Below are 57,302 nucleotides of genomic sequence, written 5' to 3' on the forward strand. Positions count from 1 at the left end.
CTTCTTCCCGCTGACCGTCGACGTCGAGGAGCGGGGATACGCCGCCGGCAAGATCCCCGGGTCGGTGTTCCGCCGCGAGGGCCGGCCCAGCGAGGACGCGATCCTCACCTGCCGGCTGATCGACCGTCCGCTGCGCCCGTCGTTCGTCAAGGGCCTGCGCAACGAGGTCCAGGTCGTCGTCACCGTCCTGTCGCTCAACCCCGATGTGCTGTACGACGTGCTCGCGATCAACGCCGCGGCCTCGTCGACGCAGATCGCCGGCCTTCCCTTCACCGGGCCGATCGGCGGCGTTCGGGTCGCGCTGATCGACGGCCAGTGGGTCGCGTTCCCGCGCCGCGCCGAGCTGGAGAACGCCGTGTTCGACATGGTGGTCGCCGGCCGTGCGCTCGACGACGGTGACGTGGCGATCATGATGGTCGAGGCGGAGTCCACCGACCACACCTGGGAGCTCGTCCGCGGTGGCGTGCAGGCGCCGACCGAGGAGATCGTCGCCGAGGGGCTGGAGGCCGCCAAGGGCTTCATCCGCACCCTCTGCCAGGCGCAGAACGACCTCGCCGCCAAGTCCGCCAAGCCGACCACCGAGTTCCCGGTCTTCCGCGACTACCAGGAGGACGTCCTCGAGGCGCTGACCGGTGCGGTGCGCGGTGAGCTGGCCGAGGCCCTCACCATCGGTGACAAGGCCACCCGCGAGTCCCGCCTGGACGAGGTGAAGGAGCTCGGTCTGGAGCGGATCGGCGCCGACTTCGAGGGCCGGGAGAAGGAGATCAGCGCGGCGTTCCGTTCGCTGACCAAGACCCTGGTGCGCGAGCGGGTACTCCGCGACAAGGTCCGCATCGACGGCCGCGGCCTCGCCGACATCCGTCCGCTGTCCGCGGAGATCGGGGTCGTCCCGCGCGTGCACGGCTCGGCGTTGTTCGAGCGCGGCGAGACGCAGATCCTCGGCGTCACCACGCTGAACATGCTGTCGCTGGAGCGGCGCATCGGTCTGACCCTCGCAGAGGACACGACCAAGCGCTACATGCACAACTACAACATGCCGCCGTACTCCACCGGCGAGACCGGCCGCGTCGGTTCGCCGAAGCGGCGCGAGATCGGGCACGGTGCGCTCGCGGAGCGGGCGATCCACCCGATCCTCCCCAGCCGCGAGGACTTCCCGTACGCCATCCGCCAGGTGTCGGAGGCGGTCGGCTCCAACGGCTCCACCTCGATGGGCTCGGTGTGTGCGTCGTCGCTGGCACTGCTCAGCGCCGGTGTCCCGCTGCGCGCGCAGGTGGCCGGCATCGCGATGGGCCTGATCAGCGACGAGGTGGACGGCAGGACGGAGTTCGTCACGCTGACCGACATCCTCGGCGCCGAGGACGCGTTCGGCGACATGGACTTCAAGGTCGCCGGCACCCGTGAGTTCGTCACCGCCCTGCAGTTGGACACCAAGCTGACCGGTATCCCCGCGTCGGTGCTCGCGTCCGCCCTGCAGCAGGCGCGGGACGCGCGGTTCACGATCCTCACCCTGATGGAGAAGACCATCGGTGCGCCCGGCGACATGTCGCCGTACGCCCCGCGGATCATCACCATGAAGATCCCGGTCGACAAGATCGGCGAGGTGATCGGGCCGAAGGGCAAGGTCATCAACCAGATCCAGGACGACACCGGCGCCGACATCGCCATCGAGGACGACGGCACGATCTTCATCGGTGCCGCCGACGGTCCCTCCGCGGAGGCCGCCCGCGCGGTCATCGCCGGGATCGCCACGCCGACGATGCCCGAGGTCGGCGAGCGCTACCTCGGCACGGTGGTGAAGACCACCAACTTCGGTGCGTTCATCTCGCTGGTTCCCGGCAAGGACGGCCTGCTGCACATCTCCAAGCTGCGGGCGCTGTCCGGCGGCAAGCGGGTCGAGAACGTCGAGGACGTCGTGAAGGTCGGCGACAAGCTGCAGGTGGAGATCGGGGAGATCGACGACCGGGGCAAGCTGTCCCTGGTGCCGGTGGTCGAGGACTCCGAGAAGTCGCCCGAGAAGTGAGCCCACGACTGGCACGGCTGGCTGCGGGGAGCCAGCCGTCGGGCTCGACTCGTACCCTCCTCAGGGAGGGTGACGGCGGAGTGGTCCGGCGTACGGTCCTGCCGGGCGGACTGCGCATCATCACCGAGGCCATGCCACAGGTGCGTTCGGTGAGCTTCGGGGTCTGGGCGAGCGTCGGCTCGCGTGACGAGACCCCGGCGCTCGCCGGCGCCAGCCACTACCTCGAACACCTGCTGTTCAAGGGCACCCGGCGCCGGGACGCGATGGAGATCTCCTCCGCGCTGGACGCCGTCGGTGGTGAGATGAACGCCTTCACCACCAAGGAGTACACCTGCTACTACGCGCGGGTGCTGGACGCCGACCTCCCGCTGGCGGTGGACGTTATCTGCGACATGGTGACCTCGTCCCTGGTCACCGCCGCCGACGTGGACAGCGAGCGTGGCGTGATCCTGGAGGAGATCGCCATGCACGACGACGACCCCTCCGACGCGGTGCACGACCTGTTCGCCGAGGAGCTGTGGGGCGACTCACCGCTGGGCCGGCCGATCCTCGGCACCACGGAGTCGATCGAGGCGCTGACCCGGCGCCAGGTGTACGGCTACTACCGCCGCCGCTACCGCCCGGAGTCCCTGGTGGTGGCGGTGGCCGGCAACGTCGAGCACCGTGCCGTGGTGCGGCTGGTGACGCAGGCGTTCGAGCAGGCCGGCCGGCTCAACGGCCAGGTCAGTGACCCGACGCCGCCGCGGTCGGGCAACCCGAGCAGGGCGCTGGCCTCGGCGGCCTCTGCGGCCGCGGCCGCCACGGCCGGCCGGGGCTCGGTCCGGCTGGCTCACCGGCCCACCGAGCAGGCCAATCTCGTGCTGGGCGTTCCGGGCCTGCCGCGCTCGGACGACCGGCGGTTCGTGCTGGGCGTACTCAACGCGGCGTTCGGCGGCGGCATGTCCAGCCGGTTGTTCCAGGAGGTACGCGAGAAGCGCGGGCTGGCCTACGCCGTCTACTCGTTCGCATCCCACTACGCCGACTCGGGCATGGTCGGCATCTACGCCGGCTGTCTGCCGAGCAAGATCGACGAGGTGCTCGACATCTGCCGCGACGAGCTGGAGAAGGTCGTGTCCTCCGGGCTCACCGACGAGGAGCTCGAGCGGGGCAAGGGCCAGTTGCGCGGCTCGCTGGTGCTGGGCCTTGAGGACACCGGTTCCCGGATGGGCCGGCTGGCCAAAGCCGACCTGGTCTACGGCGAGCTGCTCAGCGTGGACGAGATCCTGCGCCGGATCGACGCGGTGACGCTGGACGACGTTCGCCGGATCGGCAAGGAACTGCTGGAGGCGGCGCCGACGCTGGCGGTGGTCGGACCGTTCGAGGACGCCGACCGGTTCGCGGGCGCGGTTCGCTGAGCTTGGTTCGTTTCGCCGGCGGTTCGCTGCCGGCGCGGCAGGGGAGGAGTCGTACGTGGTGAAGGTGGCTGTTCTCGGAGCTCGTGGCCGGATGGGCGCGGAGGCCTGCCGTGCGGTCGAGGCTGCCGACGGGCTCGACCTGGTGGCCGGGCTGGACGTCGACGACCAGCTGACCGACCTGCGCGCGGCCGGTGCGGAGGTCGTGATCGACTTCACCCACCCCGACGCGGTGCTCGACAACCTGCGCTTCTGCGTACAGAACGGCATCCACGCCGTGGTCGGCACCACCGGCTTCACGCCGGAGCGGCTGGACCAGGTGCGCGGCTGGCTGGCCGACGCGCCCAAGGTCGGGGTGCTGGTCGCCCCCAACTTCTCCGTCGGCGCCGTGCTGATGATGCGGTTCGCCGAGCAGGCGGCGCGGTTCTTCCCGTCCGTCGAGGTGATCGAGCTGCACCACCCGCGCAAGGCGGACGCGCCCTCGGGCACCGCTTCGCGGACGGCCGAGCTGATCAGCGCCGCCCGGCGGGAGGCAGGACTCGGCGAGGTGCCGGACGCCACCACCCAGGAGGTGGCCGGTGCGCGCGGTGCCAGGGTGGCCGACATACCCGTGCACAGCGTCCGGCTGTCCGGTCTGGTCGCGCACCAGGAGGTGCTGTTCGGCGGCGAGGACGAGACGCTGACCCTGCGGCACGACTCGATGGCCCGGACGTCGTTCATGCCGGGCGTCGTGCTCGGTGCCCGGATGGTGGGGGAGCGGCCCGGCCTCACGGTCGGGCTGGAGCACTACCTCGACCTGGACTGACCGTCCCCCGTGCCCGGCCTGGCGTCAGCGGCGCCCGCTGAGCCGGCGTTCCTCCTCGGCCTTCATCCGCTCCTGCCGGCGCACCCGCTCGGGGACGACGGCCTCCCGCGGCGCGGTGGGAGTGAAGTCGTACCGCTCCACACCCAGCCCGCGCAGCACCGCCCGCTCAACCAGCGAGAAGTCGGCCGGGTCCTCGCGGTCGAAGCGCATCGGCTCGGCCAGGTGCACCGGCGGGTTGGTGATGAGCCGGGGCAGGCGCAGCAGGTTCTGTGCCTTCGCGTGCAGGACGTACGGATGGAGCAGGAAGACGTCGCCGACCCGGCCGGTGGCCTCCACGAAGTTCTGGCACTGCCCGACCAGGCTCGGGGTGTCGAACTCGGTGGGCAGCACGCCGCCGGGCCGCTCGGCGAGGTAGCGCGCCACCGGGCCTACCGAGTCCGCGGCCACGAACGTCGCGCCGCCCTGGTGGCGTACGTCCGACCACAGGACCAGCGTCAGCAGGCCCTGCTCGGGTGAGTCGAGGAAGTGCCGGAAGAAGTCGCCGTCCTTGTGCCAGCCGGGGGCCTGCGCCGAGGCGGGCTGCCAGGGACGGTCCTCGCCCTCCCACAGGTTGACGATGAAGCCGTCGCCCCACGAGTACGGCTTGGCCACCCGGTCCTCGCCACCCAGCAGGTCGCAGGCGGCCTGCCAGGCCTTGGGCGCGAACTCGCGTACGTCGATCCGGCGGTGCGTCGGCATGTGGATCGACGACTGTTCCCAGGTGGACTGGTCGTCCGGGTCGTACCCGAGCCGGGTCCACACCTGGTCGGTGTACTCCGCCGCGGCCTCGCGGGTGAAGCAGTCGTGGATGACCACGAAGCCCTGTTCGAGGAACGCCTGCGCCTGTTCGTCGGTGAGTACCTGATAGCCCGAAGCCATGAGAGTCCGTCCGTCGCGGTGATTCGTGTGGGTCCGGTTCGACGCTAGGCCGGTGCGTGCCGGTCGGCTCGTACGTTCGTCCGCTGGTCTCGGTTCGCGAGACGGTTGTCCGTGCCCGGTCAGAGGTGGGTCAGAACACCAGGCGTACGAGCGCCGCGGTGAGCGCCGCGAGCGCCACCACCACGATGAACGGCGCGCGCAGCAGCAACGCGACCACGGCGACCGCGACTCCGGCCAGCCGGGCGTCCACGACCAGCCGGGTGCCCGAGCTCAGGGTCTGCACGCCGACGAGCGCGGCGAGCAGGGCGACCGGCAGCAGGGCCGCGGACCGTCGTACGGCCGGCCGGTCGAGCACCTGCCGGGGCACCGACACCCCGGCCAGCTTGAGCAGGTAACAGCCGAGGGCGGTGGCCAGCACGGCGACCCAGAGCGTCATCGGGCCTCCCCTCGGGTGGGGTGGGAGGAGGAGTCGCCGTACGTGTTGCCGTACGAGGTGCCGGATGGCGTGGTGCCGGATGGCGTGGTGCCGGATGGCGTGGTGTCGGCCATCGGCTCGGGTGTCGGCTCGGGGTCACCCGGCGGGGCCGACGTGGACCGCAGCCCGAAGACGATCGCCACGACACCCGCGGCAAGGACCGGAACGCCCGCGGGCACCAGCGGCACCAGCGCCACCGCGACCAGCGCCCCGCCCGCCGCGACCGCGCGCGTCCGTGCCGTGGTCAGCTGCGGCCACAGCAGGGCGACGAACGCTGCCGGTGCGGCGGCGTCCAGCCCGTAGGTGCGGGGGTCACCGAGCGAGGCGCCGGCCACCGCGCCGAGCAGCGTCCCGGCGTTCCACAGGGTGAACAGGATCAGCGCGGTGTACCAGAAACCGGCCCGGCCCAGCTCCGGCGAGCGCCGCCCGACCGCCATCGCGGTCGTCTCGTCGATGACGAAGTGCGCACCGGCCAGTCGGCGGAGGCCGCGCAGCCGGAGCAGGTCGGTCAGCCGCAGGCCGTAGAAGGTGTTCCGGGTGCCGAGCAGCAACGCCGCCAGCACGGCCGACAGGCCCGCTCCGCCGGCTCCGACGATCCCGACGAACGCGAACTGCGACGCTCCGGTGAACGCCAGCAGGGACAGGGCGCAGGTCTGCGCGACCGACAGGCCGCCGGCCACGCCGAGGGCGCCGAAGGAGATGCCGTACGCGCCGGTGGCGACGCCGATCGCGACCGCGTCGCGGACCACGGCGCGGCGCGTCTCCGGGACCGCCGAAGCGGATCGGGACGCGGGCATGCTCAGTCGTCGACGAGGGCGGTGTGCAGGCGTACCTGCTTGGCGCGGACACTCCCGTCGCCGTACAGGTCGAGCTCGCGGTGGGCGCCGTCGGGACCCCAGCCGGCCTCGGTGAGGAACGCGCGGAGCGCGTCGTCGGTGGCCTGCAGCCAGATGACCGCCCGGCGGAAGTTGTCGGCGGCCAGGGTGTCGGCGCACGCCTGCAGCAGCCGGGAGCCGTGCCCGTGCCGGGTCTGGGCGGGATCGATGTGGAACGCCGTGATCGTCCCGTCCGCGACCGGATCGGCGTCGGGGTCGTCGGCGGGCCCGGTAGAGGCGAACCCGACCACGGTCTGGTGGTCGAGCGCTACCAGCAGGCGGTGCCGGGCGTCCGGGGGCTGCGCCAGGGACCGGCGCCACTGCTCGGCGAAGGCCTCCTCGTCGAGTTGGTCGAGGACCTCGGCCGGGAGGAGGCCGGCGTACGCCTGCCGCCAGGCCGCCACCTGGACCCGGGCGACCTCGGGGGCATCGGCGGCCCAGGCGATACGGACGCTGGTGTCGGCGCTGGGCTGGCTCATCCGTCCATCCTGTCAGCCGCCTTCTGGCGGGCGCGGTAGGCCCGGGTCTTCTGCCGGTTGCCGCAGGAACCCATCGAGCACCAGTGGCGGGAGCGGTTCTTGGAGGAGTCCAGGAACGCCCACGCGCAGTCCTGCGCGGCGCACAGCTTCAGCCGCTGCCAGCTGCCGTCGGCCTGGGCGGAGGCGACCGCGGCCACCAGCGCGGCCAGTGCGCCTACGACGCCCGTACCGGCGGGGGCGAGCGAAGGTGCGGTGCCGGCGAAGGTGACCCGCAGCGGAAGACGGGCGGCGGCCCGGTCCAGCTCGGGTACGAGGGTGGCGAGGTCGCCGTCGTGGTGCTGGCGCATGGCCTGCCGCAGCCCCGCGCGGAGCTCATGGGCCAGTACGAGGTCGTCGTCGGTCGCGGCCGAGGAGCCCGGGGAGCCCGGGGAGCCCGGCGAGGAGTACGCGAACGGCGCGTCCGCGGCGGGCGAGGCGCCTCCGGCGAGCAGGTTCTGGGAACGCAGCCAGGCGGTGAGTGCCGCCGGGTCGGGCAACTGCTCGGGTTCGGCGAGGTCTACGTCGTAGGTGTTGACGAACGCGGGCAGCAGCTCGGCGGGCGGCGGGACGCGGTGCGCGGGCGGCTCGGTCACGGCTCACCCCCTCAGCGCCGGGTCCGGCCCGGCCGCCGGACACCTCGACACCACCATAATCCGCACGCCGGTGCAGGCATTCCGTCCGCCCCGTGATCGACGCGCTGATCAACCCTGCTCGGATATGACACCTTCCCGCCGAATCTGTGGGAACCCGTCACATCCGGCGGTACGCTGGGGCGCATGGTCGCCAGGGGCCGGACAGCCGACACCGTTGCCGACGTTGTGGAGCGGCCCGACGGTGTGCCCGCGTTCGAGGCGTTGCTCGCCGCCGACGAGCGGGTCGAGCCGCGCGACGAGATGCCCGACGGCTACCGCCGTACCCTCGTCCGGCAGATCGCCCAGCACGCGCACTCGGAGATCATCGGCATGCAGCCGGAGGCCAACTGGATCTCCTGCGCGCCGAGCCTGCGCCGCAAGGCGATCCTGATGGCCAAGGTGCAGGACGAGGCCGGCCACGGGTTGTACCTCTACGCCGCCGCCGAGACGCTCGGCGTCGACCGGGCCGACCTGCTCGACCAGCTGCACTCCGGCCGGCAGAAGTACTCCTCGATCTTCAACTACCCCACCCTCACCTGGGCCGACGTCGGCGCCATCGGCTGGCTCGTGGACGGCGCGGCGATCACCAACCAGGTGCCGCTGTGCCGCTGCTCCTACGGCCCCTACGCGCGGGCGATGGTGCGGATCTGCAAGGAGGAGTCGTTCCACCAGCGGCAGGGGTTCGACCTGCTGCTGGCGCTGACCAGGGGGACCGAGCGGCAGCGGGCGATGGCGCAGGACGCGGTGGACCGGTGGTGGTACCCGAGCCTGGCGATGTTCGGTCCGCCGGACGCCGAGTCCACCCACGGCGCGCAGTCGTCCGCCTGGGGGATCAAGCGGTTCTCCAACGACGAGCTGCGGCAGCGGTTCGTCGACATGACGGTTCCGCAAGCGGAGGTGCTCGGCGTGCGGATCCCCGATCCGGATCTGCGCTGGAACGCCGAGCGGGGCCACCACGACTTCACCCAGCCGGACTACGCCGAACTCCTCCGGGTCATCAAGGGAGCCGGGCCGTGCAACGCCCAGCGGATGGCACATCGCCGCCGGGCGCACGAGGACGGTGCGTGGGTACGCGAGGCGGCGACGGCGTACGCCGCCAAACACGCGACCGAAGCGTCCGGGCACCTCGCCGGGCGTACGAACGAGCCGAACGGCGGGCCGGCGGCATGAGTGAACCCGACCGCGACGACCAGGACCGCGACGCCGGCCGGCGCGGCAGTCACGCCGACTGGCCGCTGTGGGAGGTGTTCGTCCGGGCGCGGCGCGGACTGTCCCACGTACACGCCGGCAGCCTGCACGCACCTGACGCGGTGATGGCCCTGCGCAACGCCCGCGACCTCTACACCCGCCGGCAGGAAGGGGTGTCGATCTGGGTCGTCCCCGCGGCCGCGATCAGCGCCAGCAGCCCGGACGAGAAGGACGCGTTCTTCGACCCGGCGGCGGACAAGACCTACCGCCATCCGACGTTCTACGACGTACCGGAAGGGGCGCCGCACCTGTGACGGCCCCGGGGAGAACACCGAAGGAATCCGGCACGCCGAGCCTGGTGAGCGCCGGCGCGGTGGTGGACCCGCCGGTCGCGGTGTACGCCACCAGGCTGGGCGACGACACGCTGATCCTCGCTCAGCGCCTCGGCGGCTGGATCACCAACGCGCCGCAGTTGGAGGAGGACGTCGCGCTGGCCAACCTCGGGCTGGACCTGCTGGGCCAGGCGCGGATGCTGCTGACCTACGCGGGGGAGCGGGAGGGTCTCGGCCGCGACGAGGACGACCTGGCCTACTCGCGGGACGAGCGCGGCTTCTGCAACGTCACGCTGGTGGAGCGCGCGGACGCCGACTTCGGCGAGGCGATGGCCAGGCTGCTGGTGTTCTCGGTGTACCAACTTCTGTTGTACGACAGGCTCTCCGCGTCCACCGACCCCACGCTGGCGGCGATCGCGGCCAAGGCGGTCAAGGAGGTGGCCTACCACCGCGACCACGCCACCCAGTGGGTGCTGCGGCTCGGCGACGGCACGCCGGAGAGCCACCGCCGGATGCAAGCCGGGGTTGACTGCGTGTGGCCGCACGTCGACGAACTGTTCGAGACCGACGACCTCGAACGCGCACTGGTCGCGGAGGGTGTCGCGGTCGACCGGCCCGGCCTGCGCGCGGAGTGGGAGTCGTACGTACGCGACGTGCTGACCCGCGCCACCCTCACGGTGCCGGAGCCCGCGGCCGCACCGGTCACCGGCGGACGTGCCGGCGTGCACACCGAGGCGATGGGGTACCTGCTGGCGGAGCTGCAGCACCTGGTGCGTTCGCATCCGGGGGCGACGTGGTGATGCCGGCGCGAGCGCTCGCCCCGGAGGCCGCCCGCGCGGCGGCGGCCGCCGTCACCGACCCCGAGCTGCCTGTGCTGACCATCGCCGAGCTCGGCATCCTGCGTGCCGTGCGGGTCTCGCCGGACGGCGTGGTCGAGGTCGACGTCACCCCGACCTACGCCGGATGCCCCGCACTGGAAGCGATCGAGGCCGATGTCAAGGCCGCCTTGCGGGTGGCCGGGGCCACCGACGTTCGCGTACGCCGGGTGCTGGCGCCGGCCTGGACCACCGACTGGATCACCGAGCCCGGCCGCGACAAGCTCGCCGCGGCCGGCATCGCGCCGCCGAGCCCGACGGGGCACGGCCCCACCGCGGGTCACAGCGGCACGGCTGGTTCCGGTCCGGTCGACCTGACGCTCGCCGTTCGGTGCCCGCGCTGCGGGTCGACGGCCACCCGCGAGCTCAGCAGGTTCGGGCCCACCGCGTGCACGGCGCTGCGTTCGTGCGCGTCGTGCCGGGAGCCGTTCGAACACGTGAAGGCGCTGTGAGCGCCCCGCCCACCGACCCGGCCCGGAACCCGGCGACCGACCCGGCCATCGACCCGGCCGCGGACCCGGCCGACCCGCGGACCCCTCGCAGCGGCGTCCGGCGGCACGCGGTCGTCCACCAGCTGCGGGTCGCCCGGGTGGATCCGCTGACCGACGACGCGGTGGCGGTGACGTTCGAGGTGCCACCCGAACTCGCCGAGGACTACCGGTTCGTGCCGGGCCAGCACCTGAACGTCTCGACGCCGCGCGCGGGAGACGACCTGCGCCGCAGCTACTCGATCTGCTCGCCGTGGAGTCCGTTGCCGCCGGCGCGGTTGCGGATCGGGGTGAAGCGGGTCGCCGGTGGTGGCTTCTCGTCGTACGCGCTGACCGACCTCGCGGCAGGCGACGAGGTGGGCGTGATGACGCCGACCGGCCGGTTCACGGTCGTCCTGGACCCGGTGGCGGCCCGGCACCTGGCGTTCGTGGCCGCCGGCAGCGGCATCACGCCGATCCTGTCCATGGTGGCCGGCGTGCTGGCGGTCGAGCCGGCGAGCCGGGTGACACTGCTGTACGGCAACCGGACCAGCGCCTCGGTGATGTTCGTGGAGGAGCTCGCCGATCTCAAGGACCGCTATCCCGACCGGTTCCACCTGGTGCACGTGCTGTCGCGCGAGCTGCCCGAGATCGCCCTGCTGGGCGGCCGGCTGGACGCGGCGAAGCTGGGCGGTTTCCTGGACACGCTGCTGCCGGTGGAGTCGGTGGAGCAGTGGTACCTCTGCGGCCCGCTGGCCATGGTCGAGGAGATCCGCGCGCTGTTACGTGAGCGCGGGGTGCCGCGCACCCGGGTGCACACCGAGCTGTTCCACGTCGGCGCCCCGGTCGAGACCGCGCCGGTCGCCGTTCCACCGAGCGAGACCGCGGCGGGGTGCGAGGTCGAGGTGGTGATGGACGGTCGGCGGTCCTCGTTCCGGCTGCCGACGCCCGGACCGACTGTGCTGGAAGGTGTTCTCGGCGTACGCGGGGACGCGCCGTTCGCGTGCCGCGGCGGAGTGTGCGGCACCTGCCGGGCCCGCGTGGTCGAGGGCGACGTACGGATGGACCGCTGCTACGCGCTCGAGCCGGAGGAGGTCGCCCGCGGCTACGTCCTCACCTGCCAGGCCCATCCGACCAGCGACCGTCTGGTGGTCGACTACGACGCCTGACCCGGCGGCCGGGTACGGAGCGGGTGCGGAAAACCGGGAGCGCCAGGGTCCGATCCGTCAGTGCGCCGCTACGGTGGGTAGGTGGCTTACGACGCGTACGGCGCTTATGACATCGACGGCATCCGCGCGGCCTACCCCGCGCTCGCGGACGGGCACGCCTACCTCGACGGCGCGGGCGGCACCCAGGTGCCGCAGCCGGTGATCGACGCGATCGCGGACGCCTACCGCCAGGGGCTCAGCAACGTCGGAGGGGCGTCGGCCGCCAGCCGGCGTTCGGACGGCATCGTCGGCGAGTGCCGTCGGGCGGTGGCCGATCTCGTCGGCGGCGAACCCGAGGGCGTCGTACTCGGCCCCAGCATGACCGCGCTCACCTACCGGCTGGCCGACGCGCTGGCCCGGCAGTGGGGGCCGGGCGACGAGGTGGTCGTGTCCCGGCTGGACCACGACGCCAACGTCCGGCCGTGGGTCCAGGCCGCCGAACGCGCCGGGGCCACCGTGCGCTGGGCCGACGTCGACGCCGCCACTGGTGAGTTGCCGGTCGAGCAGTACGACGACCTGCTCGGCGCCCGCACCCGGCTGGTGGCGGTCACCGGCGCGAGCAACCTCGTCGGCACCCGCCCGGACGTCGCCGCGATCGCGGCCCGCGCCCACGCGGTCGGCGCACTGGTCTACGTCGACGGCGTGCACTCCACCCCGCACATCCGGGTCGACGTCCGCGCGCTCGGCGCCGACTTCTACGCCACCAGCGCCTACAAGTGGTCCGGGCCCCACCTGGCGGCGGTGGTCGCCGACCCGGTCGCGCTGGACGGCGTACGCCCGGACCGGCTGCTGCCCGCGCCGGCAGAGGCGCCCGGGCGGTTCGAGCGCGGCACGCTGCCGTTCGCCGACCTGGCCGGCGCCGTCGCCGCCGTCGACCACCTGGCCGGTCTGGACGCGGGAGCCGCCGGGTCGCGGCGGGCGCGGTTGCTGGCGTCGATGGCCACGGTCGAGGCGTACGAAACGGACCTGTTCGCCTACCTCCTCGGCGGCCTCGACGCGATGGCGCACGTGACCACCTACGGCAAGGCGACCCTCCGTACTCCCACCGCCTACTTCACCGTCGCCGGCCACCCTCCGCGCGAGGTCGCCGAACACCTCGCAAGCCTTCGGGTCAACGTCTCCAACGGCTCCAACTACGCCTGGGAGCTCGCCGCGGTGCTCGGCGTACGCGACACCGGCGGCGCCGTCCGGGCCAGCCTGGCGCACTACACCGACCGCTCCGACGTCGACCGGCTGCTCGAGGGCGTGGCAGACATCCGGGCCTGAACCGGGCCTGAACCGGGCCTGATGGGAGACCGTCCGGATCTGAGCCGGATCTGAGCCGGATCTGATCAGGATCTGACCGAACGAGCCTGGTGATAACCGCCGCGCACGCCTGGCCAAGCACTATGGTGAGCGGCCAAAGGAACCAGTGACGTGTCCAGTTCGACGGCACCCGGCCGATCTGTGGCGTGGGCCAGCACCTGCCGAGCTGACTCATCCGACCTCGCAGTCAGGGGGGTGGACGCCATCGCCGAGATCGTGGTCACGAAGACCGGAACGTCGACCATCGCGGCCGTGGGCGACGAGATCCTCGTGCAGTTGCCGGAGAACGCCACCACCGGATACCAGTGGAGGGTCGAACGCGTGTCCGGGCCGCTGGAGGTGGTGTCGTCGGAGCTGGCGCTGCCCGGCGCGGGCACCGGCGCGGCACCGATTCCGGGCGCGGGTGGGCAGCGGCTGGTCCGGCTCGCCGTCGTCGCGCCCGGCCTGGGCGCGGCCGAACTCGTCCTCAGCCGCTCGTGGGAGACGAGTTCGCTGGAGCGCTTCGAGGTCGAGGTGCGCGCCCGGCCCACGGATTCCTAGCGCGGTCGACGACAGCTCCGGGCACCCGCCCGCCGTACGGCCCGACCACCGGGACCGGCCGGCACGCGGGTGCTCAGCACGGGACAGTTGTCCTGCCGGGTGCTCGGCAGGGCAGTCGTTCACCACAGGTAGATCTGCCGGATCACTCCCTCCGCGTCCTCCAGAACGCTGACCGGCCGGCCGGTGCGGTGTGCCTGCGCGCCCAGGAACGCCAGCACGGTGCCGGCGCGCTCGTCCGCGCGGGGGAGCCGGCGCCAGCCGGGCCCGCGCAGGAGCAGCCACGGCGTGCCCGGCCCCTCCGCCGGCCGGTACGCCTCGACGTGGACGTTCGCGTGCCAGTGACCGCTCCGTTCGCCGGTCTGGACGTCCCAGGTCGCGGCGGTCAGGTCGGCCTCGGTGGGGTCGCCCGCCCTGCGCCGCGGCGGCGGCACCAGCGGGGGAGTGAACGACGACGGTTCGGGGCGGGTGCCGGGGGCACTGCCCGTCGAGGTCGCCGCCGTGCGTGGAACGGGAGCCCGCGCGGAGCTTCCTTCGGTGAATGTGGTCGCCATGGTGTAGATCCTCACGAAGGATGGAGCGAGGTGATGCGGCCGTCGTCCTCGAACAACCGGACCGGGCGTTCGAGGGTCTGCGACGTCGCGAGCTCCGGCAGCAGCGGGTGCTCCGACGTCAGGTCGTCACCGTCGAGGCTGAGCCAGCCGCGAACGGCGCCGTACACCCACACGTGGGTGTCGTCCTCGCCCGCCCACAGGGCGAGGACCGTCATCTCCGGTAGCAGGGCGCGCAGGGTGACGCCGGTGATGCCGTAGACCTCGACACCACCCGGACCGGGATAGGACTCGATGTCGCACTCGCCGTAGCCGATCCGGAAGAACCCCTGCTCGCCCCAGCCGGTTCCCCAGCTGTTCTTGGCGATCCAGCACTGTTGGGCGTCGTCGTATCCGACCAGTACGACGCAGTGACCGCCGGTCGCCGCCCCGGACAGGTGCCGGTAGACCCCCGACCGGTAGCTGAAGAAGTCCTGGTACACGACGAGGCACGCGATGACCGCGCCGTAGATGCGCAGGTGCTCCTTGATCGCACCCGGGCCGGCGCCGAGCCGGGTGAAGCCGGTGACCCGGGCCCGCCGGTCGAGCCAGCCGAGATCCAGGCTCGAGTCGTCGGCGTCGTCCGGGGAGTACGGAAAGCAGTCCTCGAACGCCACTCCGGTGTCGGTGACCGACGGCAGCAGCCGCCCGGCCACCACCCGGTGTCCGCGCCCGCTCCGTCGGACCGGCCGTAACCGTGGAACGCGTGTGCCTCGGACAGGTCCAGCGGCAGGTCGGGCATGTGCCGGGTGAACCGGGCGACGTGCTCGACGGCCGCCAGCGTCGCGAACGCCACACAACTGCCGCAGGGGCCCTGGTCCTTGACCGGCGTGGTGTAGTCGACGCCGCCCACGTCGCGCAGGTCGAAGTGGCCCGCCTCTCCGGCGTCGCCGCCCGTCCCGGTGGACCGGTCCCCGGAACGAGGAGCCGGTAGGGCGGGCGTCGCCGGGACAGTGACCCGGCGCCCGCCCGGGTCGGCCCCGGCGGCCCGGGGCCTTGGCAGCGGGACTCGGACGCGGCCGGCGCGTTCACTCTCCGACAGCGCCGTCATCGGGTTGCGCGCCATCTCCCAGGGCGTGCCGGCGCCGGTCAGCGTCCGGCCGAGGTCGACCAGGTCGAGGGGCTGGTGAACAGGCATGGCTTCCCCCGTGGGCGTTTCCGGTGGATCGAGGACTCCGGTCGCCTGCGGGTACGCCGGTGCGGGCCCGGCGGCCGGTCTGGTGAGACGGTCCGATGGGGCCGTCCGGTGGAGCGAGCGGTGGGACGGGCTGTGGGACGAGCACGGACGGCCGTGGCGCGGATCGACGGCGTTCCCCGGTGGGCCGCCGAAGGGTGCGGGCCGGTGCTCTGCGACGTCTCCATGGACGCCCTCCAAGGGGTCCCGGGGTGTTGACTTCCGGGGCCTTGTGTTCTGGGTACTCCTATGTGAGAAGAGTGACAAGTGGTGACCGGAAAGTAGTCGTTGCGGTTCGGTGAAAGTTCAGACGCCCCGAAAGGCCTGGTCAGTGCGGATTTGTACCGGCTTCGGGCAGGATCGGGGGATCACCTGGGCGCCGGTCGCCACCCCGGCGCGGGTCCCCGAGCTGTCGGAGCGGCGGTCTAGGCTGACGCGGGTCGGGCGTGAACGGGACACTTCACGACATCCGGCACACGACTTCCGGGAGGAGCAGGCATGGGTGGTGCGACGGCGGCGACCGGCGTGGACGCACGTACGGATGGCCAGCCCGTGAGGAGTGAGGGGAGCGAGCCGGTGGAGCCCACGGACGCCGACGGCGCGGCGGCGGAGTTCCGCGACGACGTTTCGGTCGAGCTGGTCCGGTCGGCCGCCCGTGACGCCGACGTGCTCTTCGCCGCCCGGGTGTCGACCAAGGGCGAGCAGTCCCTGGACGACGTGGAGGCCGACGCCGAGCGGTCCGCCGGCCTGATCAACTACCTCATGCGGTCCCGGCACGGCAGCCCGTTCGAGCACAACTCGATGACCTTCTACGTGCACGCGCCGATCTTCGTCTTCCGCGAGCTGATGCGGCACCGGATCGCCTCCTACAACGAGGAGTCCGGGCGCTACCGCGAGCTGCGGCCGGTGTTCTACGTCCCCGGACCCGAGCGCAGGCTGGTGCAGGAGGGCAAGCCCGGCCACTACCAGTTCGTGTCGGGTACGCCGGAGCAGCACGCGCTGGTCCAACGCGAGACCCGCGAGCAGTGCAGCCGGGCCTACGCGTCCTACCAGCGCATGCTCGCCGCGGGGGTCGCCCGCGAGGTGGCCCGGATCGTGTTGCCGCTCACGATCTACTCCTCGGCCTACGTCACGGTCAACGCCCGCTCGCTGATGAACATCCTGTCGCTGCGTACCAGCCGGGAGGAGTCCGCGGTCCCGTCCTACCCACAGCGTGAGATCGAGATGATGGCCGAGCGGATGGAGGAGGAGTGGGCGCGGCTGATGCCGCTCAGCCACGCCGCCTTCCAGCGCAACGGCCGCGTCGCCCCCTGAGCAGGCCCCCGCATCCCGCCCGGCGGCGTTGTCGTCGTCGCGCGTAGGACACCGCCACGCGACTCCCCCGCCTTGCCGGACGGGCGCGGACGACCTGCTCAGTTGTCAACCCTGATTGGCTTTCCGGTGAAACCGAGGTCGCGGCGGCGGTCGGCGACGACCGCGGCCACGGCGTCGACGAACGCGTCGACCGGCATCGCCGGTAGCCGGCGATCGTCGCGCAGCCGGACCGCCACGCTGCCGGCGTCGGCCTCCCGCGCGCCGACCACCGCGAGGTAGGGCACCCGGCGCGGGCGGGCGGCCCGCACCCGTGCGCCCAGGCTCTCGTCGCGGTCGTCCACGTCGACCCGTAGTCCGGCGTCCTCGGCCCGCTGCGCAACCGCCCGGGCCGCCTCGGCCTGCGCCGGGCTCACCGGGAGGACGAGCACCTGCACCGGCGCGAGCCAGGGCGGCAGGGCACCCGCGTAGGCCTCCAGCAGGTAGGCCACCATGCGCTCCATCGACGCCAGCACGCTCCGGTGCACCATCGCCGGCCGCTGCCGGCTGCCGTCGGGAGCGACGTACTCCAGGTCGAACCGCTCCGGTTGGTACAGATCCACCTGCACGGTCGACAGGGTGAACTCCCGCCCGTGCGCGTCGTACACCTGGACGTCGATCTTCGGCCCGTAGAACGCCGCCTCGCCCCGCACCGCGCGAACCTGCACGCCGTGCTGGTCGAGCGCGTCCCGCAGGATCGCCTCGGCCCGCTCCCACATCGACGCCTCACCCGCGTAGGACTTGCCCTCCTCCGGCGGGCCGGGCAGTGACAGCCGGTGGTACGCCGCGCGGATCCCGAGGACGTCGTACGCCTCGTCGATCATCGAAAGCGCCCGCACCGCCTCCCGTGCGGCCTGCTCGGGCGGGCAGAAGATGTGCGCGTCGTTCAGGGTGATGCCGCGCACGCGGGTGAGTCCGCCCACCACCCCGGACCGCTCCATGCGGTACATCGACCCGACCTCGCCGATCCGCAGCGGCAGCTCCCGGTGGCTGCGCAGCCGGGAGCGGTAGACCAGCGCGTGGTGCGGGCACAGCACGGGCCGCAGGACGAGGTCCTCACCGCCGACCCGGAACGGCGGGAACATGTCCGGACCGAAGTGCTGCCAGTGGCCGGAGCGTTCGTACAGCGCGCGCTTGCCCACCGCGGGGGTCCGCACGTGGCGGTAGCCCTGCCGGCGTTCCAGGTCGAGGACGTAGCGTTCGAGTTCGGCGACGACGGCGGCACCGTCGGGCAGCCAGAGCGGGAAGCCGGCGCCGACGAGTTCGTCGCCGGTGAAGATGTCGAGCTCGCGGCCGAGCCTGCGGTGGTCGACCGGTCCGTCGCCGGCGTCCGCGAGCGGACTTCGGTCCGGACCCTCGGCCGGCCGCTCCGGTGCGTTGTGCACGGATTCGACGGGCTCGAGGGGTTCGCCGGGTTCGCGAGATTCGGCTGGTTCGTGGCGAACTGAGCCGGAGGGTGAGTGTGGTGCGTGCATCGGGGTTCGTCTCCTTCGGGTGAGGGAGGGAGCACCCCGAGTGCCAGCCGACCCGGGAGGTGCTCCCGGGCCGTCCGCGCGGCCGTTATCGACTGATCGTTGAGAAAAGATCGTCGGGACGAGGCCGCCGCGTCGCGGGAAGCGACTGCGGCGTCGTCGTGCTGAACAGGACCGACGCGAAGTTCACGGGACGAGCGTAGCGGAGATCGCGGCCGTTCGTGCCGCCACCGGCTCCGCCGATCCACCCCGGACCGGTAGCGTGAGGTCCCATGGCTCCCAGCTCAACGCCTGCCGAGGCGCCCCGCGCGCCCCTCGGCCGCGTCCTCACCGCGATGGTCACCCCGTTCACCGCCGGTGGCGACCTCGACCTGCCCGCCGCGCAGCGCCTGGCGACCCATCTGGTCGACACCGGCAACGACGGCCTGGTGGTCAGCGGCACCACCGGTGAGTCGCCCACCACCAGCGACGCCGAGAAGGACGCGCTGCTGCGCGCGGTCGTGGAGGCGGTCGGCGACCGGGCGACCGTGGTCGCCGGGACCGGCACCAACGACACCCGGCACGCCGTCGAGCTGTCCGTGCAGGCGGAGAAGGCCGGCGCACACGGCCTGCTCGTGGTGACGCCCTACTACAACAAGCCTCCGCAGGAAGGCCTGCTGGCGCACTTCCGCACCATCGCCGACTCCACCGGCCTGCCGGTGATGCTGTACGACATCCCGGGCCGCACCGGCACCGCGATCGCCACCGAGACGCTGATCCGGCTCGCCGAGCACGAGCGGATCGTCGCGGTGAAGGACGCGAAGGGCGACATCGCCGGCACCACCGCGGTGCTGGCGCGCTCCGACCTCGCCTACTACAGCGGCTCCGACGAGTGGAACCTCGCCCTGCTGGCGACCGGCGCCGTCGGCGTGGTGAGTGTCGTCGCGCACGTCGCGGCCAGGGAGTACGCCGACATGCTTGCCGCCGTCGACGCGGGTGACCTCGCGTCCGCGCGGGCGATCGACCGCCGCCTGGTCCCGGCGTTCCAGGCGATCATGACCCGAACCCAAGGAGCGATCATGGCCAAGGCCGCGCTCGAAGTGCTGGGCGTCCTGCCCGGCCGTACCGTCCGACCTCCGCTGGTCCCGGCCACGGAGGACCAGCTCCGGGGGCTGGAAGCAGACCTTCGGGAGGCTGGACTCACCTCATGAGCCACCCCCACCCCGAACTCGGCGCCCCTGCCCAGCTTCCTCCCGGCGCGCTCCGCGTCACCCCACTCGGCGGTCTCGGCGAGATCGGCCGCAACATGACGGTCTTCGAGCACGACGGCCGGCTGCTGATCGTCGACTGCGGCGTGCTCTTCCCTGAGGACAAGCACCCCGGCGTCGACCTGATCCTGCCCGACTTCGAGCCGATCCGGGACCGCCTGGACGACATCGAGGCGCTCGTCCTCACCCACGGGCACGAGGACCACATCGGCGCGGTGCCGTACCTCCTCCGCGAACGCCGCGACATCCCGGTGGTCGGTTCCCAGCTCACCCTGGCCCTGCTGGACGGGAAGCTGCGCGAGCACCGGCTGAAGGACGTTCCGCACCATGTCGTCCGCGAACGCCAGCGGACGCGGTTCGGCCCGTTCGACCTGGAGTTCGTGTCGGTCAACCACTCGATCCCGGACGCCCTGGCGGTGGCCATCCGCACCGGCGCGGGGACCGTCCTGCACACGGGCGACTTCAAGATGGACCAGCTTCCGCTGGACCGCAGGCTCACCGACCTGCGGGCGTTCGCCCGGCTCGGTGAGGAGGGCGTCGACCTGTTCCTGGTCGACTCCACCAACGCCGAGATGCCCGGCTTCACCGTCTCCGAACGCGACATCACCCCGACGATCGACCGGGTCTTCGCCCGGGCCGACCGCCGGATCATCGTCGCCTGCTTCGCCTCGCACGTGCACCGCGTCCAGCAGGTGATGGACGCAGCGGTCGAGCACGGGCGCAAGGTGGCCTACGTCGGGCGGTCGATGGTCCGCAACATGGGGATCGCCAGCGACCTGGGGTTCCTCCGGGTGCCGCCGAACACCGTGATCGACGTACGCGAGGTGGACAAGTACGAGCCGAACGAGGTGGTGCTGATCTCCACCGGTTCGCAGGGCGAGCCGCTGTCGGCGCTGTCCCGCATCGCCGCCCGCGACCACCCGCAGATCCGGATTGAGGTCGGCGACACGGTCGTACTGGCGTCATCCCTCATTCCCGGCAACGAGAACGCCGTCTACCGCGTGATCAACGGGCTGTCCCGCTGGGGCGCCAACGTCGTGCACAAGGGGAACGCGCTCGTGCACGTGTCCGGCCACGCGTCCGCCGGTGAGCTGCTGTACTGCTACAACATCATCCGCCCCCGCAACGTCCTGCCGGTGCACGGCGAGATCCGGCACATGCGCGCCAACGCCGACCTGGCGGTGGCCACCGGTGTGCCCAGGGAACGCGTCGTGCTCGCCGAGGACGGCGTGGTGGTCGACCTGATCGACGGTGTCGCCAGGATCGCCGGGAAGGTCGACTGCGGTTACGTCTACGTCGACGGCTCGACCGTCGGCGACATCACCGAGACGTCGCTGAAGGACCGCCGCATCCTCGGCGAGGAGGGCTTCATCTCCGTCATCGTGGTGGTCGACTCGGTGACCGGGAAGGTGACCGGGGGACCGGAGATCAAGGCCCGCGGCTTCGCCGAGGACGACTCGGTGTTCGATCCGGTGCTGGAGAAGATCGCCGAGGCGCTGGACCGGGCCGGCCGTGACGGCGTGGACGACACCTACCAGTTGCAGCAGCTGATCCGGCGCACCATCGGCAAGTGGGTGAGCGACACCCACCGCCGCCGGCCGATGATCATCCCGGTGGTCGTGGAGGTCTAGGACAGACTCCAGGCTCCGAGCCCGCGAGCGCGCAGACGGCGCCGCTCAGTCGGCGAGGGCGTCCAGCTGCTCGAGCAGGGTGGCGCGTTCGCCGGCGGGCAGGGCCGGGGCGTACGGGTCGAACGCGACCTCGGCGGGCAGCAGGCCCTGCCAGGCCGCCACCCAGGCCATCCGCTGGACGTAACCCTCCATCGGTTCGCGGAACGTCAACCGGGCAAGGGCGTCCAGCCGGGCGGAGGCGCCCACGAAGTCCGCGAGGTCGCCGCGCGTCCAGGTGTCCAGGACGGCGGCCGACCACGCGGGCAGCGCGGCGGCGATCCCGAGCAGCGCCGCCTGGGCGCCCCACATCAGCGACGGTCCGTACATCCGGTCCTCGCCTGTGAACACCAGCGTGTCCGGCGCCGTGGCGGTGGCCGCCTCGAGCAGGTCCTGGCAGGCCATCGCGTCGTCCAGCAAGGCCAGCTTGACACCGCACACCCAGGGGAGCGCGAGGAGCTCGGCGAGGGTGCCGACGTCGTACTGCAGCCGGCTCGCCCGCTCGTACAACACGAACGCCACCAGCGGAAGGCCGACCTCCTCACCGAGCCGGACGTGCAGGTCGACCGTCGCGGCCCGGTCCGCGTACGGCACGGGGGACACCAGCAGGGCCTGGGCGCCGGCGTCGCGCAGCCGGGCGCCGAGCGCGACGAGGTCGTCCGGCCTCCCGGTGGCGGCGGGCAGCGAGAGGCCGGCCACGACCGGCGCCCCGGCCACCTGCCCGCACTCGCGGACAAGGAAGGTCAGGTCGTCGGCGGAGAGGTGGACACCGCGGCCGGTGTGCGCGCCGACCGCCAGGCCGCGCGCACCGGCGTCGACGAGCGCGGTGGCGTACGGTGCCACCGCCGAGCGCGCCACGGTCCCGTCGGGGCGGAACGGCGTGAGCGTCGCCGCCACGAGCCCGCCCCGCAGCAGGTCGCGCACCTGCGCGACGGGGTCGGTCGGTGGGTTTCCGGGCGATCCTGGGCTGCTGGTCATGGTCCCCGAGTCTGCCCTGTCCGGGGCCGGATGCCGATGGGTACGCCGTTCCCGAAAGCCCGGCGTCGTCCGGCCGACCGGGAGTGCGGGCGGAGTTCCGGCGCAGGCCGTAACGTACGCGCCATGAAGACAACCCAGCGGCCGTCCATGGCGCGCCCGGACCAGGGTGGCAGGAGGGCAGCACCGGACCGCACCCTCGTGTTCGGGGTCGTGGGCCCTGCCGACCTGGTACCCCGGGTCGCCGCGGCGGCGGAGGCGGCTCCGGCCCTGCGGGCGGTCCGGCTGCCGTACCGCCAGGAGCAGGAGACCGCCCGGATCCTGCGCGAGCACGCCGACGAGGTGGACGCCTGGCTGTTCACCGGCGTGGTGCCGCACGCGATCGCCGACGCCGAGCACGCGGTCGGCGCGCCGGCCGGGCACGTGTCGTACAGCGGCCTCACCCTGCTGGCCGCGTTGTTCCGGCTCGGCCAGCAGGGACGCGACCTGAGCCTGATCAGCATCGACACGCTGGACCCGCTGGAGGTACGCGAGACGCTCGCCGAGGCGGGCCTGGCGCCGGACGCCGCCCGCACCATGGTCTACGCGCCGGAGGTGCGTTCCCGGGACGTGGTCGCGTTCCACCGGCAGGCCCGAGACGAGGGCGCGACGGTCGCGGTGACCTGCCTCCGCTCGGCGTACGACGTGCTCCGCAAGGAGATGCCGGTGGTACGCCTCGCACCCTCACCGCGCGACATCCGCGACGCGGTGGACGACCTCGCCCTGCAGACCCGGAACGCCCACCATTCCGACGCGCAGGTGGCACTGGGGTTCGTGGAGCTGGCCGAGACGGACCCGGCGCTCGAACGCGACCTCGGCGAACTCGGCGGCGCGGTGGTCCGGATCGACGCCGAACGCTACCTGCTGGTGACCACGCGCGGGCCGCTGGAACGGGTCACCGACGGGTTCCGGAGCGCGCCGTTCCTCGGCCGGCTGGCCGAGCGGCACGACCACGTGCACGTCGGGCTCGGCATCGGGCGTTCGGCGGGAGAGGCGGCCGCGCACGCCTCGCGCGCCCTGGCCCGCGCCCGGGCACAGGGCGACCTCGCCGCTGTCCTCGCCGCGCCGCACGACGCCGACATCATCCTCGCCGTCGGTGAGCCGGCCGAGGGAGCCGGACCGACCGACCTGGGCCGGCTCGCCCAGCGGCTGGGGATGAGCCGGGCGACCCTGCAGTCGCTGCGGCAGTTCCTGGAGGGCGTCGAGGAGGGCCGGGTCACCGCGACCGAGCTCGCCCTCGCGTTCGAGATCCAGGAGCGCAGCGCGCGGCGGCTGCTGAAACGGCTGGAACGCGCGGGCGCGGCGGTCCCGATCGGCACTCTGAACGAGGGCCAGATGGGCCGCCCGCCGGTCGTCTACCACGTCGAGCTGGCCTGACCGGGCGGGCCGCCCGGGCGCGCGACCGGCTGATCGGCGACTGGCGAGCGGCGCCCGAGGAGTCCGTCAGCGCAGCCAGTCGCCCAGGTGCTCGGCGACGAACTCGTCGTCGGTGAGCTCGGGGTAGGCCGCGCACACCCGGGCGATCTCCTCGGCCTGACCGGGGGAGAGGCGTTCGTGCGGGTCGAGGCACCAGGTGCCGGCCAGCAGGCCCTGCCGCCGCAGCACCTCGTGCACGCCCGCGATGCAGCCGGCGAACCCGCCGGCGGCGTCGAACACCGCGGCGTTGGCCTCGGTCAGCCGGGTGCTCTCCGCGAGCAGCGCCCGCAGTTCGGCGTCGTCGCCGGCCCAGGCACTCCGTACCCGCTCGAGCATCCGCACCGCCCGGTGCGTCCACACCGCCCACTGGCCGAGCAGGCCGCCGACGATGCGGCGCTGCACCACCTGGCCGCCCACCTGCGCGCTGATCGGTGCGAGCAGGTCGGTGATGATGGTGTCGTCGTTGCCGGTGTAGAGCGCGACCTCACCGCCCCGGTCGGCCTCGGCGATCCCGCGTACCGCCTCCATCGTGCGGTAGCGGTCGAACGGCGCGAGCTTGGCGGCCACCACGCACGGCAGGTCGGCGAGCTCCCGCCAGAACTGCCGGGAGAGGTACCTCCCGCCGACCGCCTCCTGCAGGTAGAACCCGAACACCGGCAGCACCTCGCCGACGGCCTTGGCCCGCAGCAGCAGGTCCTGTTCGTCCAGGTCGGGCCCGGCCGGGCCGAGGAGGACGGCGTGGTAGCCGTGGCGGGCGGCGAGTTCGGCCTCGCGGACCGCCTGGCGTACGTCGCCGACGGCACCGGCGACGCGCAGGAACGGCCGGCCGGCGACCGCCTCGTCCAGCGTCTCCCGGGTCAGGTCGAGGACGGGCTCGAGCAGTCCGGCGGACCGGATCGTGAACTGCGTGGTGTGGACGCCGACCGCCACCCCGCCCGCGCCCGCCGCGGCGTAGTAGCGGGTCAGGGCGCGCTGGCGGCGTTCGTCCAGCGTCCGGTCGGCGGTGAGGGCCAGCGGGTGAGCCGGAATCACGCAGCCCTCGGCGAGCAGCCGCGCCTGCGCGGCCGGGAGGGTGGTCGCCATCAGAACCGTCCGTCCCGTCGCTGGAACTTCGTCGGCTTGTCCCACAGTGTGCCGCCGGCGGCCACCCACGCCGCCTGCGCCTCGACCAGCGCGCCGGCGGAGAGCTCGGGGTAGCCGAACAACGCGTGGCAGCGGGACGCGTCCGACAGCAGTGCGGTCGGCGCCTCGGTGCCGGAGCAGCGCGGCTCGACGCCGAACAGCTCGCCGAACCTGGCCGCGACCCGGCGTACGGACAGGGTTTCCGGCCCAGTGAGGTTGAGGGTGAGCGCCGGACTGGTCGCGTGCAGCAGCGAGCGGAGGGCGACCTCGTTGGCGTACGCCTGCCAGACGACGTTGACGTGCCCGGTGGTGACGTCGACCGGCTCACCGGCGCGCACCGCACGGGCGATGTCGGCCAGTACGCCGTACCGAAGGTCGACCGCGTAGTTGAGCCGGAGCAGGGCCACCGGGGTGCCGTGCCGGGAACTGGCGTAGGCGAACGCACGCTCGCGGCCCAGGCACGACATGGCGTACTCGCCCACGGGATCCGGCGGGTCGGACTCGGTGCAGCCGCCGGCGGTGACCGGCACCAGCGGGTAGACGTTGCCGGTGGAGAACGCCGCGATCCGCGCACCGGCGTAGCGGCGGGCCACCGCCACCGGCAGGAACGCGTTGACCGCCCACGTCTGCGCGGGATCGGCGGCCGAGCCGAACTTCGCGCCGACCATGTAGACGACGTTGCCGGCGTCGGGCAGGCCGGTGAGGTCGGCGTCGGGGGACAGGTCGAAGGAGACCGTACGAACACCGCGGTCGCGCAGCCGCTTCTCGACCTCGCGGTCACTCCAGCGGGACACCGCGATCACGTCGACGTCGGTGCGCCCGGCGGCGTCCAGGCCGCGCCGGGCGAGGTGGCACAGGCTGGGGCCCATCTTGCCGCCGGCGCCGAGCACCACCAGGTCGCCGGTCAGTTCGGCGAGGTCGGTGACCAACCGCGGTGGGGGTTCGGCCAACCGCCGTTCCAGGTCGTCGTCGGACTCGAACACCGTTGTCTTCCTTTCCTCGGCGCCGGCCTGCACCGGCATTACGGTCGAGACCGTATCTAGAGCGGGTTCCTGCGTCAACGTCCGGACCGGGACGCCACGCCGTCCGGGATTCGGGCCGGCTCGCCGCCGCCTCCTCAACTCGCCCGCGACAGTTGCGTTACGTCCGAAGATCCGCCATTGACAGCGGCGGAGAGGGGGTCCTACGGTCAGGACCGGAATTCTCCGCTCGCTGATCACTTCCCCCTGGGGGCACCCATGTTCGAGCGTTTCCGCTCCCCCGGCACGCCGGTGTCCGGTCCCACCCGTCGCGACCTCCTGCGCGGCGCCAGCTTCCTCACCCTCGCCGCCGGCGCGGGTGCCCTGACCGGTTGCTCGGTCTTCCAGGACAGCTCCGACGCCGGGCCCGCCGATGCCGCCGACGCCGGCAACGCCGCCGCCGGCGGCAAGCCCAAGCAGGTGCTGCGGCTGGGCTTCCCCAACTTCGCCGTCCTCGACCCACAGGTCATCACCGACGGCATGTGGCTGTCCCTGCGCGGCATCTTCGAGGGCCTGGTCTCCCAGAACGACGAGGGCACCGACGTGGTCCCGGGCGTGGCAGAGGGGTGGACGGCGTCCGGTGACGGCCTCACCTACACCTTCACCCTGCGCAAGAACGCCAAGTGGTCCAACGGCGACCCGGTGGTGGCGTCGGACTTCGAGCGCACCCTCAAGCGGTTGTTCACCCCGAGCCAGGCCTCCGCCGGCGGCACCACGATGGGCGCCAACTCCTACCAGGCCGCCACCGGCATCAAGGGCGCCGCGGAGTTCCTCGCCGGCACCCTGACCGACTGGTCGCAGGTCGGCGTCAAGGCGAACGCCGACGACGAACTCGTCATCACCCTGGAGAACCCCAACGCGGGCTTCCTGCTCGGGCTCACCCACCCGTCGATGCTCCCGCTGCACATGGACAGCGTGGAGAAGGACCCGAAGGGCTGGCAGAACGCCGGCAACCTCGTCTCCAACGGCCCGTTCAAGCTGTCCAGGTGGACGCAGAACGCCTCGATGAACCTGGTGCCCAACGAGCACTACTGGGACAAGGGCAAGGTGTTCCTGTCCCGGATCGAGATCAACCTGCAGGAGGCGGTGGCCACCGGCACCGCGACCGTGCCGTACGAGAACGGCGAGGTCGACATGGTGGGCATCGCCGACGCCGACGCGATCCGCTTCCAGAAGGACCCCACGCTCGCCAAGCAGGTGCACTCGGTGGAGAAGTACTCCATCGTCTATCTGGCCAAGCTGCGCAGCAAGAACCCCGCGCTGGACGACGTACGCGTGCGCAAGGCGCTGTCGCTGGCCGCCGGTCGCGCCGACCTGACCAAGATCGGCCCGGGGATGGCGCAGGGCACCTCGCTCGTCGTCGACAACGTGCCCGGCTGGGACCCGAGCCTGGCCATCAAGGACGACGTGGCGCAGGCACGCAAACTGCTCGCCGAAGCGGGTTACCCCGGCGGCAAGGGCCTGCCGACCGTCCGCATCCTCGCCGGCGTCCAGTCGCCGATCATCGACGCGCTGGTCCAGGCGTGGCAGAAGAACCTCGGCATCAAGGCCAAGGCCGACATCGTGGAGGCCGGTGTCTACGTCGAGCGCCGGTGGGCGGTCCAGGCCGACGACTACATCGGCTTCTACTTCGGCACGTTCGCCGGTCTGCACACCTGGCCGGTGATGGTGGGCGTCCTGTGGGGACCCAAGGACGTGCAGAAGATCAGCCTGCCGGCCGCCGACTGGGCTGCGTACCAGCAGGTGGAAAGCGACACCAAGCTCAGCCCGGCCAAGCGCAACGCCGAACTCGACGCGATGCTGGCGGACAAGGCGAGCCCCGAGTCCAAGCGGCTCGGCCGGCTCGTACAGGAGGCCTCGGCCACCCGCGACGAGGCCGCACAGGTGAAGCTGTTCAAGGAGGCCGCGAAGCTGCGCGACCAGCAGTTCCTCTACGTTCCCTTGTTGTGGAACTCCGCGATGTTCGCCGTCGCGCCGAGGGTGCGTGACCTTCATCTGCGAGCGGCACCGGACTTCTTCTACTTCAAGGGAATCAGCATCGAGAAGGGCAGTGCATGAGTGAGCTGCGAGTCGGTCTGGTCGGCGTCAACACCTCCCACGCGGGCGCGTTCGCGCGGCTGCTGAACGAGCGCGAGGTCGCACCGGGCGCCCGGGTGACCTGGGTCTGGGGCGGTGAGCTGCGTTCGGACCAGCCGGACGCGCCGACGCTGGCCGCGAAGTACGACATCCCCGAGGTGGTGGCCGAGCCCACCGACCGGATCGGCGACACCGACCTGGTGCTCGTCGTCGACGACACCGGCGGCGGCGCCAACCACGTGCCGCTGGCCCGGCCGTTCGTCGAGGCCGGCGTCCCCGCCTTCCTGGACAAGCCGATGGCGGTCGACCTCGCCGCGGCGAAGGAGCTGTTCGAGCTGGCCGCGGCGAAGGGAACGCCGGTGACCAGTTCGTCGGCGCTGCGCTACGCCGTCGAGCTCGCCGCCGAGAAGGACGGGATCGCCGAACTGGGCGCGCTGTCGTCGGTGGTCAGCGTGGGGCCGGGCGAGTGGTACTACTACGGCGTCCACGCGGTCGAGCAGCTCTACGCCGCGGTCGGTGGCGGGGTGGAGTGGGTGCAGCGGTTCACCTGGCCCGACCGGGACGTCGCGGTGATGTCCTACGCCGACGGCGGCCCCACCGCGGTGGTGCAGACCCTGCGCGACGCCGCGTACCGCTTCCACCTCACGATGTACGGCGCCGAGGACATGCACGCCGTCCGGATCGCCGACTTCGACGGGTTCTACGCCGGTCAGGCGCGGGCCGCGGTGGAGATGGCCCGCACCGGCACGCCGCCGATCAGGCCGGAGGAGACCCTCGAGCTCCTCGCGGTGCTGCGGGCCGGGGTGCTGTCGGCCGAACGCGACGGCGCCCGGGTGAGCGTGGCGTCCGTCCTCGCCGGGGACTGAGCCGTGTTCGGGTTCGCGGCGTACCTCGGCCGCCGGCTCCTGCGACTGGTGGTGTCGCTGGTCGCGGTGTCGCTGATCACGTTCGTCCTGTTGCAGTTGGCACCCGGCAACTTCGCCGACATCCAGCGGATCAGCAGCGGCGCCAGCACGATCGGGTCGGCCGGCACCGAGGACGTCGCGAACGCGTTCAAGGCCCGCTACGGCGCCGACGTCCCGGTCTGGAAGCAGTACCTCATCTTCATGAAGGGTGCGGTCACCTGGGACTTCGGCCCGTCGTACAAGTACCCCACGCTGGACGTCCAGGAGATCATCGCCAAGGCGTTCCCGGTGTCGGCCACGCTGGCGCTGCTGTCGGTGCTGCTGGCGCTGCTCATCGCGCTGCCCGTCGGTGTTTTCGCGGCGCTGCGGCAGAACTCCCCGGCCGACCACGGCACGATGTTCCTGGTCACGCTGGGACACGCGCTGCCGGGCTTCCTCAGTGCGGCGTTCCTCGTGCTGTTGTTCACCGCCACGCTGCACGTGCTGCCCTCCAGCGGGTTCACCGGGCCGCGCAACCTCGTCATGCCGGTGCTCGCGCTGGCCGTCGGGCCGGCCGCGGTGCTCGCCCGCTACGTCCGGTCGAGCATGCTGGAGACGCTGCGGGAGGAGTACGTCACCGCGGCGTACGCCAAGGGCGGCCCGCGGCGCACGGTCATCGTCCGGCACGCGCTGCGCAACTCCCTCATCCCACTGGTGACGGTGGTCGGCCCCCTGCTGGCGGGGCTGATGACCGGGACGGTGTTCATCGAGGCGCTGTTCCGCATCCCCGGGCTGGGGCTCTACTTCGCCACCGCCGCCGCCAGCCGGGACATGCCCCTGCTGATGGGCAGCACGTTGTTCTTCGCTGTCATCCTGATGGTCACCAACCTCCTGGTCGACCTGGTGTACGGCGTACTCGATCCACGGATTCGGGCCGAAGGGGGGTGGGGACGATCGCGGTCTCGGAAGGCGTCACAGCGGATCTCACCGCAGGAAGCACTGTGACCGAGCAGGAGCGCCCCAGAGGGCAGTGGGCCCGGGCGTGGGGCCGGTTCCGGGCGAACCGGCTCGCCCTCGGCAGCCTGGTGTTCTGCGCGCTGCTGGTGCTGGCGGCACTGGCAGCACCACTGGTCGCGCCGCACCACTACGCCGAGGTCGACTACACCGCGCGGCTGGCCCCCATCGGCGCGCCCGGCCACCCGCTCGGCACCGACCTGCTCGGCCGCGACATCGCCAGCCGGCTCGTCTACGGCCTGCGGACCGCGCTGGTCGTGGCGTTCGGCGCGGAGCTCACCGCACTTGTGCTCGCGCTGCTCGTCGGCCTGGTCGCGGGTTACCGCGGCGGCCGGGTCGAGCAGGGACTGATGGGCCTCACCGACGTGATGTACGCGTTCCCCAGCTACCTCTTCGCGGTGGTGCTGGTGACCGTGCTGGGCCGCAGCCTGTTCGCGCTGATCCTGGCCATCGGCATCGCCTCGTGGGTGACCCAGGCCCGGCTGGTCCGGGCGCAGGTGCTGACGCTGAAACAGCGGGAGTACGTCGAGGCGGCCAGGGCGATGGGCGCGCGCGGCACCACGATCGCGGTGAAGTACATCCTGCCGAACGCGATCGGGCCCATCCTGGTCACCACCAGCTTCGCCATCCCGGCGGCGATCTCGGCCGAGGCCGGCCTGGCCCTGCTCGGACTCGGCGTCCAGCCACCGACGCCCTCGTGGGGCGCGATGATCACCGACGGGATGCGCTACCTCCTGGCCGCACCGCACGTGATGGTCTTCCCGGCCACCCTGTTCGCGTTGACGCTGCTGGCGTTCACCTGGGTGGGCGACGGGCTGCGGGACGCCTTCGACCCGACGGCGGAGCAACGATGACCACCCCGACCCGGGACCGCGCGGACGACCGACGTCGCCGCCCTGTGCACGACACCGACGCCACCTCTGGCTCCGGCTCTGCTCCCGGCCCGGACGCGCCGCTGCTGTCGGTCCGAGACCTGCACGTCCACTTCCGCCGGGGCAAGGAGATCCTGCGCGCGGTCGACGGCGTGAGCTTCGACCTGCACGCCGGCCGGGCGCTGGCGGTCGTGGGGGAGAGCGGCAGCGGCAAGACGGTGACCGCGCGCAGCCTGCTGCGGCTGTTGCCGCGCAACGCCCGGATCGCGGACGGGCAGGTGTGGTTCAACCACGCCGCCGGAAGCCGGGACGGCGACCAGCACGCGAACAGGGGCGACCGGCCGGGCGGTCGCGGCCGGCGTGACCGAGGTGCCGCCGGACCGCGTGACCTGCTGCGCCTCGGTGAGCGGGAGATGCGGAGGGTTCGCGGGCGGAACATCGGCATGGTGTTCCAGAACGCCATGGAGGCGATGAACCCCACCCTCACCCTCGAACGCCAGCTGACCGAACACCTGCTCTGGCACGGGATCTGCGGCAAGGCCGAGGCCCGCGACCGGGCGGTGCGCGCGCTCGGCGACGTCGGCATCCCCGAGCCCGAACGCCGGATCCGCACGTACCCGTTCCAGCTGTCCGGCGGGATGCGCCAGCGGGCGATGATCGCGATGGCGATGCTCACCCAGCCGGCTCTGCTGATCGCCGACGAACCCACCACCGCCGTCGACGTCACCGTGCAGCGGCAGATCCTCGACCTGCTGGTGGAGGTGAAGAACCGCGGCACCGGCATCGTGATGATCACCCACGACCTCGGCGTCGCGCGGTACTTCTGCGACGACGTGGTGGTGATGTACGCCGGCCGGGTGGTGGAGCGGGCGAGCACGCCGGACCTGCTGGACACGCCGCGGCATCCGTACTCCGTCGGTCTGCTCGGCTCGTGTGTGGAGATCGGCGACCGCGGCCGGGCGCTCGCGCCGATCCAGGGCGCTCCGCCCGACCTGGCCCGCCGGCCACAGGGATGCGCGTTCCATCCGAGGTGCGGAATGGCCGAGGCGCCGCGCTGCCTCACCGACCAGCCGCTGCTCCCGCTCGGTGGCGACGGCTCTGGCGGCACCGGCGGCCGGGAGGCCGCGTGCTGGAAGGTGGTGCCGGATGCCTGAGCGGGCTTCTGGGCAGCAGAGCGTTCTGGTGCGGGTGGAGAACCTCGGCAAGACGTTCTCCACCCCGGCCGGTGATGTGGTCGCCGTCGACGACGTGACGTTCGACGTCGTACGCGGAGAGACGCTCGGCCTGGTGGGGGAGAGCGGCAGCGGCAAGTCGACCGTGGCCAGGCTGCTGATGTGGCTGCAGGAGCCGACGTCGGGCCGGGTGCTGTTCGACGGCACCGACCTGGCCGGCGTGCCCGGCCGGGACCTGCGTACCGTCCGGCGGCGGATGCAGATGGTGTTCCAGAACCCCTACGGCTCCTTGCTCCCGCACTACACCGCGGCCGGCAACGTCGCCGAGCCGCTGCGGCTGCACCGCATCGGCGACAAGGACAGCCGGCGGGAGCGGGCCAGGGAGCTGCTGGACCTGGTGGGTGTCAACCCGCGCTTTGCGGACCTGTATCCCCGGCAGTTCTCCGGCGGCCAGCAACAACGCATCGCGATCGCCCGTGCCCTGGCACTCGGCCCCGAGTTGCTGGTGTGCGACGAACCCACGTCCGCGCTGGACGTCTCCATCCAGGCGCAGATCCTCAACCTGCTCGACGACCTGCGCGAACGCCTCGGACTGACCTGCCTGTTCATCTCGCACAACCTCGCCGTGGTGGAACGCCTCGCCAACCGGGTCGCGGTGATGCGCCAGGGACGCGTTGTCGAGCTCGCCCCGACCGAGGAACTCTTCCGCGCGCCGCAAGACCCCTACACCCGTGCCCTGCTGGGCGCGGTCCTGCCGGTTCGCGGATAGCGGACGGCTCCGACTGCACCGACACCGGTCGGGAGGAAGTTCCTCGAGTGCCTCCTCGCCGGCCCGAAGGAGGAAGTCACGTGAGTGGCACCAGTCCCGTCGCGGTTGTGCTCGACCCGGAGCTACGGGTCGCCGCGCATGCCCGGAACGAGAACGCGTGGTGGCTGTACTCCACGGAGGTCCTGGACCACCTGCGGGTGCCGTACGACGTCATCCGCCCGGACGAGGCGGACGCCCGGCTGGCGGCGGGCGGCACCGTACTGGTGCACGCGGCGGAGGGCCGGATCGTCGGCCCCGCGGGTGAGAGGGCGTTCCCGGCCGACCTGTGGGAGCGCATCGTCACCATCCAGCAGGGCACGCCGGTTCACGAGGACGGGCCGCCAGCACCGGACGGTTCGTGCCCGGTCGACGACGGAATCCTCAAGTGCGACGACGGCCTGGCGCTGTCCTACGACGAGGACCGGATCGTGCCGCCCGGGGAGCCCGCGCTGAAGGGTGCGTTCTCCCACACCTACCCGCCGCCTGCCGCCGCGCCGATGTTCCACCAGGCAAAGGCCGACCGGCTGCGGCTGGACTTCCTCGGGCTGTTGTTCGACGCCGCCGAGGCGGCCGGGATCGCCGTACCGTGGCTGCACTACTGGCCGGCCGGGATCCCCGCGGTGGCGCACATGTCCCACGACTCCGACGGCAACGACTCCGACGCGGCGCTGAGCGCGCTGGAGGTGTTCGACCAGGCCGGCGTGCACGTGACCTGGTGCCACTGCTTCCCTGGCGGCTACCGGCCGGAGGTGGTGGCCGAGATCGCGGCCCGCGGCCACGAGCAGGCGCTGCACTACAACGCGATGGGCGATGCCGACATCGCCTCCTGGGGCTGGCCGCAGCTGCGTGCGCAGTACGCCTGGGCACAGGCGATGACCGGGCGCGAGGACATCGTCTCCAACAAGAACCACTACACCCGCTGGGAGGGCTGGGACGACTTCTTCCTGTGGTGTGAGCGGATCGGCATCCGGATCGACGAGTCGCGCGGACCGAGCAAGCAGGGCAACGTCGGGTTCCCGTTCGGTTCGTGCCACCTGAGCTTCCCGATCGCCGGCGTAGGCGAGCACAACCGCCGGATCGATGTCCTCGAGCTCCCGCTGCACACCCAGGACCTCGCCTGGGCAGGCCACACCGCCATCCGGGACGTCATCCTGACCGAGGCGCTGGAGGTGCACGGCGTCGCGCACTTCCTGTTCCACGCCGCGCACCTGCACACCAAGCCCGACGTCGCCCAGGCCTGCCGGGACGTGGCCGCGGAGGCCCGGCGGCTCGGCATGCAGTGGTGGACCGCCGAACAGCTCAACGACTGGGAGCGGGCCCGGCGCGGCGTACGCGTCGCGGTGGAGCCCGGGGCCGGCAGCGGTGAGCTGCGGGTCGAGGTCACCGCGACCACCGCGGTGAAGGGCGCGGGCGTGCTGCTCGCGGTGCCGGGGCTGGGACCTGACGATGATGCCGGGGCCACGCCGCGGGTGCTCACCGGCGACGCGACCTGCGCCGTGGTGACCCGGCACGGACGCCGGCTGCTCGAACTCGCCGCCGACCTTCCGGCCGGAACGTCGGTGTTCACCGTCACCACCGCCGGCCGGCCCGGCTGACCTCCGGCCGCCGCGGGCGGTCCGACTGAGGGAGGAACCATGAGCAGTGGGCAACCCATGAGCAGTTGGCAACTCGGCCGTCGGAGCTTCCTGCGCCGGTGCGGCACCTCCGCGATGGTGCTCGGCGCGGCCGGGGTCGGTGTGGTCGGCGGTGCCGGCGTACCGGCCCTGACACCGACCCGCCGCGCCCTGGCCGCGACGACGCTGTCGGCGCAGGCGGAGCAATCGGCGTACGACTACACCGCGCGGGAGACGTACGACAGCTTCGACCGCGCCTTCCACGAGAGCGGGAGCGCCGGGCAGCCGGACCAGCCGAACGAGGCCGGCGGGCTGGCCTGGGGTCAGTCGTACGTGCTGGCGAGTTTCCTGCGGATGTACGACGCCTACCGCGACACCTACTACCTCGACCGGTTCGTGCACAACGCCGATCTGGTGCTCGCCAACCGCGACAGCGAGCGCGGCGTCACCGACTACGCCGGTCGGTGCCGGCCGGCGTGGCGGGCGATGAACCCCTACACCGTTGGGATCGCCCGGCTGGTCGATGCGGGCGGCGCGCCCCTGCTGGAGGTGCGCAGCGCACTGGCCTACGCCGACCGGGCGACCGCGAGCGTGCGAGCCGGCGAGGGCGAGCGGTTCACCCTCGCCGTGACGAACACGCAGTACGCCCGGACCGACACCTTCGCCGACGTGACCATGGACCCGGCCAGTCCCGACTACGTTGTCACCCGGGTGTACGACGCGTACCCCACCGGGACCATGGCGACCGTGCGCGACCTGCGCCCGGCACCCGCGGCGGGTGACCCACCGGCGCCGGGCGACACCGCCCTCGCCTCCGTGCCGGTCGTGTTCGCGGTGCACACCGGGATGATCAGCCACCCGCTCGCGTGGTTCGCCGCCACCGTGCTCACCGAACCGCGCCTGCGCCGCGATCCGCGCTACGGCCGCAAGGCCGAGGAGTACGCCGCGGCGGCACGGGACGCGGCCGCGGTGCACGACGAGGAGTGGCGCGACGGCCCCGACGGCACCGGGTGGTTCCAGTGGCCCAAGGGCATGCCGGTCCCGTACGACGGCAACATCCAGCCCATCAACCAGAGCGTGGCACTCGGCCGCACGTACCTCGCGCTCGCCGAGGTCAGCCGGGACCGGACCTACCGCGACCGGGCCGGCCGGCTTGCCCGGATGTTCGCCGCGCAACTGGAGGTTGACAGCGCCGGTGCGGCCGGCTGGCACTACTGGCCGACCACGAGCCGGATGTACGACGGTTACGCCAAGACCGGCAACCCCGCCACGGACGTGTCGGCCTACACCCCGGCGTACGGGTCGGCCGGTCGCGGCGCCCAGCAGTACGAGGACGTGAGCCACGGCGCGATCGAGGTGGACTTCGCGGTCCGGGCGTTCCGGTCTGGCGTGGTCTTCCGCGGTGCGGACATGGCCGCGTTTGCAGCGACGTACACCCGCAACCTGGCCACCACGACACCCGAGGGCATCGCCACCACGTACACCCGGGTCGACGGAGGCGGCGGACTCGCCGCGTCCGGGCAGTACCTCCAGGCGCCCAGGTGGATGGCGGTCGCGTGGTGGGACGGGCGGGTGTTCACCCACACCCGGGCGATCTACGACGACCGGCAGGTCCAGCCGGGCTTCGGCTCCGGCCTGCTGTGTGTCGCCAACCTCAACTGGTACGCCCGCCGAGGCTGACCAGCGCTGACCGTCCTACGTGCCCGAACGACCTCGTCGGGTGCGCTGGATCGCCTCGTCGACGGCGGTGAGGTTCCCCTCTTCCCAACGACGCTCGGTCTCGATGCCTTCGATACGCCATCCTTCGGAGGTGCGGCGCAGATGGTTGGTGTAGATGGCGCGCAGCAGATAGAACTCTCCGTTCGGGGAGCCCTGGATCAGGTGCTGGGCATACATCGTCGACACGCAGGTGGCCAGATCGGGATCAGCGGTGTCGAACGTGATGACGTGGTTGGCGCTCAGATGCTGAGTCAGCGTGAAGCCGTCGAGCGCCTCGGAGATCAGCGCGACCAGACCCGCCCGGCTGGTCGAGCTCGTCGGCCGGCCGTCGTGGTACTCCGTCAGCACCGGATCGGTGAAGCAGCGGGTGAAGGTCGCCCAGTCTCTGCGGTCGACGTTCAGGCAGTAGTTGATGACGGTCTCGCTGATGGCGGCTCGGTCCTCGAGCCGTCGGACCCGGGTGGCGAGATCGTCCATGGCCGGCACTCCCTTTGAAGCTTGGTGGTCGCTGGGGAGGCGGGGTGGTGATTCACGCTGGCACCCCGCGGGTGGCAGTAAGGCAGTAGTGCCCGTCGGCCGTGGTTGGCCTGCTGTGTCGTACTGAGCAGCAGGCCGTCGGCCGCAGTTGACCCGGTATGTCGTACTGGGCAGCAGGGCCGTCGGCCGCAGTTGGCCTGCTGTGTCGTACTGGGCAGCAGGGCCGTCGGCCGCAGTTGGCCTGCTGTGTCGTACTGAGCAGCAGGGCCGTCGGCCCACCCCGCGGAGGTCGGCGGCCCTGCTGCGTACCCGAGCCTAGGCGCTGCACCGCGGCTCGTGTCCGACCCCCACCCGGCCCGCGTGGCCGAACCGGACGCTCGGCCGGGCTTTCCTGGGCGAAGTGTGGAGACCTACGGGGCCTGTAGCACCCGTACGTCTCCACACTTCGCGGTGAGTCCAGGGGACGAATGGCGTGCGAGCCTGGTTCGCCGCACGGTCCCGGGTACCCACCGCTCACCGCTCAGAGCGTGTGCGCCTGGCCGAGAACCTTGCTCACCGCCGCGGCGATGTCGCGTACGTCGGCCTCGTCGCCGAGCAGGGCCGGCTGCGGCAGCCACACGGTGTCGGCGGCGACCTGTTCGGCGCCCGGCACCCGCGGCTCGGCGTACGGGACCTCCAGTCGCTTGGTGAGCGTGGCGATCTCCTCCCGCAGCGCGTTGTTGCGGTGCAGGCCGACGTAACCGCCCGAGCAGGGAATGCCCTCCGCGGCCAGCGCCTGCACGAACGCGTCCCGTTTCCCGGCGGCACCCAGCGCGGGCAGGCGCATCAGGAACAGGTGCCGGCCGTGGGCGGTGACGTTCGGGTCCTCCGAGGGGAGAGACACACCCTCCACCTCACCCAGCAACGAGCCGAGCAGCCGGGCGTTCGCGTCCCGGGTCGCCTGGGTCGCCGGATGGTCGCGCAGCTGCCCGGTGAGGATCGCCGCCTGGAACTCGGTCAGCCGCAGGTTGTAGCCCAGGTGCTCGTGTTGGTACCACCCGCCGCCGCGGACCCGGCCGACGTTGGCGAGCGCGTACAGGCGTTCGGCCAGCCGGTCGTCGTTGGTGACCACCGCGCCGCCCTCGCCGGCACTCATGTTCTTCGACGTCTGGAAACTGAACGTTCCGAGGTCGCCGAGCGCCCCGACGCGGCGGCCCCGCCACTCCGCACCATGGGCCTGAGCGGCGTCCTCGACGATCGCCACGCCGTGCTCGCGGCCGAGCGCGGCGAACGCGTCCAGGTCGCACGGACGGCCGGCGATGTGCACCGGCATCACCGCCCGGGTGCGCGGGGTGATCGCGGCCGCGGCCGCCACCGGGTCCAGCAGGTGGGTGGCCGGGTCGACATCGGCGAACACCGGGACCGCGCCGACGAGCACCACCGCCGCCGCGCTGGCGATGAAGGTGTACGGCGGAACGATCACCTCGTCGCCGATCCCGACCCCGGCCGCACGCAGCGCGGCGACCAGGGCCAGGGTTCCGTTGCTCACGCAGACACAGTGCGCCGCCTGCTGGTAGTCGGCGAAGTCGCGTTCGAACGCCGCCACCCGGTCGCCGTGTGTGCTGCCCCACTTACCCGAGTCGAGGACGTCGAGCAGTTCGGCGCCCACCTGCTCATCGGCGCGCGGCCAGGCGGGGAAGGGACGGGTACGGACGGGAGTGCCGCCCCGGAGGGCGAGCGTGCTGGCCATGAGTGCGGTCACCTCGTGTGGTTCGGCTGGTTCGGTGGCTGGTTCGGTGGGTGGGACGGCGTGTGGAACGGTGTCCGGGACGGCGCGGCCGGCGGTCATGTCGTCCACTCCCGGGTGAGCGGGATGCGGACGGCGGCACCTTCGGCCACGTCGTAGGTGTACCCCTTGTCGAAGTCCTCCGGATCGACGTACCCCCGGATCGTGGTGACGTCACCGATGTCCAGCACGAGGGTGCGGGCATCCTTTCGCGTGGCGCCGACGATGCGGTAGACCGCGTTGCGTACGCCGTCGTTGTCGACGTACACGTAGCTGCCCACGACCGACTCCGGTGCGGGAGCGGCGCCGGCGAGCCGGAGGGTGAGGGAGTTGTCGGTGCTGAGGCCGCGGGTGAAGTCGGTGACCGTGCCGGTGAGGGCGGCCGGACCGCGCACCTGGTTCACCGCGGCCACCATCGAGGCGTCGTGCCCGAACGCGTACACCGGTCGTCCGGCCGACAGCGAGTAGACCCCGAACGAGCCGCGGAAGACGAAGCGTCCGTCCACCCGGAGCACGACGTCGGTACGCAGCGAGCTCACCACGTAGTCGACCCGGCCGCTTGTCAAGGTCACCTTGACGGCGGTGGCCTCGTGCGGTGCGATGCTGCCGTCCGTGGCCTCCACGCGTACCGACTCCACGGACTTCACCAGGCGATCGCCGACGTACGGCTCGACCACCGACACGAACTGGCTGGCGAGGTCGGTGCCCGCGCGCCTGGCGAGGAGATACCGCAGCTTCGAAGGGTTGCCGGGCTTGTTGCGCGGCGGGATGCCGTCGCACAGGGCCACCTCGTCGACGTCGCCCAGCATGGTGAGCCGCACGTGCAGGTCGGGGTCGGGATCCAGGACGTTCCAGGTGTCCTTCACCGCCCAGTCCACGCTGTACGCCGGATCGGGGTCGGCGTCGCGGGACACGTTGGACAGCCAGTCGAACCCACTCGCTCCCGCACGCGGCGTGGCGTTGTCGGCCGGCGGCTCGACGTCGGGACCGGCGTAGCTTCCGCCTGCCTGGTCGGTGAGCGTGAGCCCGGTAGTGGTGACCGGGCCCTCCGCGGCGTGGAACGAGAAGTGGTGCTGGCTGCCGCCCTCGACCCGGAAGACGTCCACGGCGTAGGAGTTGTCGCCGTCGATGTCGACCAGTGCGGTCACCCGGCGGTAGAGGCTGGTCGTGGGGTAGGCCTTCGGCGCGGCGACGTCGAACATCCGCACCCGCTCACCGGCGGCGAATCCGCACGGCAGGCCGACCCACTCCACCGCCTGCCGGGTCGCGCCGACCACCACGGTGTTGTGGGCAACCGTGTTGGACGTCCACTCCACCCGGCGGGCGTTGGTGTCGGCGAACTCCGGGTAGCCGAGGTCGGGCAGCAGGTCGACACCGAAGCCGAACAACCCGAGGTTGAGCGCGTCGGCGTGCCCGTGCCCGGTCGTTCGGCCGTACGACGTCCACAGCTCCCGGCGGGTGGCGCCCTGGCCCACCCGTAGCGCGGCGAACCCGAAGCCGGTGTGGTTCTCCGAGCCGAGGTTCAGCGGCCCGTGCTCCTTGATCAGCGCGGCGATCCGGTCCCGGGTCCCCTCCACGTCGGCGGACCAGATGCTGCCGTACAGCCCGTCGATCTTGTTGCCGTTGAGGAGGTACGCCGACTGCGCGAGCTCCAGCCCGCCGGTCCGCTCGAACTGCCCGGTGTACTGGGTCGCGCTGCCGTACAGCTCCGGCCCGCCCGTCGTGCCGGTGTCGCCGATGCTCGGCGTGTAGCGGTTGAGCATGGTCACCATCGGTGTGGCCTGGACCATCCGGAGGTACTTCGGGTGCTTCCACAGGTCGGCGGAGGCGTACTTCGGGTAGCCCTCGAGCGCGTCGACGACCCCGGCGATCGCCGTCGGCCAGATGAAGTCGTAGTGCGGCGCGCCCTCGTCGCCCATGCCGTCCCGGTCCACGTCGTCGACCAGCGTGGCGCTCAGGTTGCCGCCGGTGATGTGTAGCTTGGGGGTGCTGACCCGGCCGCCGGTCCTGAAGACGAAGTCGATCTGCTCCTTCGTCTCGGTGTCGGAGTCGAGTACGACCGCCGCGGTGGCCAGGGTGGCCTGGTGGGTACCGAAGTTGCCCGCGATCTGGTGTGCCTTCACCGCCGGGTAGACCTGGCGGACGAGGCCGTCCTCGAGGTTCTGCTTGAGCGCGGCCACGCTGTCCTTGGCCGGCAGGGCGTACTTCTGCGCCTTGGCGGACAGGAACGCCAGCACGTCGGCGTCGTCGGCGGTCGCGATCGCCGGGAAGAACGCGTCGTAGGCGGCCACGAAGTCCTTGGAGAGTCCGACCTCCCAGATGCAGCCGAGGATCTTTCCCTGTCCGGACAGGCCGTCGGACTGCAGGTAGCCGTCCGCGCGCTTGTAGGCCGCGGCGTCCATCGCGGGATAGACGTCGGCGATCCGGTCCAGCAGGACCAGCCCGGCGTGGGCGTACTTCGCCTCCCCGGTGTAGATGTAGGCGTCCCGCAGGGACCGCAACGCGTTCTGGATCACGCCCTTCGCCGTCTCCACCCCGGCGTACCACAGGTGCCAGTGGTGGTAGTAGGCGACGAACGTCCACTTGTCGCCGTTGCCGTCGACCCAGCCGAAGCCGTCGTCGACTCCCCACGTCGGGCCCTTCTCGGGGTAGAGCTCGTTGACCAGCAGGGAGCGATCGGCGCGGGCGGGGTCGAACTCGCAGTGCTCGTCCAGGCCGCTGGCGTAGTAGGCGCCGAAGTCGTTGGTGGGGAAGACGTAGTCGCAGGAGGGGTCGACGATCTTCCACGGCCGGTTCAGCGGATCGGCCGTGTAGGGGTAGTTGCCGAACCGGAAGATGTCCTTGCCGGTGACGGGTGAGCCGAGCGTCTGGTTGACGGCGTAGCTGCGGGGCAGGCGCTGGCAGGTGACGAGGTTCCACAGCCACTCGTCGCCCTTGTCGAGATAGGGCTTCGCGGCCGCCACGGCGTTGTCGCGCAGCCGCGCACCCCAGTCGTAGGCGGCGATGTTGCGCCGGACCGCGGCCACCTTCTCCGGGGTGTAGTACGTCGAGCCGGCCTTCGTCGAGGGGGTCAGGGTCGAGGCGGTCAGCGTCATGGCAACCGCTGCTGCGCCCGGCCCGCCCGTGGTGGCCAGGGCCGCGTCGGCCCGGGCCGGCCTGGAGAGGGGCGAGAGCACGCCGACCGCACCGACCGCACCGACCGCGCCGAAGGCGGCGAGGCGGAGGACGTCGCGCCGGCCCGGACCACGACCAGCTGTGCTGTGCGAGTGGGCAGAGTCCGGAGCGGGGCCGTACGCGGAGCTGTCGGCGGGGCCGGAACTGGTCATTGCTGTCTCCTCCGGGCGGGGGACATGCGAGGACGTGCAGCGGACGTGCGGCAGATATGCGGGCCGTGCTGCGGGAGCGTTCCAGGCGAGCTTGCCGCGTACTGGACTTTAGGTCAAGACCGTATAGATTGTGGTTCGGCCGGGCAGAACGTACGCAGCGACGGATTCCCCTGCGAGTTGGGAATGGTGAGGTAGGCATGGTGAGGTACGCATGAGCCAGCCAGGCGAGGAGACCCTCGCACTCGACGGCGGCACGCCGGTCCGCACCGCGGCGTTCCCCAGTGTGGGCAACGCCGCGGGCCGCACCCTGGGTGCGGAGGAGATCGAGGCGGTCACCCGGGTGGTGGCCTCCGGCCGGCTGAACAGCACGGTCGGCGACGAGACCCGGCAGCTGGAACGCGAGTTCGCCGACTACTACGGCCTCCCGCACGCGGTCGCGTCGAGTTCGGGCACCGCCGCGATCCACCTCGCGGTCGCCGCGGTCGACCCCGAGCCAGGCGACGAGATCATCACCACGCCGATCACCGACGCGGGCACCGTGCTGCCGATCCTGATGCAGAACGCGGTTCCGGTGTTCGCCGACGTCGATCCGCGTACCGGCAATCTCGACGTGGCCTCGGTCCGCGACCGGATCACCGCGCGTACCAGGGCGATCATCGCGGTGCACCTGTTCGGGGCGCCGGCACCGGTGGTGGAGCTGCGGGCGCTGGCCGACGAGCACGGCCTGCTGCTGGTCGAGGACTGCGCCCAGGCGTACCTCACCCGCTGCTCGGACGGTCGGCTGGCCGGCACGGTCGGCCAGATCGGCTGCTTCAGCCTGCAGCAGTCCAAGCACATCACCGCGGGCGACGGCGGTCTGTGCGTCACCGGCGACGACGACCTGGCCAGGCGGATGCGGTTGTTCGCGGACAAGGGCTGGCCGCGCGACACCGACGAACGCACGCACCTGTTCCTGTCCACCAACTACCGCATGACCGAGCTCCAGGCGGCGGTGGCGCGTGCCCAGCTGCCGAAGCTGGCCGGCGTGGTGGCCGACCGGCGGGCCGGGGCGCAGCGGCTCGGTGCTGCCCTTTCCGGCCTTGCGGGGTTGGCGATTCCGCCGGACGAGGGTGGCGTGAGCTACTGGCAGTACCCCCTCGTCGTGGACCCCGGCCGGGCCGGCGGCACCTGCCACGACTACGGCAAGGCACTGGCAGCGGAGGGCATCCCCGCCAACGGCGGCTACCTGACCCGGCCCGTCTACCGGACTCCGGTGCTCACCGAGCGCCGCACCTACGGCCGTTCCGGCTATCCGCTGCACTCACCGCCCGCGCGGGTCGAGCCGGCGTACGACGTCGGGCTGTGCCCGGAGGCCGAACGCCTGATCGGCGAGCGGCTGCTGGTGGTGTCCTGGAACGAGCGCTACACCGCCGCCGACGTGGACGACATCGCCCGCGCGGTCGGCAAGGTGCACCGCGCCTTCACGTCGAGGTAGCCGGCGTCGAGGTAGCACGCTTTGCCGAGGCGGCACGCGTCGCCGAGGCGGCACCGCGGCTCGGCGGCCGTCCGCGTCAGGTGGTGGCGAACGCCGCCATCATCGCCATGTCCTCGTGTTCGAGGTTGTGGCAGTGCAGGAGGTACGGCCCGCGATAGTCGGTGAAGCGCACCGCGACGTCGACGTACTCCGTTGGCCGCAGGTCGACGGTGTCCTTCCAGCCGGCGTCGAAGCGTCCCGGACCACCGTTGCCGCGCCGGACCACCTGGAACGGGTCGAGGTGCACGTGCACCGGGTGGTGCAGGTCGGCCTGGAACCGCCAGATCTCGATGTCGCCGAGCCGGGGCCGGGCGTCCATCCGGCGCGGGTCGAACGGTCGGCCGTTGATCGTCCAGCCCTTCTCGCCGTGCACGTCTCCCCTGGCGAACCGCCACTCCCGCGTGCGCACCGCCTTCGCGGGGTCGAGCTTCTCGATTCTGCCGAGCGTGGAAGGGATCGCGGTGTCGTCCTTCACCCGGTGAGTCACCCGGAACCGCATCACCCGCGCGGTCGGCCCGCTGCCCAGTTGGTTGACCATCGTCACCACAGTTCCGGGCTTGTACGCCGAGAAGTCCACCACCACGTCGAAGCGTTCGGCCGGGGCGGCGACGATGGTGTCCTGGCCCTCCGGGTGTTCGAGCAGCCCGCCGTCCCCGCCGATCTGGACGAACGGCGTGCCCTCGCCAGGACCCGGGTCCAGGGCCAGCCGGTAGCGGCGGGCGTTGGAGGCGTTCAGGATCCGGAAGCGGTAGCGCGCGGCGGCCACCTCCAGCACCGGCCACGGTGCGCCGTTGACCAGGATGACGTCGCCCAGAACGCCTTCCATGTAAGCGGAGGTGACACCGGGCGTTGAGCGGAGCTCCCGGTCGAGTGCGGGATAGCGGAAGGCGCCGTTCTCCTCGAACGCCCGGTCGCAGATCATCAGCGGCACGTCCCGTTCGCCGCTCGGCAGCGGCAGCGCCTGCTCCTCGTCGTCGTGCACCAGATGGAAGCCGGCCAGACCTCGGTAGACCTGCGCACCGGTGAAGTCCATCCGGTGGTCGTGGTACCACAACGTCGCCGCGCGCTGGTGGAACGGATACGCGTAGTCGCGCTCGCCCCTGCGGACGTCGCCGGTCATGGAGCCGGTCGTCGAGCCCGCGCCGTGACCGGCTCCGTGGCCGTGTCCCGCACCCGGGTTCCAGCCGCCGACCGGCAGCACCAGGTCGATCGGGTAGCCGTCGTGGTCGGATGGCGTGTGCCCGCCGTGCAGGTGCACCACGGTCGGCACGGGGAGGGTGTTGCGGTGACGTACGACGGTCCGCCGGCCGCTGCGGCTCACCAGCGTGGGGCCGGGAAACATGCCGTCGTACCCGAGGATCGGTGTCTTCAGGCCGGGCAGGATCTCCACGTCGGCGACCCGCTGGACGATCTCGTAGTAGTCGGTGGTGGCGTCCCTGAGCAAGGGCTCCTTGACAGCGGGCACCGGCAGCGGAACGGCGTACGGCCGTGGTCGCGGTGTGAGGCTGGTGAGCAGCTGGGCCGTCTGCCCGGTGGTGTCCCGGCCGCAGCCGGTCAGGCCGAACGACCCGGCGACTCCGGCCGCGCCGGCCGCACCGACCAGCCCGAGGAAACCTCGCCTTGACAGGCGTGTACTCATCAACGGTGCTCCCTACGCACTCGGGCCTCACGGGCGCGTGGGCCCAACAGCCAACAGGTGAAGAGGATCTGGCTAAGAACGAGGCCCACGCCGAGGGGAACGTGCACGAGCAGGGTGTGGTGGTAGCCGAGGAACACCTGCGTCACGACGGCCACCAGCAGCGCCGCGGGCGCTGCGGCCGGCCACCAGCGTCCGCCGCCCTGCCAGACGTACAGCACCGTGGTCAGGAGTTGGCCGAACGCGAGTGCGGTGACCACGCGCGCGTTGGCCTCGTGCGTCCCGAGCGCGCCCACGTCGCCGGAGAGGTAGCTTCCGGCCAGCACGGGCTGGAGGAACAACGCCGCGCACGTGAGCAGGGCGGCGATCCGCAACGCCAGCAGGGATCGACGTGGCCTTGTGCGGGGCCTGTCCGGCCGGGATTCGGTCATCGCGGTCATGCCTGCTCACCTGCCTTCGGGCGAGATCTGGGGCGGCGGGCTCCGGCACGGAAGAGCCAGACCACGAGGACCACCTGCGTGGTGACGACGGCGACGCCGAGCGGTACGTGCACGGCGAGTTTGCCGGCGTACCCCATGCCGGTCTGGATCCCTTCGGCGAAGAACAACATCGCCGTGACGAGGGCGGGCCAGCCGCGTCCTCGACCGGGCCAGACATAGACCAGCGCGGCGCCGAACTGCACCATGCAGGCGAGAATCACCAGGCCGGCGTTGAGTGAGTGGGTGGCGAGCGCGTCGAAGCGGCCGCTGAGGTAGATGCCGGCGAGCACGGGCTGGCCGACCACCAGGCCGGCGTGGACGAGCGCGACGAGCCGCAGCAGCCACAGCGTGGCGCGCGGCCCGCCAGCGGGGGCGCCCGGTGGGCTGGGCCGCGGGCTGGCGGCGAGGACGGCGGACGGCAACGGACCTCCTCGAGTCGAATGCGGACGCCGCCCAGGCTATGTGTCGGCTGCCTACATATGAATCGGGTTGTTCCCTGGTCTTCTCCGCCCGCGTTCACCCCGGGATCCGCTCAGGGGAATACCGGAGATCGGCCCTGAGAGGCGCGCCGCGGAGCTGTCCGACAGTGGTGCGGATGGGTAGGCTGCGTACTCGTGAAGGCCGACATCGTGCGCGGGCACCTCGACGCGCTGCTGCTCGCGACCCTCGCCGACGGGCCCCTGCACGGCTACGCGATCATCGAGGCCCTGCAGGCCCGCAGCGGTGGCGTCCTCGACCTGCCCACCGGCAGCGTCTATCCGGCGCTGCGCCGCCTCGAACGAGCCCGGTACATCTCCGGCCAGTGGAGCATCGTCGGCGGCCGCCGGCGGCGCACCTACCAGCTCACCCGCGCCGGGCGGCAGGAGCTGGCCAGGGAGCGCGCCGACTGGAGCCGGTTCACCACGGCGATCGGCGGTGTCCTGGGGGAGTCGCGATGAGCGCACCCATCGACAGTTACGTCCGGCGGGTACGCCACCTGTTGCCCGGTCCGGCGTCGGCCCGGGCGGGGATGCTGCACGAACTGTCCGACGGACTGCACGACGCCGCGCAGGCCCACGTCCGGGCCGGTGTCCCGGCGGAGGACGCCGAGGCGCGGGCGGTCGCCGAGTGCGGGCCGGCCGAGGACGCCGCGGCCGCCTATCGCCCCGAACTCACCGCGCTCCAGGGCCGGCACACGGCGATGCTGGTCGCGGTACTCATGCCCGGCCTCAACCTCCTGTGGGACGTCCCGTGGATGATCCCCGGCCCGTGGAACGCCCCACCCAACCCCGTCGTGTCGGCGCTGTCCCGGGTCGTCACCGGAGCCGACCTGCTGGCCGGCTGCTGTGCGGTGGCGCTGATCCTGCTGATGATGCTCGCGGCCCGGCGCGGTCGCCCGGCCACCTCGCTCACCGGCGCGGTCGGAGTGATCGGCGTGATCGCGTTCACGGTCACGCTGAGCTGTTCGGTGGCGATGATGGTCGCCAACGCCGACGGGCCGAGTCGGGCGTTCGCGACGTCCTGGATCGGGCTACTGGTGGGTTCGGTCACCGTCGTCTGCGCGTGCCTGTTGGCGAGGTCGCTGGCCCGGTCGCTGCGGTCGGCGTTCGCCGCTGCCGCCCGTACACCGTCGCGGCCCGCGCCCGCCGGTGCCGCCGAACAGCCGGGACGAACCGAACGGCTGGGACGGTGACGGCCGTGACCTCGATGACAACGACGTCGACGACACCGGTGCCCGGCCGCCGCGACGACGGACCGATCGGTGCGTACGTCACCGCCCTCGGCCACGCCCTCCGCGGCCCGCGCGCCGCCCGGCGGGACGTCACCGCCGAACTCGCCGACGGGCTCCACGACGCCGCCGACGCCTATGTCGAGGCGGGGATGCCGGAGCGGGAGGCACAGGTCAGGGCCGTCCGCGAGTGTGGGCCGGTGGCGGACGTCGCCGCCGAGTACGCCCCCGAACTCGCGGCGGTCCAGGGCCGGCGGACGGCCGCGGTGTGCGCGCTGTCGATGCCGGCGACGGTGCTCGCCTGGGGCCTCACGTGGCGCGCCGAGCTGCCGAGCACACCGGCGCCACACCGCCAGTGGCGGCTGGGCGTTCTGTCCGACCTCACCGACTGGGCCGGCATCGCCGGCGGGGCCGCCGGCTGCGTCCTGGCCGCCCTGCTCGTGGTGTCGGCGCGCCGGGTGGTTCCGGTACGGCTGGTCCTCGCCCTGCTGGTCATCCTGTGCGGCGGAGCGGTGCTGGTCTCCACCGCCTGCTCGGTGGTGATGAACGTCGCCAACGCCGAGCTGATCGAGTGGATGCTGGCCGGCTCGTCGGCCGCGGTCGCGCTGTCACTGGCCACCGGCGTGATCTCCGCCTGGCAGCTGGCGTCGTTGTGCCGCAGCGCGAACCTCGCGTTCCGCCGCGGCTGACGCCTCACCCGCCTGTCGCGAGTTCGGCGAGCACCGCGGTCACCGCGAGGTTGTGGAAACGCGGCCGCAGCCGGGGCATCGTGCTGGCGTCGCGTTCGGGGTGGACGCGGTTGGTGAGCAGGGTGACGTAGAGCCCGAGCTCTGGATCGACCCACAGGCTGGTGCCGGTGAAACCCGCGTGTCCGTACGCCGACCCGCTCATCAGGTCGCCGGGAAGTGTCGACAGCAGGTCGTTTCCCTGCCAGGCAAGGGACCTGCGGAGGTTCAGGTGGTCGGTCGCCGGCCTGGTCATCACCGCGAGCGTACGCGGGGCCAGCAGCCGGCCGTGCTCGGCGCGGCCGCCGCGGACGAGCGCCAGCCCGAGGCGTTCGACGTCTGCGAGGGTGGCGAACAGCCCGGCGTGTGCGGAGATCCCGCCGAGCACCTCGGCGTTCTCGTCGTGCACCGTGCCCTGGATCAGCCGGCCGCGCCAGGCGCACTCCTCGGTGGCCGCGGTGCGGCGCCAGCGTTCCCGCGGCGGGTTGTAGGTGAGGTCGGTGGCGCCGAGCGGCTCCGCGACGTACTCGCGTACCAACGCGTCCAGCGGCCGGCCGGCGGCGGCCTCGGCGACCAGGCCGAGCACGATGAAGCCCTGCGAGCTGTACTCCACCCGGGTGCCCGGCCCGCCGCGCAGCGGAAGGTCGCGGACCGCGGCCAGCAGGCCGTCCCGGTCAGGGTGGTCGCGGTAGAGGCGCTGCCCGCCCGGAATGCCGGAGGTGTGGGTCAGCAGGTGCCAGACGGTGAGGTCGGCCTTGTCCGTGCCGGCGTACTCGGGCAGGTGCATGGCCACCGGGTCGGTCAGCGCGAGCAGACCACGCTCGACCAGGGCCATCACTACCAACCCGGCGACGGGTTTGGTGAGCGAGGCAAGGTCCCACCCGGTGTCCTCGGTCACCGGCTCGCCGTTCCAGGCGAGGGTGCCGAGGTGACCGCGACGGACGGGTCCGTCGGCGGTGCCGGCCGACCAGGCCGCCCCGGAGTACACCCGGTCCGTGCGGGCGTGTTCCAGCAGGGTGGTCAGTGGGTCGGTCGGCGGCGGGGTCACGGCGTCGGCTCCGGATCGTGGGGCGGGACGAGCAGGGTGTGCGACCTCAGGGCGTGTGGTCGCCCTCCTTCTCGTTGCGGCGGGCGTAGTGGAGGACCCGGTCGAGGTCGACGTCGACGCCGAGGCCGGCACCCTGGGGTACGGGCAGGCTTCCGTGGGACAGTTCGATGCGCTCGGTCAGGACGTCGCCGTCGGCGAGGTAGTACATCGCGTCCACGGCATGGTCGAGCCGGTCGAGTGCCGCGGCGACCTGGAGATGGCATGCGGTGGAGATACCCAGTTCGCCGCCGCTGTGGAAGTTCAGCCCGAGACCGAAAGCCCGGCAGGTGGCGGCGAGGTTCATCGTCGGGCCGACACCGCCCCATTTGTGCACGTCGGCGTGGATGATGTCGACCGCACCCATCCGCACCGCGGGGGCGAGGTCCTCCTCGCGTACGACACACATGTTGGTGCACAGGGGAGTGGCGATCTGCGCACGCACCTGCGCCATCCCCTCCAGGCCCGCGCACGGGTCCTCGAGGTACTCCAGGTCGAGGGCGTCGAGTTGACGACCGGCCCACACCGACTCGGGCACCGACCAGACGGCGTTCGGGTCCACGCGCAGCGCGGTGTCGGGCAGTTTCGCCCGCAGCGCCCTCATCACCGACACGTCGAACCGCGCGTCGGTGGAGCCCTTGAACTTCAGCGCCGTGAACCCGTGCGTGGCCACGATCTCGGTGGCCTTGTCGGCCAGTACGGCCGGCTGGTCGGCGCGGGCCACGTCGCCGGCGGCGCCCCGGGTGAGCAGTCCGGTGAGGGGTACGACGTCACGGACCGCGCCGCCGAGGTACAGGTGCAGCGGCACCCCGGTGGCCTTGCAGGCGAGGTCGAGGAACGCCATCTCCAGCCCGGCCAGCGCGCAGTATCCGATGTAGCCGTAGAAGAACGGCACCATCGCGCACGTACGCCGGATCGCCGCGCTCGCACGCGGGTCGGCGCCGACGAACTGGTCCCTGATCCGCTCGACCAGCGCCGCGGTCGGCCGGCCGTGCATGGTCTCGCCCCAGCCCTCCAGCCCGTCGTGGTCGCGGACGCGGATCAGCGTACGGGTGGTGCCGGCCTTCGCCTCGAAGCTGCTGGCGAACGTGGTTGTCAAGGGGACGTTGACAACCCAGACGTCGATGTCGGCGACGCGCATGGATCTCCGTTCCGCAGTTGCCGGCCGAGCCTGCAGTTGCCGGCCGAGCCGGCAGCCGTCAGTGCCTCGCGCCGACCCTACCGAAGATCACCGCACGACCAGCGCGGTCGTGCGGAAACCGGTCATGCCCGGTCGCCGCGGTCAGGACAGGCGTACTGGAAGACTCTCCACGCCCCGGATCAGGCTGCTGTGCCGCCACCGCACCTCGTCGGGCTCCAACGCCAGCGACAGCTTGGGGAAGCGGTCGAGCATCCGGCGGAACGCCACCTCCGCCTCCAGCCGGGCCAGCGGCGCACCGACGCAGTAGTGGATCCCGTGGCCGAATGCCAGGTGCCCGCCGCCCCGCCGGGTGACGTCGAGGTGCCCGCCCCCGGGGAACCGGTTCTCGTCGTGGTTGGCAGAGGCCAGCGACACCAGGACGAACTGTCCGCGCGGAATCTCCACGTCACCGAGCCGCACCGCCTCGGAGGTGAACCGCATGGTGGCGAGGTTGATCGGCCCGTCGTAGCGCAGGAACTCCTCGACCGCGCCGCCCACCAGAGTCGGGTCGGCGCGCAGCCGGTCGAGCTGGTCGGGGTTGCGCAGCAGGGCGAGCACGCCGTTGCCGATCAGGTTGACGGTCGTCTCGTGCCCGGCGACGAGGAGCAGGAACGCCATCGCGATCAGCTCGTTCTCCTCCAGCCGGTCGTTGTCGTCGCGGGCCTGCACCAGGCCGGTGAGCAGGTCCTCACCGGGGTTGGCGCGCTTGGCCGCGATCAGCTGGCTGAGGTAGGCGGCCATGGCGTACGACGCGGTGCGTACCTCGTCGTCGGTCGGGTCGTCGGCGAGCACCACCGCGGACCAGGCGCGGAAGTCCTCGCGGTCCTCGAAGGGAACGCCGAGCAGCTCGCAGATCACCGTCATCGGCAGTGGGAACGCGAAGGCGTCGATCAGGTCGACCGGCTCACCATTCGCGCCGCGCGCTGCCATCGCGTCCAGCAGCTCCTCGGTGATCGCCTCGATCCGGGGACGCAGCGCCTCGACCCGGCGGGAGGTGAACGCCTTGTTGACGAGCTTGCGCAACCGGGTGTGGTCGGGCGGGTCCGAGCTCAGCATGTGCGCACGCAACGCCTCGGCGAAGACCATTTCGTCGCCGAGCTGCTCGGGGTCCATGTACTGGTCCAGCACCCGGCCGTTCTTCAGCAGCCGCGGATCGGCGAGGGCTGCCCGGGCCTCGTCGTACCTGGTCACGATCCAGGTCTCCCAGCCGTGGGGGAGTACGACCTTGCGGGCCGGCCCCTCCTCGCGGAGCGCCGCGTGGACCGCCTCCGGATCCTGGAAGTAGTCGGTGTCCAGTGCCGGCGGCGAGCCATTCGGCTCCGCCGCGGTGTGCCCGGTGGGGTGCACCGTGGTGGGCCCCGTGCCCGTCGTACCGACCACTCCTGGCTTCGTCATGTGTCGTCCTCCCTCGTGTGCCCGGCAGCTCCGGGACGTGCCCTGGCCGGACCGGCGGCCCGGGGCGCCTGCCGAGCCCCCGCAAGGATGAACGTCCGAGCACCGGCCGGTGATCCTTCGCGAGGAGGAAATCTCCTCTCGGTGGGGTGCCGGTGGGATGTTCGGTGGGGTGGCCCACGGAGGGCATGCAATCCGGATGCGACCGGCTGGCCGGACGGCTATCCTCGGCCTGCCCGGGCGGCCCGGCTCCGCGACTTCCCGCGCGAGTTCCGCGACGCCCGGCCGGACGAAAGGACCAGCGCATGCGAGCCAGCACCGCGTCTTCGACCTCCGGTGTCGTGACGAGGGGTACGTCCGCGACCAGTCGCTGACCTGCCGGCTCCGTCCTGACCGGCGGCGAGCTGTCTCGCCCGCCGGTGCCCGACCGCGTTCCCGCGTTCCGCGTACGCCATCCGCGTTCGCGCGCGCCTGCGCCCTGTCGACTCATTCGACGCCGGAGGGCTGTTCGCCCATAATCTCCTCGCGTCCGGAGTTCCACGTATGCGCGCGTACGCCGTCTACCTCCTGATCCGCGGGCTCGGCTCCTTCGCCGGCGCCTGCGCGTTCACCCTCAACCTCGTCTACCAGATCCAGACCGTCGGCCTCGGTCCCCTCGAACTCGTCCTCGTGGGCACCGTGCTGGAGGTCACCTGTTTCCTCGCGCAGGTGCCCACCGGAGTCATCGCCGACCTGTACAGCCGCCGGCTGTCGGTGATCGTCGGCTACCTGCTCATCGGGACGGGCACCCTCCTCGAGGGGCTCGTCCCCGCGTTCCTCGCCATCGTCGTCGGCAACGTCGTCTGGGGCATCGGCTCCACCTGCGTCGACGGCGCCGAGGAGGCGTGGGTGAGCGGCGAGCTCGGTGAGGACCGGGCGCCGGCCGTGTTCACCCGGGGTGCCCAGGTCGGCCAGGTGACCACCGTCGCGGGCATCGGCGCGGGCGTCCTGCTCGCCGGGATCGGCCTGAACCTCCCGATCGTCGCCGGCGCCGCGGTGTGGCTGTTGCTGGGCGCCGTCCTGGTGTTCGTGATGCCGGAACGCTCCTTCGAGCCGGCGGCACCGGCCGAGCGGGGATCGTTCGCGGCGATGCGCGGGCAGTTCGTGGCCGGCGCCCGGGTGGTGCGCGGCCGGCCCGTCCTGGTGTGCCTGCTGGCCGCCGGGCTGTTCCTCGGCCTGGGTGGTGAGGGCTGGGACCGGCTGCAGCAGGCGCACTTCCTGGAGAACCTGCGGTTCCCTTCGTTCGGTACGCCGGTGGTGTGGTTCGGCGTGTTCAGCGTCATCGGCATGCTCGGCTCGGTCGCCGTCACCGAGGTCGTCCGGCGCCGGCTCGACCCGGCGCGTCCCGGGCGCCTCGGGACGATGCTGGTGGTCGCCCAGCTCGGCGTGGTCGCGGGGGTGCTGGTGTTCGCGTCGGCCGGTGAGTTCTGGCTCGCCGCGGCGGCGAGCGTGCTGGTGGGGCTGCTGCGGTCGGTGTGCCACCCGCTGGTGGCGAGCTGGCTGGTGGCGAACACCGAGCAGCGCACCCGGGCGACCGTGTTCTCCATGTCGGGCCAGGTCGACGCGGCCGGGCAGATCCTCGGCGGCCCGCCCGTCGGGCTGGTCGGCGAGCGCGTCGGCATCCGCGCCGCGCTCGCGCTGACCGGTCTGCTCGTACTCCCGGCGGTCGGGTTGTACGCCCGTGCGGTCGCGCTCGGCCGGTCGCGGGACCGGTCGCGGCGTGTGAGACGTGAGCGAGCCGACTCGATCCCGTAGGCTCGTTGACCATGGCCCGGACGTCTTCCCCCGTACGCCGGGGACAATCCCGCACGGCCGGCCCCGCACGCTCGGACACGCGCACCGGCACCCGCACCCGCTCGGCGTCCGCGGCGCCGGCACGGTCGAACAGGTCCGGCGCGTCCGGAAAGAAGCCACCGGCCAAGAAGGCGGCGGCGAAGAAGTCCCAGGCCAGACGCCCTGCACGGGGGAAGAGCTCGGGTTCGGTCGGCAGCGTCCTCGGTCAGCTGCTGACCGGGATCGTCCGGCTCGTCGCCGGCATCTGGCTCGGCATCGCACATCTCGTCGGCGGCATCGTCCGGCGGATCGGGTCGAGCGCGCGCGAGCTCGACCCCGAGCTTCGCCGCGACGGCGTCGGCCTGGCGTTCGTCGGCCTGGCCATCGTGGTCGCGGCCGCGGTCTGGTGGCGGATACCCAACGACGTCGGGAAGGCGATCCGTGGGGTGGTCGCCGGCACCGTCGGCGTGCTCGACTGGTCGATCCCGATCCTGCTCGCCCTGGTGGCGTGGCGGACGCTGCGCCACCCCGACCGAAACGGTCCCGGTGGACGCCAGGCGATCGGCTGGGCGTCGATCCTGGGTGGCGTCCTCGGGCTGGTTCACATCAAGGACGGGCTGCCCCGCCCCACCGGCGGGATCAAGAGTCTCGAGCACGCCGGCGGCGCCATCGGGTTCGTGATGTCGTCGCTGCCGGCCGACCTGCTCACCGTGTACGTCGCCGTTCCGCTGCTGATCCTGCTGACGTTGTTCGGTGTGGTCGTGGTGGGCGGCACCCCGCTGCACGCGCTGCCCGAGCGGTTCCGGGAAGCCTGGGACCACCACATCCTGCGCAAGGACACCGGCGGGGACGCCGACGGGGCCGACGGCGAGACCGACGTGAAGGGGGACGCGCCGACCCAGCCGCTGCGCCGGTCGCGTTCCCGACGGCGGGTCGGGGCGGCGGCCAAGAGCGAGAACGACGGCGAGGAGTCCGGGTTCTCCGGCGACGCGCCGTACGACAGCCCGGTGCTCGAGGGCCGCGAGCTCGGCAAGCGCGGCAAGGGCAAGCCGGCCGGCGACGCAAACTCCTCGGGTGCCAGTGCCGGTGCCGGTGCCGATGCGGCCGCCGCGGCTGCCGCTGCCGCTGCTGCGGGCGGGAAGGACGACAGCGACGGCAAGCACGCCGAGCCCCCGCCGCACAGCCCGCTGCCGCAGCGGGTCGAGCAGCTCGCGCTGTCCGGCGACGTGACGTACACCCTGCCCGCCAACGACGTGCTGGTGCCCGGCTCGGCCCACAAGGCGCGCACCAAGGCCTCCGACGCGGTCGTCGATCGGCTCACCGAGGTGCTGGAGCAGTTCGAGATCGACGCCCAGGTGACCGGCTACACGCGCGGGCCGACGGTGACGAGGTACGAGGTCGAGCTCGGGCCCGCGGTCAAGGTGGAGAAGGTCACCGCGCTCAGCAAGAACATCGCCTACGCCGTGGCCAGCACCGACGTGCGCATCCTGTCGCCGATCCCGGGCAAGTCCGCGATCGGCGTCGAGATCCCCAACACCGACAAGGAGACCGTCAGCCTCGGCGACGTACTGCGCTCCAACGTCGCGCGCAGCGACCACCACCCGATGGTGGCCGGGCTCGGCAAGGACGTCGAGGGCGGCTTCGTGGTTGCCAACCTGGCGAAGATGCCGCACCTGCTGGTGGCGGGTGCCACCGGTTCGGGTAAGTCGACCTTCATCAACTCCATGATCAGTTCGATCCTGATGCGGTCCACCCCCGACGAAGTGCGCACGATCCTGGTCGACCCGAAGCGGGTGGAGCTCAGCGCCTACGAGGGCATCCCGCACCTCATCACTCCGATCATCACCAACCCGAAGAAGGCCGCCGAGGCCCTGCAGTGGGTGGTCTCGGAGATGGACCGCCGCTACGACGACCTGGCGGCGTTCGGGTTCCGGCACCTGGACGACTTCAACAAGGCCGTCCGCACCGGCAAGGTCACTCCGCCGCCGGGCAGCGAGCGCATCCTCACGCCGTACCCCTATCTCCTCGTCATCGTCGACGAGCTGGCCGACCTGATGATGGTCGCCCCGCGCGACGTCGAGGACTCGGTCGTACGGATCACCCAGCTCGCCCGGGCCGCCGGAATCCACCTGGTCCTGGCCACCCAGCGGCCATCGGTCGACGTGGTGACCGGACTCATCAAGGCCAACGTGCCGTCCCGGCTGGCGTTCGCGACGTCCAGCATGGCCGACAGCCGGGTCATCCTCGACCAGCCCGGCGCGGAGAAGCTGGTCGGGCACGGCGACGGACTGTTCCTGCCGATGGGCGCGAGCAAGCCGATCCGGATCCAGGGCGCGTGGGTCTCCGAGAGCGAGATCCACAAGGTCGTCGAGCACTGCAAGACCCAGTTGCAGCCGATGTACCGCGAGGACGTCACCGCCGCACCGGGCGCCAAGAAGGAACTCGACGACGACATCGGCGACGACATGGACCTCGTGGTGCAGGCCGCCGAGCTGATCGTGTCGACGCAGTTCGGGTCCACGTCGATGCTCCAGCGCAAGCTGCGGGTCGGCTTCGCCAAGGCCGGCCGGCTGATGGACATCCTGGAAAGCCGCGGCGTCGTCGGACCCAGCGAGGGTTCGAAGGCGCGGGACGTCCTCGTGAAGCCGGAGGACCTGGAAGGCTTCCTGATCATCCTGCGCGGCGACGCCGAGTCCGAGTAGGCCCGCGCCCACTCGGCCGCCGGCACTCTTCCGCGGAAGAGTCGCGCGCTCCTCCGCCGGCCGGCGGGCCTCCGCACACGACGTGCCGATCCCGGCCGACCGGCGTGGGGCCCCGGCGTACCCCGCGACGCCCGGGCCCGCGATCATGTCGCCAGGGACAACCGACCGCGGTTGGTCCGACAGCGAGATCGCGAGGAGTGGTGGCGTGCGCATTGCGGTGACCGGGGCGAACGGCCGGCTGGGCAGGGGAGTGGTGGCCGCCGCGCTCAAGGACGGCCACGAGGTCGTCGCGCTGGACCGCGTCACCGGGCTGGCCGAGGGCGAGCGGGACGTCCGGGCCGCGTTCGGGACCCTGTCGGTGCCCGTCCAGGACGTCGACGTCACCCACTACGACAACCTGCTCGAACGCCTGACCGCCGCGCAGGCGGACGCGCTGGTGCACCTCGCCGCGATCCCCGGCCCGGGCGGTACGCCCGACCACCTCGTCCACGCCACGAACGTCCTCGGCAACTACCACGCGCTGCGCGCGGCGGTCGAGCTCGGCATCCGCCGCGTCGTGTGCGCCTCCAGCATCAACGCGATCGGCGGCATCTACAGCAAGCACGCCCACTTCGACTACCTGCCGGTCGACGAGGCGCATCCGACCTACGCCGAGGACGCCTACAGCCTGTCGAAGTGGCTCGGTGAGCAGCAGGCGGACGCGCTCGTACGCCGGGAGCCCGACCTCACGGTCGCCAGCCTCCGCTTCCACGGCATCACTCCCCACCCGCCGACCAGGGAGCCACGCGACGAGGAGCGGCTCGCCTTCGAGGCCAAGCACCTGTGGGGCTGGGTGGGGCTGGAGGAGGCGTCCCGGGCCTGCCTGCTCGGCCTGACCGCCGACTTCACCGGGCACGAGGTGTTCTTCGTGGTCGCACCGACCACCACCAGCGTTCTCGACTCCCAGGAGCTGAGGCGCAGGTTCTACCCCGACGTGGAGGTCCGAACAGAGCTGTCCGGGCAGCAGGGTTTCTACGACTGCGGCAAGGCCGTGAGGGTGCTCGGCTGGTCCCACGACGGGTAGCACGCCGGCGCGCGTGGACCAGCACCCACCACGGTTCGCAGATCTGCCGGGACGCCGGCGTACGACCGGAAGGGTTGGCATGAAGCTCGCAGAGATGGTTCCGTCCGCGCCCGAGGCCGCACCGCTGGCCCGGCTCGTGGTCCAGGCCGGCGTCGGCTGGGCGGTCGGCGGACTGCCGCAGACCGTCGGCGCGGACCGGCGGGGTGACGACGCTCCGTGGGACTACCCCCCGCTGCTGTCGATGCAGAAGCGGTACGAGAACGCCGGCCTGCGGCTGGCCGTCATCGAGGCCCGGCCGCCGCTGGGCAGGGCCAAGCGCGGGCTGGACGGCCGCGACGCCGAGATCGACGCCGTGTGCACCCTGCTGGAGAACATGGGCCGGCTCGGCATCCCGGTGTGGTGCTACGAGTGGATGAGCGACTTCAACTGGCTGCGTACCGACACCGCCGTGCCCTCCCGCGGGGGTTCGCTGGTGAGCGGGTACGACCATGCGCTGATGCAGCAGGCTCCGCCGGTGGAGGCCGGGCCGGTCAGCGAGGACGAGCTCTGGGAGAACCTCGAGTACTTCCTGCGCCGGGTCGTACCCGTCGCGGAGAAAGCGGGCGTCAAGCTGGCCATGCACCCCGACGACCCGCCGATCTCACCGGTCCGCGGAGTCGGCCGGA

The 57,302-nt window shown here is 72.0% G+C and carries 50 protein-coding genes and 1 pseudogene (2 of these 51 only partly in view); 30 read left to right on the forward strand and 21 right to left on the reverse strand.

From position 1 onward, the window contains the following. The 3 genes in view from F4554_RS10310 to dapB are tightly spaced (at most 55 nt apart) and all read left to right on the forward strand, a layout consistent with a single transcriptional unit that may run on beyond the window. A protein-coding gene (locus F4554_RS10310) for a polyribonucleotide nucleotidyltransferase (protein WP_179787176.1) crosses the window boundary here: on the forward strand, positions 1–2,020 show its 3' portion. 188 nt of this gene lie to the left of the window's left edge; only the last 2,020 of its 2,208 coding nucleotides appear in the window; the start codon falls outside the window, past its left edge; its stop codon occupies positions 2,018–2,020. Then, the gene (locus F4554_RS10315; RefSeq protein ID WP_179787177.1) at positions 2,017–3,414 is read left to right on the forward strand and encodes an insulinase family protein; all 1,398 of its coding nucleotides are present in this window, start codon (positions 2,017–2,019) and stop codon (positions 3,412–3,414) included. The genes F4554_RS10310 and F4554_RS10315 overlap by 4 nt, the downstream gene beginning before the upstream one ends. A gap of 55 nt (positions 3,415–3,469) precedes the next feature. Further along, complete coding sequence (gene dapB, locus F4554_RS10320) at positions 3,470–4,216, forward strand: 4-hydroxy-tetrahydrodipicolinate reductase (RefSeq protein WP_337795952.1); 747 nt, start codon at positions 3,470–3,472, stop codon at positions 4,214–4,216. A gap of 24 nt (positions 4,217–4,240) precedes the next feature. Here dapB and F4554_RS10325 read toward each other — a convergent pair whose 3' ends face one another. The 5 genes from F4554_RS10325 to F4554_RS10345 form a co-directional block, all read right to left on the reverse strand. Next, positions 4,241–5,134, reverse strand: a complete 894-nt coding sequence (locus F4554_RS10325; protein ID WP_179787178.1) for a phytanoyl-CoA dioxygenase family protein — start codon at positions 5,132–5,134, stop codon at positions 4,241–4,243. A 130-nt stretch (positions 5,135–5,264) separates the two neighbouring features. After that, a complete protein-coding gene (locus F4554_RS10330) occupies positions 5,265–5,570 on the reverse strand; it encodes an AzlD domain-containing protein (RefSeq protein WP_179787179.1) in 306 nt (101 codons plus the stop codon). Next, positions 5,567–6,406, reverse strand: coding sequence for an AzlC family ABC transporter permease (locus tag F4554_RS10335; RefSeq protein WP_179787180.1), 840 nt, complete (start codon positions 6,404–6,406; stop codon positions 5,567–5,569). Before F4554_RS10335 ends, F4554_RS10330 begins: the two co-directional genes overlap by 4 nt. 2 nt (positions 6,407–6,408) lie before the next feature. Then, a complete protein-coding gene (locus F4554_RS10340; protein ID WP_179787181.1) occupies positions 6,409–6,963 on the reverse strand; it encodes a GNAT family N-acetyltransferase in 555 nt (184 codons plus the stop codon). Next, positions 6,960–7,595 (reverse strand): CGNR zinc finger domain-containing protein, encoded by a 636-nt coding sequence (locus F4554_RS10345; RefSeq protein WP_179787182.1) that lies wholly within the window; start codon positions 7,593–7,595, stop codon positions 6,960–6,962. The genes F4554_RS10340 and F4554_RS10345 overlap by 4 nt, the downstream gene beginning before the upstream one ends. A gap of 183 nt (positions 7,596–7,778) precedes the next feature. On the opposite strand from F4554_RS10345, the gene paaA reads away from it, so the two are divergent. From paaA to F4554_RS10380, 7 genes are all read left to right on the forward strand, one after another. Then, the gene (gene paaA, locus F4554_RS10350) at positions 7,779–8,804 is read left to right on the forward strand and encodes a 1,2-phenylacetyl-CoA epoxidase subunit PaaA (protein ID WP_179787183.1); all 1,026 of its coding nucleotides are present in this window, start codon (positions 7,779–7,781) and stop codon (positions 8,802–8,804) included. Next, on the forward strand, positions 8,801–9,136 hold the full coding sequence (gene paaB / locus F4554_RS10355; RefSeq protein ID WP_179787184.1) for a 1,2-phenylacetyl-CoA epoxidase subunit PaaB: 336 nt from the start codon (positions 8,801–8,803) through the stop codon (positions 9,134–9,136). The genes paaA and paaB overlap by 4 nt, the downstream gene beginning before the upstream one ends. A 44-nt stretch (positions 9,137–9,180) precedes the next feature. Next, a complete protein-coding gene (gene paaC, locus F4554_RS10360; RefSeq protein WP_337795953.1) occupies positions 9,181–9,954 on the forward strand; it encodes a 1,2-phenylacetyl-CoA epoxidase subunit PaaC in 774 nt (257 codons plus the stop codon). Next, the gene (paaD, locus tag F4554_RS10365; RefSeq protein WP_179787186.1) at positions 9,954–10,481 is read left to right on the forward strand and encodes a 1,2-phenylacetyl-CoA epoxidase subunit PaaD; all 528 of its coding nucleotides are present in this window, start codon (positions 9,954–9,956) and stop codon (positions 10,479–10,481) included. The genes paaC and paaD overlap by 1 nt, the downstream gene beginning before the upstream one ends. Continuing rightward, positions 10,478–11,665 (forward strand): 1,2-phenylacetyl-CoA epoxidase subunit PaaE, encoded by a 1,188-nt coding sequence (paaE, locus tag F4554_RS10370; RefSeq protein WP_337795954.1) that lies wholly within the window; start codon positions 10,478–10,480, stop codon positions 11,663–11,665. Before paaD ends, paaE begins: the two co-directional genes overlap by 4 nt. Before the next feature lie 81 nt (positions 11,666–11,746). Further along, positions 11,747–12,970, forward strand: a complete 1,224-nt coding sequence (locus F4554_RS10375) for a cysteine desulfurase-like protein (protein ID WP_337795955.1) — start codon at positions 11,747–11,749, stop codon at positions 12,968–12,970. A gap of 234 nt (positions 12,971–13,204) precedes the next feature. Further along, positions 13,205–13,549: a protease inhibitor I42 family protein gene (locus tag F4554_RS10380; protein WP_179787187.1), complete on the forward strand. Its 345-nt coding sequence runs from the start codon at positions 13,205–13,207 to the stop codon at positions 13,547–13,549. A 119-nt stretch (positions 13,550–13,668) separates the two neighbouring features. Here the strand turns inward: F4554_RS10380 and F4554_RS10385 are convergent, their stop codons facing one another. The 3 genes and pseudogenes from F4554_RS10385 to F4554_RS33985 all read right to left on the reverse strand — a co-directional run. After that, positions 13,669–14,100, reverse strand: coding sequence for a hypothetical protein (locus F4554_RS10385; protein WP_179787188.1), 432 nt, complete (start codon positions 14,098–14,100; stop codon positions 13,669–13,671). Between the two features lie 11 nt (positions 14,101–14,111). Further along, positions 14,112–14,795 (reverse strand): C1 family peptidase, encoded by a 684-nt coding sequence (locus F4554_RS32045; RefSeq protein WP_202889236.1) that lies wholly within the window; start codon positions 14,793–14,795, stop codon positions 14,112–14,114. 59 nt (positions 14,796–14,854) lie between these two features. Further along, a pseudogene (locus F4554_RS33985) lies at positions 14,855–15,274 on the reverse strand (C1 family peptidase); the annotation flags it as partial. Between the two features lie 534 nt (positions 15,275–15,808). Between F4554_RS33985 and thyX the strand changes: the two are divergent. Continuing rightward, positions 15,809–16,624, forward strand: a complete 816-nt coding sequence (thyX, locus tag F4554_RS10395) for an FAD-dependent thymidylate synthase (RefSeq protein WP_179787189.1) — start codon at positions 15,809–15,811, stop codon at positions 16,622–16,624. 98 nt (positions 16,625–16,722) lie between these two features. Here thyX and thrS read toward each other — a convergent pair whose 3' ends face one another. After that, positions 16,723–18,045 carry a threonine--tRNA ligase gene (gene thrS, locus F4554_RS10400; protein ID WP_337795956.1) on the reverse strand — a complete coding sequence of 441 codons (1,323 nt, stop codon included), beginning with the start codon at positions 18,043–18,045 and terminating at the stop codon, positions 16,723–16,725. 359 nt (positions 18,046–18,404) lie between these two features. Between thrS and dapA the strand changes: the two genes are divergently transcribed. Then, complete coding sequence (gene dapA / locus F4554_RS10405) at positions 18,405–19,322, forward strand: 4-hydroxy-tetrahydrodipicolinate synthase (protein ID WP_179787191.1); 918 nt, start codon at positions 18,405–18,407, stop codon at positions 19,320–19,322. After that, positions 19,319–21,010, forward strand: a complete 1,692-nt coding sequence (locus F4554_RS10410) for a ribonuclease J (RefSeq protein ID WP_179787192.1) — start codon at positions 19,319–19,321, stop codon at positions 21,008–21,010. The genes dapA and F4554_RS10410 overlap by 4 nt, the downstream gene beginning before the upstream one ends. 45 nt (positions 21,011–21,055) lie before the next feature. On the opposite strand, the gene F4554_RS10415 is transcribed toward F4554_RS10410, so the two are convergent. After that, positions 21,056–22,024: a dihydrodipicolinate synthase family protein gene (locus tag F4554_RS10415; RefSeq protein ID WP_179787193.1), complete on the reverse strand. Its 969-nt coding sequence runs from the start codon at positions 22,022–22,024 to the stop codon at positions 21,056–21,058. A 123-nt stretch (positions 22,025–22,147) separates the two neighbouring features. Between F4554_RS10415 and F4554_RS10420 the strand changes: the two genes are divergently transcribed. Beyond that, positions 22,148–23,437, forward strand: coding sequence for a hypothetical protein (locus F4554_RS10420; protein ID WP_202889237.1), 1,290 nt, complete (start codon positions 22,148–22,150; stop codon positions 23,435–23,437). Positions 23,438–23,503: 66 nt separating this feature from the next. Here the strand turns inward: F4554_RS10420 and F4554_RS10425 are convergent, their stop codons facing one another. Together F4554_RS10425 and F4554_RS10430 are read right to left on the reverse strand one after the other, a co-directional pair. Continuing rightward, complete coding sequence (locus F4554_RS10425; protein ID WP_179787194.1) at positions 23,504–24,559, reverse strand: dihydrodipicolinate synthase family protein; 1,056 nt, start codon at positions 24,557–24,559, stop codon at positions 23,504–23,506. Continuing rightward, positions 24,559–25,581, reverse strand: coding sequence for an NAD-dependent epimerase/dehydratase family protein (locus F4554_RS10430; protein ID WP_337795957.1), 1,023 nt, complete (start codon positions 25,579–25,581; stop codon positions 24,559–24,561). Before F4554_RS10430 ends, F4554_RS10425 begins: the two co-directional genes overlap by 1 nt. A gap of 255 nt (positions 25,582–25,836) precedes the next feature. Here F4554_RS10430 and F4554_RS10435 point away from each other — a divergent pair, with 255 nt between their 5' ends. The 8 genes from F4554_RS10435 (at position 25,837) to F4554_RS10470 (ending at position 35,736) form a co-directional block, all read left to right on the forward strand. Beyond that, a complete protein-coding gene (locus F4554_RS10435) occupies positions 25,837–27,675 on the forward strand; it encodes a peptide ABC transporter substrate-binding protein (RefSeq protein WP_179787196.1) in 1,839 nt (612 codons plus the stop codon). After that, positions 27,672–28,559: a Gfo/Idh/MocA family protein gene (locus F4554_RS10440; protein WP_179787197.1), complete on the forward strand. Its 888-nt coding sequence runs from the start codon at positions 27,672–27,674 to the stop codon at positions 28,557–28,559. Before F4554_RS10435 ends, F4554_RS10440 begins: the two co-directional genes overlap by 4 nt. Before the next feature lie 3 nt (positions 28,560–28,562). Then, positions 28,563–29,582, forward strand: a complete 1,020-nt coding sequence (locus tag F4554_RS10445; protein ID WP_179787198.1) for an ABC transporter permease subunit — start codon at positions 28,563–28,565, stop codon at positions 29,580–29,582. Next, positions 29,579–30,445, forward strand: coding sequence for an ABC transporter permease (locus tag F4554_RS33535; RefSeq protein ID WP_337795958.1), 867 nt, complete (start codon positions 29,579–29,581; stop codon positions 30,443–30,445). Before F4554_RS10445 ends, F4554_RS33535 begins: the two co-directional genes overlap by 4 nt. Next, on the forward strand, positions 30,442–31,617 hold the full coding sequence (locus tag F4554_RS10455; RefSeq protein ID WP_179787200.1) for an ABC transporter ATP-binding protein: 1,176 nt from the start codon (positions 30,442–30,444) through the stop codon (positions 31,615–31,617). The genes F4554_RS33535 and F4554_RS10455 overlap by 4 nt, the downstream gene beginning before the upstream one ends. Next, positions 31,610–32,404, forward strand: coding sequence for an ATP-binding cassette domain-containing protein (locus F4554_RS10460; RefSeq protein WP_179787201.1), 795 nt, complete (start codon positions 31,610–31,612; stop codon positions 32,402–32,404). The genes F4554_RS10455 and F4554_RS10460 overlap by 8 nt, the downstream gene beginning before the upstream one ends. An 80-nt stretch (positions 32,405–32,484) precedes the next feature. Beyond that, positions 32,485–34,038, forward strand: coding sequence for a hypothetical protein (locus F4554_RS10465; RefSeq protein ID WP_179787202.1), 1,554 nt, complete (start codon positions 32,485–32,487; stop codon positions 34,036–34,038). A 39-nt stretch (positions 34,039–34,077) separates the two neighbouring features. Further along, the gene (locus F4554_RS10470; RefSeq protein ID WP_179787203.1) at positions 34,078–35,736 is read left to right on the forward strand and encodes a hypothetical protein; all 1,659 of its coding nucleotides are present in this window, start codon (positions 34,078–34,080) and stop codon (positions 35,734–35,736) included. Positions 35,737–35,751: 15 nt separating this feature from the next. Here F4554_RS10470 and F4554_RS10475 read toward each other — a convergent pair whose 3' ends face one another. The 3 genes from F4554_RS10475 to F4554_RS10485 form a co-directional block, all read right to left on the reverse strand. Further along, positions 35,752–36,252, reverse strand: coding sequence for a nuclear transport factor 2 family protein (locus F4554_RS10475; RefSeq protein WP_179787204.1), 501 nt, complete (start codon positions 36,250–36,252; stop codon positions 35,752–35,754). A 520-nt stretch (positions 36,253–36,772) separates the two neighbouring features. After that, positions 36,773–38,080 carry a DegT/DnrJ/EryC1/StrS family aminotransferase gene (locus tag F4554_RS10480; RefSeq protein ID WP_238341259.1) on the reverse strand — a complete coding sequence of 436 codons (1,308 nt, stop codon included), beginning with the start codon at positions 38,078–38,080 and terminating at the stop codon, positions 36,773–36,775. Then, a complete protein-coding gene (locus F4554_RS10485; RefSeq protein WP_179787205.1) occupies positions 38,077–41,343 on the reverse strand; it encodes a heparinase II/III domain-containing protein in 3,267 nt (1,088 codons plus the stop codon). The genes F4554_RS10480 and F4554_RS10485 overlap by 4 nt, the downstream gene beginning before the upstream one ends. Positions 41,344–41,554: 211 nt before the next feature. Between F4554_RS10485 and F4554_RS10490 the strand changes: the two genes are divergently transcribed. Further along, on the forward strand, positions 41,555–42,817 hold the full coding sequence (locus F4554_RS10490; protein ID WP_179787206.1) for a DegT/DnrJ/EryC1/StrS family aminotransferase: 1,263 nt from the start codon (positions 41,555–41,557) through the stop codon (positions 42,815–42,817). A 76-nt stretch (positions 42,818–42,893) separates the two neighbouring features. Here F4554_RS10490 and F4554_RS10495 read toward each other — a convergent pair whose 3' ends face one another. From F4554_RS10495 to F4554_RS10505, 3 genes are read right to left on the reverse strand one after another with little or no spacing between them, the layout of a single operon-like run. Further along, the gene (locus F4554_RS10495; protein ID WP_179787207.1) at positions 42,894–44,495 is read right to left on the reverse strand and encodes a multicopper oxidase family protein; all 1,602 of its coding nucleotides are present in this window, start codon (positions 44,493–44,495) and stop codon (positions 42,894–42,896) included. Then, entirely contained in the window at positions 44,495–44,932 is a 438-nt protein-coding gene (locus F4554_RS10500; RefSeq protein ID WP_179787208.1) for a hypothetical protein, read from the reverse strand. Before F4554_RS10500 ends, F4554_RS10495 begins: the two co-directional genes overlap by 1 nt. Further along, positions 44,929–45,393 (reverse strand): hypothetical protein, encoded by a 465-nt coding sequence (locus F4554_RS10505; RefSeq protein ID WP_238341260.1) that lies wholly within the window; start codon positions 45,391–45,393, stop codon positions 44,929–44,931. The genes F4554_RS10500 and F4554_RS10505 overlap by 4 nt, the downstream gene beginning before the upstream one ends. Before the next feature lie 192 nt (positions 45,394–45,585). On the opposite strand from F4554_RS10505, the gene F4554_RS10510 reads away from it, so the two are divergent. Genes F4554_RS10510 through F4554_RS10520 form a run of 3 tightly spaced genes read left to right on the forward strand, consistent with a single transcriptional unit; the run spans position 45,586 to position 47,368 of the window. Further along, on the forward strand, positions 45,586–45,909 hold the full coding sequence (locus F4554_RS10510) for a helix-turn-helix transcriptional regulator (RefSeq protein WP_179787209.1): 324 nt from the start codon (positions 45,586–45,588) through the stop codon (positions 45,907–45,909). Next, on the forward strand, positions 45,906–46,643 hold the full coding sequence (locus F4554_RS10515) for a hypothetical protein (protein WP_179787210.1): 738 nt from the start codon (positions 45,906–45,908) through the stop codon (positions 46,641–46,643). Before F4554_RS10510 ends, F4554_RS10515 begins: the two co-directional genes overlap by 4 nt. A 14-nt stretch (positions 46,644–46,657) precedes the next feature. Further along, on the forward strand, positions 46,658–47,368 hold the full coding sequence (locus F4554_RS10520) for a permease prefix domain 1-containing protein (protein WP_238341813.1): 711 nt from the start codon (positions 46,658–46,660) through the stop codon (positions 47,366–47,368). A gap of 4 nt (positions 47,369–47,372) precedes the next feature. On the opposite strand, the gene F4554_RS10525 is transcribed toward F4554_RS10520, so the two are convergent. From F4554_RS10525 to F4554_RS10535, 3 genes are all read right to left on the reverse strand, one after another. Then, positions 47,373–48,452, reverse strand: coding sequence for a serine hydrolase domain-containing protein (locus F4554_RS10525; protein WP_337795959.1), 1,080 nt, complete (start codon positions 48,450–48,452; stop codon positions 47,373–47,375). Positions 48,453–48,498: 46 nt separating this feature from the next. After that, complete coding sequence (locus F4554_RS10530; protein WP_179787213.1) at positions 48,499–49,629, reverse strand: mandelate racemase/muconate lactonizing enzyme family protein; 1,131 nt, start codon at positions 49,627–49,629, stop codon at positions 48,499–48,501. Positions 49,630–49,770: 141 nt separating this feature from the next. Next, the gene (locus F4554_RS10535; RefSeq protein ID WP_179787214.1) at positions 49,771–51,063 is read right to left on the reverse strand and encodes a cytochrome P450 family protein; all 1,293 of its coding nucleotides are present in this window, start codon (positions 51,061–51,063) and stop codon (positions 49,771–49,773) included. Positions 51,064–51,603: 540 nt separating this feature from the next. Here F4554_RS10535 and F4554_RS10540 point away from each other — a divergent pair. From F4554_RS10540 to F4554_RS10555, 4 genes are all read left to right on the forward strand, one after another. Further along, the gene (locus tag F4554_RS10540; protein ID WP_179787215.1) at positions 51,604–52,854 is read left to right on the forward strand and encodes an MFS transporter; all 1,251 of its coding nucleotides are present in this window, start codon (positions 51,604–51,606) and stop codon (positions 52,852–52,854) included. Positions 52,855–52,865: 11 nt separating this feature from the next. Further along, positions 52,866–55,574 (forward strand): FtsK/SpoIIIE family DNA translocase, encoded by a 2,709-nt coding sequence (locus F4554_RS10545; protein WP_179787216.1) that lies wholly within the window; start codon positions 52,866–52,868, stop codon positions 55,572–55,574. 205 nt (positions 55,575–55,779) lie between these two features. Further along, the gene (locus F4554_RS10550; RefSeq protein ID WP_179787217.1) at positions 55,780–56,637 is read left to right on the forward strand and encodes an NAD-dependent epimerase/dehydratase family protein; all 858 of its coding nucleotides are present in this window, start codon (positions 55,780–55,782) and stop codon (positions 56,635–56,637) included. A 79-nt stretch (positions 56,638–56,716) separates the two neighbouring features. Further along, on the forward strand, positions 56,717–57,302 hold the 5' portion of the coding sequence (locus tag F4554_RS10555; RefSeq protein WP_179787218.1) for a mannonate dehydratase. It continues 485 nt past the right edge of the window; only the first 586 of its 1,071 coding nucleotides appear in the window; its start codon is at positions 56,717–56,719; its stop codon lies off the right edge, out of view.

This window comes from Actinopolymorpha rutila, assembly GCF_013407855.1.
Lineage (GTDB): Bacteria > Actinomycetota > Actinomycetes > Propionibacteriales > Actinopolymorphaceae > Actinopolymorpha > Actinopolymorpha rutila.

Excerpts from the sequence above, each read along its gene's own strand:
- F4554_RS10325 (WP_179787178.1), bottom strand. The coding sequence starts at position 5,134 with ATGGCTTCGGGCTATCAGGTACTCACCGACGAACAGGCGCAGGCGTTC.
- F4554_RS10330 (WP_179787179.1), bottom strand. The coding sequence starts at position 5,570 with ATGACGCTCTGGGTCGCCGTGCTGGCCACCGCCCTCGGCTGTTACCTG.
- F4554_RS10335 (WP_179787180.1), bottom strand. The coding sequence starts at position 6,406 with ATGCCCGCGTCCCGATCCGCTTCGGCGGTCCCGGAGACGCGCCGCGCC.
- F4554_RS10340 (WP_179787181.1), bottom strand. The coding sequence starts at position 6,963 with ATGAGCCAGCCCAGCGCCGACACCAGCGTCCGTATCGCCTGGGCCGCC.
- paaA (WP_179787183.1), top strand. The coding sequence starts at position 7,779 with ATGGTCGCCAGGGGCCGGACAGCCGACACCGTTGCCGACGTTGTGGAG.
- paaB (WP_179787184.1), top strand. The coding sequence starts at position 8,801 with ATGAGTGAACCCGACCGCGACGACCAGGACCGCGACGCCGGCCGGCGC.
- paaD (WP_179787186.1), top strand. The coding sequence starts at position 9,954 with ATGCCGGCGCGAGCGCTCGCCCCGGAGGCCGCCCGCGCGGCGGCGGCC.
- F4554_RS10385 (WP_179787188.1), bottom strand. The coding sequence starts at position 14,100 with ATGGCGACCACATTCACCGAAGGAAGCTCCGCGCGGGCTCCCGTTCCA.
- thyX (WP_179787189.1), top strand. The coding sequence starts at position 15,809 with ATGGGTGGTGCGACGGCGGCGACCGGCGTGGACGCACGTACGGATGGC.
- dapA (WP_179787191.1), top strand. The coding sequence starts at position 18,405 with ATGGCTCCCAGCTCAACGCCTGCCGAGGCGCCCCGCGCGCCCCTCGGC.
- F4554_RS10410 (WP_179787192.1), top strand. The coding sequence starts at position 19,319 with ATGAGCCACCCCCACCCCGAACTCGGCGCCCCTGCCCAGCTTCCTCCC.
- F4554_RS10415 (WP_179787193.1), bottom strand. The coding sequence starts at position 22,024 with ATGACCAGCAGCCCAGGATCGCCCGGAAACCCACCGACCGACCCCGTC.
- F4554_RS10420 (WP_202889237.1), top strand. The coding sequence starts at position 22,148 with ATGAAGACAACCCAGCGGCCGTCCATGGCGCGCCCGGACCAGGGTGGC.
- F4554_RS10425 (WP_179787194.1), bottom strand. The coding sequence starts at position 24,559 with ATGGCGACCACCCTCCCGGCCGCGCAGGCGCGGCTGCTCGCCGAGGGC.
- F4554_RS10435 (WP_179787196.1), top strand. The coding sequence starts at position 25,837 with ATGTTCGAGCGTTTCCGCTCCCCCGGCACGCCGGTGTCCGGTCCCACC.
- F4554_RS10440 (WP_179787197.1), top strand. The coding sequence starts at position 27,672 with ATGAGTGAGCTGCGAGTCGGTCTGGTCGGCGTCAACACCTCCCACGCG.
- F4554_RS10455 (WP_179787200.1), top strand. The coding sequence starts at position 30,442 with ATGACCACCCCGACCCGGGACCGCGCGGACGACCGACGTCGCCGCCCT.
- F4554_RS10460 (WP_179787201.1), top strand. The coding sequence starts at position 31,610 with ATGCCTGAGCGGGCTTCTGGGCAGCAGAGCGTTCTGGTGCGGGTGGAG.
- F4554_RS10470 (WP_179787203.1), top strand. The coding sequence starts at position 34,078 with ATGAGCAGTGGGCAACCCATGAGCAGTTGGCAACTCGGCCGTCGGAGC.
- F4554_RS10475 (WP_179787204.1), bottom strand. The coding sequence starts at position 36,252 with ATGGACGATCTCGCCACCCGGGTCCGACGGCTCGAGGACCGAGCCGCC.
- F4554_RS10480 (WP_238341259.1), bottom strand. The coding sequence starts at position 38,080 with ATGACCGCCGGCCGCGCCGTCCCGGACACCGTTCCACACGCCGTCCCA.
- F4554_RS10485 (WP_179787205.1), bottom strand. The coding sequence starts at position 41,343 with ATGACCAGTTCCGGCCCCGCCGACAGCTCCGCGTACGGCCCCGCTCCG.
- F4554_RS10490 (WP_179787206.1), top strand. The coding sequence starts at position 41,555 with ATGAGCCAGCCAGGCGAGGAGACCCTCGCACTCGACGGCGGCACGCCG.
- F4554_RS10495 (WP_179787207.1), bottom strand. The coding sequence starts at position 44,495 with ATGAGTACACGCCTGTCAAGGCGAGGTTTCCTCGGGCTGGTCGGTGCG.
- F4554_RS10500 (WP_179787208.1), bottom strand. The coding sequence starts at position 44,932 with ATGACCGCGATGACCGAATCCCGGCCGGACAGGCCCCGCACAAGGCCA.
- F4554_RS10515 (WP_179787210.1), top strand. The coding sequence starts at position 45,906 with ATGAGCGCACCCATCGACAGTTACGTCCGGCGGGTACGCCACCTGTTG.
- F4554_RS10520 (WP_238341813.1), top strand. The coding sequence starts at position 46,658 with ATGACAACGACGTCGACGACACCGGTGCCCGGCCGCCGCGACGACGGA.
- F4554_RS10530 (WP_179787213.1), bottom strand. The coding sequence starts at position 49,629 with ATGCGCGTCGCCGACATCGACGTCTGGGTTGTCAACGTCCCCTTGACA.
- F4554_RS10535 (WP_179787214.1), bottom strand. The coding sequence starts at position 51,063 with ATGACGAAGCCAGGAGTGGTCGGTACGACGGGCACGGGGCCCACCACG.
- F4554_RS10540 (WP_179787215.1), top strand. The coding sequence starts at position 51,604 with ATGCGCGCGTACGCCGTCTACCTCCTGATCCGCGGGCTCGGCTCCTTC.
- F4554_RS10545 (WP_179787216.1), top strand. The coding sequence starts at position 52,866 with ATGGCCCGGACGTCTTCCCCCGTACGCCGGGGACAATCCCGCACGGCC.